The organism is Siminovitchia fortis (assembly GCF_007681465.1).
GTDB classification, from domain to species: domain Bacteria; phylum Bacillota; class Bacilli; order Bacillales; family Bacillaceae_C; genus Siminovitchia; species Siminovitchia fortis.
The window spans coordinates 114171-170321 of the sequence record NZ_VEKZ01000001.1 but is presented as its reverse complement, the minus strand read 5'-3'; the positions used below and the strand labels follow the sequence as shown (position 1 = coordinate 170321).

The window sequence follows — 56151 nt, the reverse complement described above, 5'->3', positions numbered from 1 at the left end:
GATCTGGCGATCACCTCTGATGTTATCGTCGGGTTTCCCGGTGAAACAGAAGTAGAATTCATGGAGACGTACAATTTTGTAAAAGAACATAAATTTTCAGAGCTGCACGTTTTCCCTTATTCCATGAGAACGGGGACACCGGCAGCCAGAATGAAGGACCAGATCGATGAAAGTGTGAAGAATGAGCGCGTTCACCGCTTAATCGCGCTTTCCGATCAATTGGCAAAAGAATATGCCTCAAGATTTGAGGACGAGGTTCTTGAAGTCATTCCGGAGGAGCCTTTCAAGGATGATCCTGACAGCGGCTTATATGAAGGGTACACGGACAACTATTTAAAAGTTGTGTTCCAAGCGGCCGAAGAAATGGTCGGCAAGCTCGTCAAAGTCAAAATAACAAAAGCGGGATACCCATATTGCGAAGGGCAATTTGTCCGTGTAATGGATGAAGATGCCCCGGCTTCTATGGTAGTATAAATGAAACTGCAGCGATGGCTGCAGTTTTTTCAACAATAAAAACCAGGAGAGGATATAAGATGATTCCAAATAATATGGCCCAGATGATAGATCATACTTTATTAAAACCTGAGGTAACAAAGGAACAGATCTTAGGTTTGTGTGAAGAAGCCAAAGAACATCAATTTGCCTCCGTTTGTGTCAATCCGGCTTGGATTGAAGATGCAGCAGCCTACTTGAAAGGAACGGATGTCAAAGTTTGTACGGTCATCGGATTTCCGCTGGGAGCCTCTACACCTGATGTAAAAGCATTTGAAACGAAAGACGCCATTGATAAGGGCGCGCAGGAAGTGGATATGGTGATCAATATCGGAGCATTGAAAAGCGGAGATCTGGCCCTTGTTGAAAACGATATCCGGGCTGTCACGGCTGCAGCGGAAGGGAAGGCGCTTGTCAAGGTGATCATTGAAACATGCCTATTATCTGATGAAGAGAAAAAGGTTGCCTGCAAAATTGCAAAGAAAGCCGGAGCCGATTTTGTTAAAACCTCGACGGGTTTTTCAAACGGGGGTGCAACAGAACGGGATGTGAAGCTCATGCGTGAAGCCGTCGGCAGCCAAATGGGAGTGAAGGCATCTGGAGGTGTCCGCTCACATGAGGACGCTGTAAAGATGATCAATGCTGGAGCAACCAGAATAGGGACAAGCTCTGGTCCAAAAATCGTCAATATGCAATGAATTGCCAAACGGAAAAATTGGGGCCGCGTTAATTGCCGGCCTCCATTTTCTTTAGTATACTATAAATGTAAACGCATTCATTCTTTTTAATAGAAGGGGGAGGCTTATGTATACATTTTTAGCAGGGATTGCCCTTTTAATACTAGGGTATTTTACCTATGGAAAATTTGTCGAAAAGGTTTTTGGTGTGAAAGAGGAACGGGCTACGCCTGCATATGTAAATGCTGATGGCGTGGACTATATTCCGATGAGCACCTCCAAGAACTCTTTGATTCAGCTTCTTAATATCGCCGGTACCGGTCCTGTTTTCGGTCCGATCATGGGGGCGCTTTACGGACCCGTGGCTTTTATCTGGATTGTAATCGGGGCCATTTTTGCCGGGGCTGTCCACGACTATCTGACCGGCATGATTTCCATCCGCAACCGCGGAGCTCATTTGCCTGAACTTGCCAGCAAGTTTTTAGGAAAAGTGATGAAGCATGTCGTCAATGCATTTGCGGTCTTGCTTCTTCTTTTGGTTGGTACTGTTTTTGTTTCAACACCCGCAAGCCTTCTACATGTTTTAATGAATGGGAAGGTTGCGCTCGGGATAATTATCGCCGCCGTTTTCTTTTACTATATTTTGGCTACATTGATGCCTATTGATAAAATTATCGGGCGTCTTTATCCTTATTTCGGGGCGCTGCTTTTAATCAGTGCAGTTGGAGTGGGAATAGGGCTTGTAGTAACAGGGGCACCAATCCCTGAGCTGTCTTTGCAAAATTTCCATCCTGATCATTTGCCGGTTTTCCCATTAATCTTTTTCACGATTACTTGCGGAGCGCTTTCCGGATTCCATGCAACACAAACATCGATCATTTCGCGTACGACACAGAAGGAAAAACAAGGCCGTAAAATTTTCTACGGTATGATGATTGCGGAAGCCATCATTGCAATGATCTGGGCCGCTGCAGGAATGAGCTTATTTGGCGGTTATGATGGGTTGAATGATGTATTGGCAGCCGGCGGTCCTGGTGCAGTTGTAAGTGAGGTTTCTGTTGCAATGCTCGGAGCGATTGGCGGTACGCTTGCCGTCCTCGGAGTTGTCGTTCTGCCGATTACCTCAGGGGACACAGCTTTCCGAAGTGCCCGCATGATCATTGCAGAATACTTTAATATTGCCCAGAAGAAATTCAGCAGCCGCTTGTGGATTGCTGTCCCGCTCTTTGCCATTTCGGTTGTGCTGACACAGATCGATTTTAACGTACTTTGGAGATATTTTAGCTGGGCAAACCAGTCGACTGCAGTTATTGCTTTGTTTGTAGGAGCGATGTATCTTTACGTGGCAAAGAAAAATTACTTTATTTCGCTCATTCCCGGGACATTTATGCTGATAATGGTCATCACATATATTTTAAATGCGCCAATCGGCTTTAATCTTCCAATGAATGTTTCTTGGATAGGTGGCTTTATCGGCTCTGCCATACTGGTGGCCCTCTTCTTTGCTGCAGCGAAGAAAAACCGTGCAAATAATCTTCCGCTTGAAGACGATATCTCTAATTGGAACAGGGTGGCGTAATGGGATGCTGCAGTCCGGAGTACCGCAAAGTGGTCAATGAAAAAGAAGAAAAGGTGAACGAAAAGGGGAGGGAGTCCCTTCCCCCTTATGTCAAGATTCTCAGTGTAGTCATAACTGCAGGCGCAGTTGCGATAGCTGTCATTTTATGATGTTATAAAAACTGTCTAGTAAAAATGCACGTGAATCGCCGCGTGCATTTTTGGGTATCAATTTTCAACGGTTTCATTGTTTCTTTTTATGAAGTTTCATAATGAATTGTCCAAACTGATTGGCAAATGGAAGCACAGCCGCTGAACAAATGATATTGAATATGACACTGGCATGGGCCAGCTGGGTTTCCGGATTTGAAGTCAGAGAGATGCTCCATTCGGCCAAATTAGATATGAACGGCAAAAAGGCCAGCACTCCGATAATATTCAGCCACAAATGTGCATAGGCAGTAAGCCGCGCTTCATTTCCCGCACCAATGCCCGCTAATAGTGCTGTGGAACAGGTGCCGATATTGGACCCCATCATAATCAGGATGCCGGTTTCCAGGCTGAAAACGCCTGATCCGATAAAACTCATGGCAATGCCTGTCACAACGGTACTCGACTGAATGACAGCCGTCAGTATAACACCAATCATAAAAGCGGAAAACATACTCCCTTCCATGTGGCCGATCAAACTATGTACATGGCCGATGCTTGTCAAGGGACTGGACAGCCAGCCGAAGCCGTTCATAGAGGCAAAAATAATGCCGATTCCCATAAAAATAAACCCGGTGCTTCTAATTTTGACGCTTCGAAAGAACAGGCAGAAAGTACCGGCTGATAAAAGCGGAATGATGACGACAGACAAATCAAAGGACAGAATTTCTAAAGTGACGGTAGTCCCGATATTTGTTCCAAGCACAATGCCGATCGTCTGGGGAAATGTCAAAATCCTGGCGGATACAAGACCGACGGCAATGACTGTCACGGCTGAACTGCTTTGAAGGATGACTGTCATGAAGATGCCGGCGATCATGCTTTTTAACGGTGTGCTGGTTGCATTCCGGAGCCAGCGTTCAAGTGCGCTTCCCGATAAATTGAAGAGCCCGATTCTCATCCAGGTCATGCCGAGCAAGAAGCAGCCGGCCAATAAAAAAAATAAAAAAATGTAGAGCATGTCCTCACCCCTATTGAATGATATGGGATCAAACCCACGGACATGCGAAAAAATCAAATACCATGCTCAATCCGTTGACCTGAAATAAGTGTTATAATATAATTGCTAAGTACATGGATTTTGTTCCATTGGCATGTGATCGCTACGTTCGGAGGGAGGGAAAGTTAGATGTCAAAAACAGTAGTTCGCAAAAATGAATCTCTTGAGGATGCTCTTCGCCGTTTTAAACGTACTGTTTCCAAAACAGGGACCCTACAAGAATTTAGAAAACGCGAGTTTTATGAAAAACCAAGCGTTAGGCGCAAGAAAAAATCTGAAGCCGCAAGAAAACGCAAATAATAAGAGGGTGGACCAATGAGTCTTCTTGATCGATTAAACGAAGATATGAAGCAGGCGATGAAAAGCAAAGAAAAAGAAAAGCTCTCTGTCATCCGCATGCTCAAGGCTTCATTGCAAAACGAAGCAATCAAGCAGGGCCATAAGCAATTATCAGAAGATGAAGAGTTGACAGTCCTTTCTCGCGAAGTGAAGCAGCGTAAAGATTCCCTCCACGAATTTGAAAAAGCTGGACGTGAAGATCTCGCCCAGAAAATTAGAGAAGAACTTGAATTTGTTAGTAACTATATGCCGGAACAGCTGTCCGAAGAAGAAGTGGAAGAGCTCGTTCGAAAAGCGATTGCTGATACAGGAGCTTCAACCAAGGCTGATATGGGCAAAGTGATGGGTGCCTTGATGCCTAAAGTAAAAGGAAAAGCGGACGGAGCACTCGTCAGCAGGCTTGTCCAACGGCATCTGTCATAAACAGGAATGAAAGCCGGAAAGCTTACGCTTTCCGGCTTTGCTGTTGGGGACCGGTGTTACATAATATCTCTTTCCCGAGGAACCGTCCTGTTTGGACGCCCGACACGGCGCTCGAGCATTTCTTGAAAATTTCAGGTATAATTGGAAGGAGAAACTTTGAAACTTTTTCCCTTGCAAATCGTAATGTAAATGACGGGTTTTTGAAGGGAGGGGATATTGTTGAAAAGGATTTTTGCTTCAGTTTTTCTCATTTTGGCGGGGCTCATATTAATTCTTCCCGTTCAGGCTGAAGGCAAGGAAAAGAATGTATACGTCATCCCGATCAAAGATGATGTCGAAAAAGGCCTTTATGCTTTTTTGGACAGGGCCATCAATACGGCAGAGAAAGAAAATGCGGACCTGATCGTTTTTGATATGAACACTCCGGGAGGCGCAGTGGATGCCGCCCGTGATATTGGAAACAGGATTGCCAATGCGGATGTGAAAACGGTCACATTCGTAAATTCATGGGCCATTTCGGCAGGTTCGTATATAGCCCTTCATACAGATAAAATCTATATGACGCCAAATGCTGTCATGGGCGCTGCCGCCGTCATCGACCAGCAAGGCAACACTGCCGGTGAAAAAGCTGAGAGCATGTGGCTTGCTGCAATGGAAGCCGCCGCGAAAAGGAGCAAGCGTGACCCCGAAATCGCCAAGGCGATGGCCAGCAAGAAAATTGATCTTCCTGATTTGAAAGAAAATGGGAAACTTTTGACACTTGAAGCCGACAAGGCGTTGAAGGTGGGCTATTCCGAGGGAACCGTCAACAATATGGATGAATTGCTCAAAGACCTGGGAATGGAGGATGCCAAGGTCCATACGATCAAGCCGGCTTTTGCCGAATCGCTTGCAAGGCTGATTACCAATCCTGTTGTTGTTCCGATTCTTTTGACAATTGCGAGCCTTGGGCTCGTACTTGAACTGTATACCCCTGGTTTCGGACTGCCGGGAGGAATGGGAATTTCCGCATTGCTGCTGTTCTTTTATGGGCACTATGTCGCAGGTTTTGCCGGATATGAATCCATTCTATTGTTTGTTGTCGGGCTCATACTAATTGCTGCGGAAGTTTTTGTTGCAGGTGGAATATTGGGAATCCTGGGAACAGCCGCGGTCATTGGCAGTATGCTGCTTGCGGGTGAAGACGTCATCCAAATGGGAATGTCCATTGTCACTGCCCTGGCACTAGCGTTCCTATTAATCATTATCATGTTAAAGGTGTTTGGTAAGAGAGTGAATATATTTAGGAAATTCATATTAACCGATTCGACGAATACAGAAAGCGGCTATGTCTCAAATGTAAACAGATTGGAATTAATCGGCCGCGAAGGAGTAACAGTCACACCGTTAAGGCCATCCGGAACGGTCAAGATTGACGATGAACGCCTTGATGTTGTTGCGGACGGCAGCTTTATCGAAAATAACACGAAAGTGAAAGTTGTGAAAGTCGAAGGATCACGAATAGTCGTTCGCCCTGTTTAATGAAAAAATTGAGGAGGAAACTGAATGCTTCCTGAAACGCTGTTTTTATTGGTTATAATCGTAATAGCGATTATTGTTTTATCTGTTTTATTCACCTTTGTTCCGATTGGCCTGTGGATTTCTGCCTTGGCCGCCGGTGTAAAGGTAGGTATTTTCACTTTGATTGGTATGAGGCTGAGAAGGGTTATTCCACGGCGTGTCGTTGAACCATTGATCAAAGCGCACAAAGCCGGGCTTCCGGTTGCGACAAACCAGCTTGAAAGCCATTATTTGGCGGGAGGTAACGTGGATCGTGTCGTGAATGCCCTGATTGCTGCTCAGCGGGCAAATATTGAATTGACATTTGAACGTGCCGCAGCCATCGACCTTGCCGGCCGTGATGTTCTCGAAGCGGTTCAGATGAGTGTTAACCCGAAGGTCATTGAAACGCCATTTATTGCAGGTGTGGCTATGGACGGAATTGAGGTTAAAGCAAAAGCAAGGATTACCGTACGTGCCAACATCGACAGGCTTGTTGGGGGAGCAGGGGAAGAAACTGTCATCGCCCGTGTCGGTGAAGGGGTTGTTTCCACAATCGGATCCAGTGACAACCATAAGAAAGTCCTTGAAAACCCTGATATGATTTCCCGCACAGTTTTGGCCAAGGGGCTGGATGCGGGGACTGCATTTGAAATTCTTTCAATCGACATCGCTGATGTGGATATCGGCAAAAACATTGGTGCCCAGCTGCAGACAGACCAGGCCGAAGCGGACAAGAAGATTGCCCAGGCGAAAGCCGAAGAAAGAAGGGCAATGGCTGTTGCCAGCGAACAGGAAATGAAGGCCCGCGTCGAAGAAATGAGAGCGAAAGTGGTAGAGGCGGAGGCGGAAGTACCGCTCGCCATGTCCGAAGCGCTCAAGTCTGGTAACCTTGGAGTCATGGATTATTTATCACTCCGCAACATTGATGCGGATACAGATATGCGCGATTCCATCGGAAGAATGACAAAGCCGAAGGATAATAATAAGCCGGAGTAAGTTTTGTGGCACAATGAAAGGGGGTAACTCCTTTGGAACAGTTTTTGCCGATTATAGTCATTGCTCTAATAAGTTTCTTTGTAAATAGGGCAAGTGAGCAAAAAAAGCGGGCTGCCAATCATGAAAAGCCCGGCAGTCCTCAAAACAGGCCGGCTCAGTCAAGAAAGCCTGAAAGGCCGGCCCCTCCTGCCAGCAAAAAGCCTGTCCAGGAAAAGCCGAAGCCTGTACTTGCGGAAAGGCCGCGCAGCTTAAAAGAGGCGGCAGAAATACTATTGTCTCAAATGCAGCCTCAGATTGAGGACAAGAAGACTGAGGCTGAAAACAAAGTGGAGGAACTCAAAAAAGAGGCGGCAGCTTATAAGGAAAGGGCCCGTGAGCTGCATACAAAAGCGGAAGCGGTCAAGGAAAAAAAAGAACAGCCGCATATCGAACCTTTTTTCCAACAGAATGATATTGTCAAAGGTATCATCATGTCGGAAGTTCTCGGGCCTCCAAGGGCCAAAAGAAGATACGGCCGGCATTAAAATAAAGTGATGAAACCCCCTTTCAACTCATACATATGAGATGAAAGGGGGTTCTTTTTCATGGCGAAAAAATGGACACACCGATTTCGCAAGTGGGCGACCGAAAAAATGGAGCTGCCGCCCGATGTAATGATGGACCTCCCCCGCGTAACAATCATCGGTCAACTGCACATATATATCGAGAACCATAAGGGGCTTCTTGCATTCTCCGATCAGGAGGTGCGGCTGCTTCTTAAGCAGGGCCAGCTGCTTATAAAAGGGAACTCTTTCGTAATCAAAACAATCCTTCCGGAAGAAATTTTGCTGGAAGGAAAAATAAGCGAAGTCTTGTATTTGAAAGAATAGGAGTGGCACAAATGAAGAACCGTTGGATCACATTTCTGTCAGGAAGGGTACTGGTTAGAGCAGATGGACAAGGATTGGAGCTCCTGCTGAACAAAATGACGAGGGACGGAATTGCCATATGGAAAGTGAAACGGTTTAAGTCGGGTGCCATGCTTTTTTATATCCCGCTTCGAGACATACATAAATTAAGAAAGGCCGCACGCCGTTTTGAATGCCGGATTTCCTTCGTACGCGGCGAAGGAGCCCCTTTTCTGTGGAAGAGATTGTTTAAAAACAGCGGGTTTTTAGTCGGGATGTTATCATTTATTATTATAATCACCGTTCTTTCCAACATCACTTGGGGGATTGAGATAAAAGGGGCAAACCCGGAAACGGAACATAAAATCAGGAAGGAACTGACAAAAATAGGAGTCCAGATCGGTACCTCCCACTTTTTGAATCAGGATCTGGAAAAGATCCAGCGTGAATTGACCGAACGGGTTGATAATATTACATGGATTGGTGTTGAGTTGAAAGGGACAACCTTCCACTTTCAAGTAGTGGAAAAAACGGAACCCAAAAAACAGGAAACCCGTTCACCATCGCATCTTGTTGCAACCAAAAAGGCGGTGATAGAAAAAATGTTTGTGGAAAAAGGAAAACCACTTGTTAAAGTAAATCAATTTGTTGAAAAGGGACAGATCCTTGTTTCTGGAACGATAGGCAATGATGAAGAAACAAAAACAATTCCTGCCCGTGGTGAAGTATGGGGTAAAACATGGTATCAAACACATGCGGAATTTCCGCTGCAGTCAACTTTTCAAGTTTTTAGCGGTGAGGAAAAAAGAACACATGCCTTAAAATTCGGTTCGTTTTCAGTGCCCGTATGGGGGTTCGGCAAGACAGGGTTCAAAAACTACGAGGTGGAAACCGAAGTTCATCCCGTCCGCTTTCTTGGATGGCAGCTGCCTTTAGCCTACGTTGAGAAAACGGCTAGAGCGACGGAGGAATATGAACGTTCACTTACAAAAAAAGAAGCCCGGGAGGCCGGAAGAGAACTGGCAAGAAGGGATCTGGCCAAAAATATTCCTGAAGACGCACGCATAGACGATGAGATTATTTTGCATGAAGAAGTGGAGAATGGTAAAGTTAAGCTGACAATCTATTTCCAAGTGATAGAAAATATAGCAAAAGAAAAACCGATCACTCAAGGAGATTAACAAATGGCAGATGAATTCATAACAAATCAAATACAACTGGACGGCGATGATGAAGCTCCTGTCTTATTTGGAAATGGCGACAGCAACTTAAAGATGCTTGAAGACGAATTTGGCGTTAAAATTGTGACCCGCGGGGAAACACTGAATGTCACGGGTCCTCCTGAAGCGGCCGCTCTAGCAGAGGAAACGATTAAACAGCTGCTCGCTGTCATAAGGAGCGGCATACGAATCGGGCTCAGGGATACCGCCTATGCGGCCCAGACGGCGAAACAGGGAAAAATAGAGTATTTCTCTGAGCTGTATGATGAGGAAATCACCCGCAATGCAAAAGGCAAAGCCATCCGGGTCAAAACGATTGGACAGCGCCATTATATAGAGGCTGTCCGGAAAAATGACCTGGTATTTGGCATTGGGCCCGCAGGTACCGGAAAAACATATCTTGCCGTCGTCATGGCTGTGGGGGCATTGAAAAGCGGCAAGATCAATAAGATCATATTGACCCGCCCGGCTGTTGAAGCCGGTGAAAGCCTTGGCTTTTTACCGGGTGATTTAAAAGAAAAAGTGGATCCTTACCTAAGGCCGCTTTATGATGCCCTCCATGATGTGTTGGGGGCTGAACATACCCAGAGGCTTATCGAAAGGGAAACAATCGAAATTGCACCCCTTGCCTATATGAGGGGGCGGACCCTTGATGATGCATTTGTCATTCTGGATGAAGCCCAAAATACTACCCACGCACAAATGAAAATGTTTTTAACAAGGCTTGGATTTGGATCCAAGATGGTCATAACCGGAGATTCAACCCAAGTGGACCTTCCGCCCGGTGTTAAATCCGGCCTTGCTACGGCCGAAGTCATCCTGCAGGGAGTAAAGGGCATTGCCTTTATTCACTTTGAAGAGGGTGACGTAGTCCGCCATCCTCTTGTAGGAAGGGTCATCAAAGCATATGCACAAAATGAAACAACCCCCGGGCGTTAAGTTCGGGGATTCTTTTATTTGAAGTATAATTAGGTAGTGCCTTTACTCTCCGAAACTGCTATATTTGACATAGGAATGCTTTTTTTTTTAAAAGGCGGTGGAGGGGAATTGATGTATTTTCAAAAATATATAAGGAATATACGGAAGATTCTTAGTTATAAGCTGTTTACGGGTCTTGTCTTTTCAGTGCTGGGCCTTTTATTATTTGCGATCCTTTACACGAACGTCAAGCCCGAAACCTATGACATGGAACTTTTTTCCGTCGCTGATAAAACGATCCGCTCCCCGAAAACGATCGAAGATGAAGAAAAGACCGCGGAAGAACGGAATAAAGCCGCGGAAGAAGTCGAAAATGTGTATGTACATAAAAAAGAGGTGGCCCAAAACAGGGTGCTTCTGCTTACGTCCATTTTTGATTTTGTAAATGAAGTGAATCAGGAGGAGTCGGCCAAAAAGAAAGAGGCGGAAGAAAGTAAAGCGGAAAAAGAGGGCTCCCAGCCGGCATCTTCCAAACTCGCATTGTTAAAATCGAAGCTCACGGCCGATGTAACCGAGGATGTGACTGAAACGATTTCAGATCAGACTCTTTTACAGCTGCTGGAGGCTGATCCATCTGAATTGGAAAAAGCAAGGAACATCCTGGTCAGCAATGTGGAAACGATCATGAATGGGAAAATCCGCGAGGATCAAGTGAACAATGTCAGTTCAGACCTTATCGGCAGAATCAAGTCAGCCGGCTTGGAAAAGAATGTGGAAAATGCCTCAATTGAACTTGGAAAATATGCCATAATCGCAAACGAAGTCTATGATCCGAAGCTTACTGAAGAAAGAAAGCAGCAAGCGATGAATGAAGTGGAACCTGTTAAAATATTACAGGGACAGATAGTCGTTCAGGAAGGCCATCTCATTGACAGAGATATTTACCGGCAGCTTGACACGCTTGGGCTTTTGAAAAGCAAGCCGACAATCAAGCCGTTTATTGGACTTGCCATCTTTGTGCTGCTCTTAATCGGTGCTTTATATATCCCTTTTACGAAACTGAATGAGCCTGAAGAAAAGAAGCAGAGCTATTTGCTGCTTTTGGGAATTGTCTTTGTAGGAGCTATTGTTCTGATGAAGATTATCAGCCTGATGGAGGGGCTTGAACAGTATGACATCGCCTATCTGTTTCCCGCTGCGATGGCTCCTATGCTGATCAGGGTCATGATCAATGAGCGCTTTGCCCTGCTCATGGCCATTATTTTGGCTGCATGCGGAAGCATCGTTTTCCATGACGGCATTTCGGGAACAATAGATGTTGAAATTGCGTTATACATTTTATTCAGCGGCCTTGCAGGAATCATGTTCCTGTCGGATAAAAGCGAACGCTTTAATTTGTTGCGTGCCGGCCTCCTCGTTGCCTTGGTCAATGTGCTGCTTATTTTCTTTCTGCAGTTTATCGGAAGCGGCCAGATCACCAATATGGAGTATTTATATTTTATTATTAATGGTGTGGTTTCCGGCATATTGTCCGCAGTTTTGACCATGGGGATTCTGCCTTTCCTTGAAGCCGGATTCGGTATATTATCAACAATGAGGCTGATTGAGTTGTCCAATCCGAATCACCCATTGTTAAAGAGGATTCTAATTGAGGCTCCAGGCACTTACCATCATAGCGTAATGGTGGCCAATTTAGCTGAGTCGGCATGCGAAGCCATCGGTGCCAACGGCCTGCTGGCGAGAGTTGCGGCCTATTACCATGATCTCGGAAAGACAAAAAGACCGCATTTTTTTATAGAGAATCAGATGAACATGGAAAACCCGCATGATAAGCTGCAGCCTGCAACAAGCAAAGATATCATTATTGCGCATGTTACGGACGGTGCCGCGGAATTGAAGAAGCATAAAATGCCGAAGGAAATCGTAGATGTTGCAAAACAGCATCATGGAACCACGCTGCTGAAGTTCTTTTATTACAAAGCAGCGGAAATATCGGATGATGTGGAAGAGTCGGATTACAGGTACCCCGGCCCGAAACCGCAATCAAAAGAAGCAGCCGTCATCAGTCTGGCGGACTGCGTGGAGGCAGCGGTTCGTTCCTTGAACGAGCCAACACCCGAAGCAATCAAGTCGCTTGTCGACTCCATTGTCCAAGACCGGCTTTTGGATGGCCAATTGAATGAATGCGATATTACAATCAAACAATTGGAGACCATTAAATCAACATTTTGCGAAACGTTGAGCGGTATTTTTCACTCAAGGATTGAATATCCGGGAAATAAGGAGCAGAAGGTGATGTGAAGATGAATCTGGAAATTGACTTCATTGATGAAACAGATAGTGTGACAGAAGAACAATTAAGGTTATTGGAAGAGCTGTTAAAACTTGCGGCAGAAATGGAAAATGTCGAAGGGGGAAGTGAGCTTTCCGTCACCTTCGTTACCAATGAATCCATAAAGGAACTCAACATGGCGTACAGGGGGAAGGATTCCCCGACGGATGTCATTTCTTTTGCAATGGAAGAAATGGGAGAAGGGGAAACGGAAATAGCCGGTGTTGAAAATCTTCCCAGGATGTTGGGAGACATTGTTATTTCGATTGAAATGGCGGAAAAACAGGCGGAAGAATACGGCCATTCTTATTTGCGGGAGCTCGGATTTTTAACGGTGCATGGTTTTCTTCATCTTCTTGGGTATGATCATATGAATGATGAAGATGAAAAACGCATGTTCAAAAAACAAGAGGATATTTTGAAGAGTTATGGCTTGGAAAGATAAAAATCCATTCTCCTTTGGGCGGCTTGTCGATTCTTTCACCTATGCCATTCAGGGATTGTGGCACGCCGTTAAAACGGAAAAAAATTTTCAAATCCATTTAACCGCAGCCCTGATTGTCAGTATATGCGGTTTTGCTTTCCGATTGAGCAAAGTGGAATGGCTTTTTATACTCATCTGTATTTTTGGGATGTTCTCCCTTGAACTCTTAAATTCAGCGATTGAAAAAACTATTGATCTCGTTACAGAGGAAATAAGGCCCTTGGCCAAGCAGGCAAAGGATATGGCGGCAGGGGCCGTCCTGATTTATGCCGTCATGACAGTGGTGATCGGGCTTATCATTTTCATACCGAAAATTGTGGAGCTGTTCCGGTGATGCTGATTCATTGGGCAGTTTTTGTTTTTATTTGAAACCCGATCCCCATTCGGATAAAATAATCATACATTCTAAGAATGGGATGGACTTGTGGCAATTATCCAAAAATTTATTTAAAAAAAGATAACTTTTTTTATGAAAATGTAGTAAAATTAGAAGTAAGACATGAGGAGAATCATGACATGAAGGAACAATTGATAAAAGAAGCAATAAGCGCCAAGGAGAAAGCGTATGTTCCATACTCGAAATTTCCGGTTGGAGCTGCACTGTTAACGAAGGGCGGAACGATTTATCACGGATGCAATATTGAGAATGCTTCCTACGGGCTGACAAATTGTGCTGAGAGAACTGTTATATTTAAAGCGCTTTCAGAAGGTGAAAATGCTTTTGACATGCTTGCCGTTACAGCTGATTCCGAACGCCCGGTGCCTCCGTGCGGAGCATGCAGACAGGTTATTGCAGAGCATTGTCCAAAAGACATGAAAGTCATCTTGACCAACAGCAAAGGGGATGTGCAGGAGTTTACAGTGGGGGATCTGCTTCCGTTTGCTTTTATGGCGGGTGATATGCATGAATGAAATGGCCGGAGGCGAAAGGGAATTCAAATCGGGTTTCATCTCCATCATCGGAAGGCCGAATGTAGGAAAATCAACCTTTTTAAACAGGGTGATCGGCCAAAAGATAGCGATCATGAGCGATAAACCGCAAACGACCAGAAACAAGGTTCAGGGTGTTTTGACAACTGATGATGCGCAGATGGTCTTCATAGACACCCCGGGTATCCATAAACCGAAACATAAGCTTGGAGATTTTATGATCAAGCTTGCAATCAATACATTCAGGGAAGTCGATCTCATACTGTTCATGATCAATGCTGAAGAAGGGTATGGACGCGGCGATGAATTCATCATCGAGCAATTGAAAAATGTAAAAACTCCGGTATTTCTAGTCATCAATAAAATCGATCAGATACATCCTGATCAGTTGATTGTCTTAATTGAGCAATATAAGGATATGTACCCGTTCAAGGAAATCATTCCGATTTCAGCGTTGGAAGGGAATAATGTCGAGCGGCTTATTCAGCAGATCCAAGAATGTTTGCCTGAAGGTCCCCAATATTACCCTTCCGATCAGGTGACCGACCATCCGGAAAGGTTCATTGTATCCGAATTGATCCGTGAAAAGGCACTCCATCTTACACGGGAAGAAGTGCCGCATTCAATCGCTGTTGTCATCGATCAGATGAAGCAGGAAGAGAATAAGGATCTTATCCATGTCATGGCGACGATCGTTGTAGAACGTGATTCACAGAAAGGGATTGTGATTGGAAAACAAGGGAAAATGCTGAAGGAAATCGGGCAGCGCGCCCGGCGGGATATCGAGAACCTTCTTGGGTCCAAGGTTTTCCTCGAACTATGGGTCAAGGTCCAAAAGGACTGGAGGAACAAGTCTACCTACTTAAGGGATTTTGGTTTTAGAGACGACGAATATTAATTGGCTGGTTTAGCAAATTTTACGCAGAATCTTTCTGGGGCTTATAGACAAACATATTCATACAACCATCATAAAGAAAGGCGGGTTTCAAATGTATGAGTTTACTTGGAAAGTTTTTAAGAAGACGGGGAACATTGATATTTACCTGCTTCTCAAGGAACTGGAGAAAGAAGAACACATGATGAATACTCTGCCGATTGCCGACAAGCCCAATGTGATCGATTATCCCGTTTCCTGACCGATTCATTTGCTTTTTTTTGAACACCCGATGCAGTATGATACTGTAAAAGGGGTAAGCGATATGTTGGAAAAATTTGAAGGCATTGTAATCAGAACAACGGATTATGGTGAATCACATAAAATAACAGCCATATACAGCAGGGAAGCGGGAAAGATTTCCGCGATGGCAAGAGGAGCCAAAAAAACGAACAGCCGTCTTGCCGCGGTTTCCCAGCTGTTTACATACGGTTATTTTTTAATTCAGACTGGACGCGGCCTTGGCACCATGCAGCAGGGAGAGATCATTTCGCCTTTAAGGGGCTTGAAAGAGGATATTTTTAAGACCGCCTATGCTTCCTATGTAGTTGAGATGGTTGACAGAAGCACCCAGGATAACGAACCAAACCCATATTTATTTGAATTGCTGCATCAATCGCTGAATTATATAAGCGAGGATTATGATCCGGGTATCATCACCCATATTTTTGAAATGAAAATGCTTCAGGTTCTTGGGCTCTATCCGGAAATGAAGAAATGCTCAATATGCGGTGCGACTGAAGGCAGCTTTGGCTTTTCCATCAAAGAAAACGGACTTATTTGCCACCGCTGCCTCGAAAGGGATCCGCATTATTTGCCTATGAGCCAAAATGCGATTAAACTTCTCCGTTTATTTTATTATTTTGACTTGAATCGTCTTGGCACCATTTCAGTCAAGCCGGAGACGAAAAAAGAGCTGAAAAGAGCGATTGATATGTATTACGATGAGTATTCCGGGCTCCATATCAAATCCAAGCGTTTTTTGGATCAGATGGATTCATTGAAGGACAAGCTGTGAGGCAGAGGTTGACAACCGGCTTCGTTTCGATTATTTTTATTCATAGTACTATAATATATCCTGCTAAGACGGAAAGTAGTAGCTGTATCATTCCATTTCAGCGAACCCGGGAAGGTGCAAGCCGGGCATGGTAACTGCAGTGAAGGCAGTCCCGAGCGGGAAACTTAAAGTGGCCGTTTTTACGGCAAATAGGGTGGAACCGCGGGTTAACTCTCGTCCCTATGCTGATATGAGCATAGGGACGGGAGTTTTTTATTTTACTGAGTAAGAAAGTATAAGATGTTTTAGCTTTAAAATTTTGAACAAAGATTTTTGTTGTCTAGCTCCAGCGCCTATCGACTAGCAGACTTCGCACCTCCTCCTACGATAAGTCAACATCGGCTCGTTCCTCGCCGTGTTTCCTTTATCTCGTCGGAGGCACTCCAGTCTGTACGTCGATGGGCAAGGCGCTTGCGCTTTTCTTATACGAAAGGATGAATGATATGAATATACAGGAAATGATTTTGACTTTGCAAAAGCATTGGTCTGATTACGGCTGTATTTTAATGCAGGCGTATGACGTGGAAAAAGGAGCAGGTACGATGAGCCCCTATACATTTTTGAGGGCAATCGGTCCCGAGCCGTGGAATGTGGCTTATGTAGAACCGTCCAGACGGCCGGCAGACGGGCGGTACGGAGAAAATCCGAACAGGCTATACCAGCATCATCAATTTCAGGTGATTATGAAGCCTTCGCCGGAAAATATTCAGGAAATGTATTTGGATTCTTTAAGAAAGCTTGGGATTGAGCCGCTTGAGCATGATATCCGCTTTGTAGAAGATAACTGGGAGAACCCGTCTTTGGGATGCGCCGGCCTTGGTTGGGAAGTATGGCTGGATGGAATGGAAATCACCCAGTTTACGTATTTCCAGCAGGTGGGCGGTTTGGAGTGCAAACCGGTTTCGGTTGAATTGACATATGGCATTGAACGTCTTGCCTCTTATATTCAGGAAAAAGACAATGTCTTTGATTTGGAATGGACGGATGGATTTACGATCAGGGATATTTTTTATCAGCCTGAATATGAACATTCGAAATATGCTTTTGAAACTTCTGACCAGGACTTGCTTTTCACTTTGTTCAGCAAGTATGAAAAAGAAGCAAAAAGGCAGATGGATCTTGGACTTGTACACCCGGCTTATGACTATATTTTGAAATGCTCCCATGTCTTTAATCTTTTGGATGCAAAAGGAGCGATTTCAGTAACGGAAAGGACAGCCTATATTTCCAGGATGAGAAATATGGCCCGTCATGTGGCAAAGACTTTTTATGATGAAAGGGAAAAATTAGGTTTTCCGATTTTACAGCACGAGAAGGAGGAATGCAGCCATGAATAAACGTGATTTATTGCTTGAAATCGGTTTGGAAGAAATGCCGGCGAGGTTTATACACGGTTCCATTCAGCAGCTGGAAGAAAAGATCCGAAACTGGCTGGATGAAAATGGAATTGAGCACGGCCGCCTGTATCCTTTTTCCACGCCAAGGAGATTGGCTGTGCTTGTAAAAGATGTGGCGGAAGCACAGCAGGATACGGAAGAGGAAGCAAAGGGGCCGGCGAAGAAAATTGCACAGGATGAAAACGGCAACTGGTCAAAAGCGGCCTTGGGCTTCAGCCGCTCGCAGGGAATGTCTCCGGATGACATTTATTTCAAGGAGATTAAAGGAGTTGAATACGCCCATATTAAACGATTTATAAAAGGGGAAAAGACAATTGACCTGCTTGCGCAGCTCCAAAAACTGGTGGAGGGCATGCATTTTCCAAACAGCATGAAATGGGGAAGCCATCAGCTCCGTTACATCCGTCCGATCAGGTGGCTTGTTGCTTTATTTGGCAATGAAGTGATCCCGTTCACTGTTGCCGGAGTTTCTGCCGGAACGATGACAAAGGGACACCGCTTTTTGGGAAAAGATATTTCGATCAATCATCCTGAAGATTACGAAAAGGCCCTTAAATCCCAATTTGTCATTGTGAATGAAGAGACCAGAAAGCAGAAAATAGCAGCGCAGATAGCGGATTTGGAAAAAGAAAACGGGTGGGTTGTTCCTGCCGAGAATGATTTGCTCGAGGAAGTCACAAATCTTGTGGAATATCCAGCTGCTTTTTATGGGAAATTTGATGAGAAATTTCTGGCTCTTCCGGAAGAAGTGCTTATTACTTCAATGAAAACCCATCAACGCTATTTTCCTGTGAAGGACTCAAAAGGGAATCTGCTTCCATATTTTGTTTCAGTCAGAAATGGCGACAAAAGCCATATTGATACTGTGGCAAAAGGGAATGAGAAGGTATTGCGCGCAAGATTGGCTGACGCGGAATTCTTTTTTGAAGAGGATCAAAAGCTTGAAATCCAAGATGCTTTGAAAAAACTTGAATCCATTATTTATCATGAGAAAATCGGTACATTGGCCCAAAAAGTCAATAGAGTTCAAAAAATCACCCAACAATTAAGCAGCCTTCTGGGGTTGTCAGAAGATGAAAAACAATTGGCTGACAGGGCTGCCGAAATCTGTAAATTCGACCTTGTTACAAACATGGTGGATGAATTTCCGGAGCTGCAGGGCGTGATGGGTGAAAAATATGCCCTTCAGAAAGGAGAAAATGAAGAAGTCGCCAAAGCTGTCAACGAACATTATAAACCGCGCCATGCCCAGGATGGCATTCCTGAGTCCCTTACCGGAGCAATTGTCGGAGTAGCCGATAAAATGGATACAATTGTAACGGCTTTTGCTGTTGGCCTGATCCCGACAGGTTCACATGATCCATATGCTTTACGCCGAAATGCAACTGGTGTTGTCAACATATTGAAAGGGATGAATTGGAATATCTCCCTGGAAGAACTTCTCCACTGTGTCATTGAAATTACCAAAGAGGATGTAAACATAGAAACAGCAGAATTGACGGAAAGTCTCATTCAGTTTTTTAAACTGCGGATCAAGCATCTTCTTCAGGAAGAAAACATCCGTTATGACATAATTGAGGCGGTAATGGGCGGAGAACTGAATGGCATCCCTGACATCATTGGCCGGGCCGGCACCCTGGACGAACATAAAGATGAAGGAGATTTTAAAGAAACGATTGAATCATTGGCCCGTGTAATGAACATTGCCCGGAAAGCGGAAGATGATTGCGAAGTGAATGCGGCTTTACTTGAAAATAAGGAGGAAAAACAGCTTTATCAGGAATATCAAAAAGTGCTCAATATATTTAAATCTGAAAATAACCCTGAAGGCCGTTTTACAGCACTTAAAAACCTGTCACCGGTGATTTCTGCCTATTTTGATCATACAATGGTCATGGCGGAAGACGGCAAAATTAGAAAAAATCGGCTTGCGCAAATGAAAAAGCTCTCTGATTTGATTGGAAGCTTTGCCATGATGAATGAAATTCAGGTGAAATAAGCTATGTACCTTTTATGGATGAGATTCTCTTTAGCGGTTAAATAGTATATACTAATTCTAATAAGTATGTCTCATTTCATGTCCATAGGTGGTGAGCACGATCGAACTCAGCAAAAGACAGGATAGAATATTGGAAATCGTCAAGGAAAACGGCCCGATCACGGGTGAGCACATCGCAGAAAAACTGAACCTGACACGGGCTACTTTGCGTCCGGATCTGGCCATTTTGACAATGGCCGGGTATTTGGATGCAAGACCAAGAGTGGGATACTTTTATACAGGGAAAACCGGAACACAGCTGTTGGCCGAAAGCATGAAGAAGCTGACAGTCAAAGATTTTCAGTCAATCCCTGTAGTCGTCAATGAAAATGTTTCTGTTTATGATGCCATTGTCACTATTTTCCTGGAAGACGTCGGAACCGTATTTGTAACAGATGACAAGCATCATCTGGCGGGGGTATTATCCAGGAAAGACTTGTTAAGGGCAAGCCTTGGCAAGCAGGAGTTATCAACATTGCCGGTTAACATTATCATGACAAGGATGCCCAATATTACGATGTGTGAGAAGGATGATTTGTTGATTGACGTTGCCAAAAAGTTGATCGATACACAGATTGATGCAGTTCCCGTGGTAAAAAAGACGGATTCTGGTTATGAAGTAATAGGCAGGCTTACGAAAACGAATATAACAAAAGCGTTTGTGGCGCTTGCAGAGCAAGAAGGTTAGTTGACATGACGGGAGATGATAATCATGACGGAACCGATGATATATGTAGTGTCAGACTCCGTGGGCGAGACTGCCGAACTTGTTACAAAAGCGGCATTAAGCCAATTTTCCGGGCCGAATGCCGCGATTAAACGCATTCCTTATGTTGAGGAGCCGGAAAATATCGATGAAGTCATTTCATTGGCAAAGATGAACAACGGAATCATTATCTTTACATTGGTCAAACCGGAAATAAGAGATTATTTGGTTGATAGAGCGCGGGAATCCAACGTTCATGCCATCGATGTTCTGGGGCCGTTAATGAGAACATTTGAGGAAACGTTTGATAAGAAACCGCTGAACGAGCCGGGTCTCGTACGCAAGCTTGATGCGGACTATTTCAAAAGAGTGGAAGCAATTGAATTTGCTGTTAAATACGATGACGGGCGGGACCCAAGGGGGCTGCTCAGGGCGGATATAATATTGGTCGGGGTCTCCAGGACATCCAAAACACCGCTGTCGCAATACCTCGCCCATAAGAGATATAAAGTGGCAAACGTTCCTGTCGTACCTGAGGTGGACCCGCCGGAGGAATTATTCAAAATAGATCCGGATAAATGCATAGGCTTAAAAATCAGTGCGGAAAAGCTCTATGAAATCCGCCGGGAAAGATTGCTGACATTGGGGCTTGATGATAATGCCATTTATGCGAATATTGAAAGGATCCGCCGTGAAATTGAGTATTTTGACAGGATTGCCGAGAAAATCGGATGCCGCATTATTGATGTAACAAATAAAGCGGTTGAAGAAACGGCCAATATCATTATCAACTTTAAATTAAATAGCCATTGAGCGCTTACGCAGCGCTCTTTTTCGTGACAAATTTTTTCAATCCCTTTCACTGGGCAAATTCGGCAAAATACGCTATAATAAAAATTTGCGTTTATGGAAATTAAAAGGGTTAGAGTTGCGGGTAAAGGAATACAATATTTATTGTGATTATATTTAACCCTGTCACCCAATTTTAAAAAAGGGATTAAAAATAAGAAGGAATCTGCGGAGGGATGCAGAATAAATAATTATGCCCATAAAAAAAGGGTGATATTTGTCGACGCGGATGCCTGTCCTGTAAAAGAAGAAATTTCTCAAATCGCGAAAGACCTGAAGCTGGAAGTGTTTTTTATTGCTTCATATTATCATAAGCCTTCCACTGTCAAAGAAGGTGACAATTGGACTTTTGTCGATCCGGACAGGGAAGCCTGCGACCTTTATATCCTGAACCATGCTAAAAGGGGAGATATCCTGGTTACACAAGATATAGGGCTCGCAAGCCTCGCGCTTCAAAAAGGTGTTTATGTCTTTTCACCCAGGGGAACGGAATACAAGGAAGAAACAATAGATACGGCGCTTGATTTTCGGTATTTAGCTGCAAAAGACAGGGAACGGGGGAAATTTTGGAAAGGGCCTAAGCCGTTTAAAGATGAAGACCGTCATCGATTTCTTGCAGTTTTCGATAATTTTTGTCGAAAAATGTTAATTAGTGAATAAAAAGTTATAGATGGGGATGTTTACAAGTGGCTGCAAGGATCCCAGAGGAAAAGATAAGCGAACTCAGGCAGTCTGTGGACATTGTCGATATTATCAATGAATATGTCCAGTTGAAAAAACAGGGAAGAAATTATTTTGGATTATGCCCTTTTCACAGCGAAAATACTCCTTCATTTTCCGTGGCACCTGAAAAGCAGATATATCATTGTTTTGGCTGCGGGGCCGGCGGAAATGTATTTAATTTTCTAATGGATGCCGAAGGCATCACTTTCCAGGAAGCAGCCGCCATTGTAGCCGATAAAGGGGGCATCCCCCTTCAGATCCAGAACACGGATAAAAGGCAAGATGACGGCTATCCTTCAGAGCACCAAAGAATGATTGACGCCCATGAGCTGTTGGGTAAACTATATCATCATTTATTGCTGAATACAAAAGAAGGAGCAGGTGCGCTTCAGTATCTTCTATCGCGCGGGTTTTCAACCGAGGGTATTAGAAAGTTCAAAATTGGCTATTCTTTGCCTGAATGGGATTTGGCCGTGAAATATTTAACCAAACGCGGTTTCGCGGAAGAAGAGCTGGAAAAGGCAGGACTGATTGTAAAAAAAGAAAATGGCGACGGCTTTTTCGATCGGTTTCGCAACAGGGTCATGTTTCCCTTGCTTGATGCAAAAGGCAGGACCATCGCTTTTTCGGCACGAGCTGTGGAAAATGATGATTCACCTAAATATTTAAATACCCCGGAAACAGCCATTTTTAATAAAAGCTCGCTTCTATACAATTACAATGGAGCACGCAGTGAAATCAGGAGACAGGGATATGCGGTCTTGTTTGAAGGATTCGCCGATGTCATATCCGCTGATCAGGCCAATGTGAAAAATGGCGTCGCAGTCATGGGGACATCCTTGACGAATGAACATATTCGTCTGCTGCGAAGGCTGACAGACACAATCATCCTATGTTTTGATTCGGACCAGGCGGGGATTGAGGCCTCTAACCGTGCCGGCTCATTGCTTGTTGAACAAGGAATGGAAGTAAAAGCGGCTATGCTCCCAAAGGGAACGGATCCCGATGACTATATCCGAAAATACGGGGCTGAAAAATTCCGGGCGGATGTAATAGGGAATGCACTGGCATGGACAGCTTTTAAACTTCATTATTACAGATTCGGAAAAAACCTGCAAAATGAAGGAGAAAAGCTGAAGTATATAGAAGAAGTCATGAATGAATTGAGCAAGCTGGGCAATCCCATTGAAAGGGAGCTGTATACCCGGCAGCTGGCTGAGGAATTCTCACTTTCACTGGAAGTGCTTGAGGACCAGCAAAAGAAGCTTGTTCAGGCGGAAGGGAAAAAGCAGCAGAAGCAAACCGGCGGGTTTGCCCAAGTCCCGAAAAAGAGACAAAGTGTGCTGCCGGCCCATTTGACAGCGGAAAGGATGCTGCTGGCCAGGATGCTTCGGGACGAGGAAGCTGCCTATCGAATTATGGAAATGCTTGGAAATCAGCCGTTTTACTATGATGAACACCAGGCAATTATCACTTATTTATTAAGTTATTACGCTGCAGGGAACGATCCGGATCCATTGCTTTTTCTGGATCATCTTCCTGATAAAAAGCTGCGGGCCGTTGTCACCGAAATCGAAATGATGGCGGTGGACAGCGAAGACAGTGAGCAGGAATTAAAAGATTGCGTCAATTATGTGTTGAATCATGCAAAGTTGTTAATGATAAAAGAAAAACAATCGGAACAAAGAGAGGCGGAGCGAAGCAATAATGTCCAGCGGGCATTGGAAATTGCTCAGGAAATCATTTCTCTCCGTAATTCATTAAGTATTTAACCGGGTGCGCAAATGTTTGGAAGGAGGGGGACGTATGGCTGAAAAAGCACGTTCCAACGTATCAGAAAATGAACTAACCCTCGAGCAGGCAAAAGAGTCGTTGCTTGAACAAGGAAAGAAGCGGGGGACTTTGACATATGAACGCATTGCAAGCAATCTTGCCCATTTCGATCTGGATTCCGATCAAATGGATGAGTTTTACGAAATGCTGAGCCATCACGGGGTTGAGGTGCTCGAGGAAGACAGTGGTGAGGATGAAGATCCGGATGTGGATGAAATTGAAAAAGAAGACGAAGAAGAATTTGATTTAAATGATTTAAGCGTTCCTCCCGGAGTTAAAATAAACGACCCTGTCCGCATGTATCTAAAAGAGATCGGCAGGGTGGATCTTTTATCTGCCGAAGAGGAAGTGGAGCTGGCCGAGCGGATCGAACAAGGGGACGAAGAAGCGAAGAAAAGGCTGGCGGAAGCCAACTTGCGGCTTGTAGTCAGTATTGCCAAGAGGTATGTGGGACGCGGGATGCTGTTTCTAGATTTAATACAGGAAGGCAACATGGGATTGATTAAAGCGGTAGAGAAATTTGACCATAGGAAAGGTTTCAAATTCAGTACGTATGCTACATGGTGGATAAGGCAGGCCATAACACGCGCCATAGCAGACCAGGCAAGGACAATACGGATCCCTGTCCATATGGTTGAAACCATCAATAAATTGATCAGGGTTCAGCGTCAGCTGCTCCAGGATCTCGGCCGCGAACCTACACCGGAAGAAATTGCGGAAGAAATGGATCTGACGCCTGATAAAGTCAGGGAGATCTTAAAAATTGCCCAGGAACCCGTTTCCCTTGAAACGCCGATCGGCGAAGAAGATGACTCTCATCTTGGGGACTTCATCGAAGACCAGGAAGCCACTTCTCCATCCGATCATGCGGCTTACGAATTGCTAAAAGAACAGCTCGAAGATGTTCTTGACACATTGACCGACAGAGAGGAAAATGTACTCCGCCTCCGTTTTGGTCTTGATGACGGACGCACCCGGACATTGGAAGAAGTCGGCAAAGTCTTCGGTGTGACACGCGAGCGTATTAGACAAATCGAAGCAAAAGCACTAAGAAAGCTGAGACATCCAAGCAGAAGCAAACGTTTGAAAGATTTTCTCGAATAAATTAAGATACAATGCGCCTCCCGCAAATCCCGGGGGCTTTTTTTATTTAAATTTGAGACTTATTTTACTGAATCCATTTTGCTTTTGCAAACCGGGATTTTGGCTCCTTTTGTCGATAGATTTAAAAGAACTAAATATTATTATTTAAAAATAATATTTAGTTCTCTATATATACTGATGGTATGCCATAAAAGATATATTGAAATAGAAAAATTTATTTTTAAATAATATATGCTTGAGAAGGAAAAGAAAAACAGGATATAATGAAAGCGGATACAAAAGGCAGGAGGTGGGTAAAATGAATTTTGACTTAACTTCTGAACAAAGTATGATCAGACGGACAATCAGGGAATTTGCCCGTGAAGAAGTTGCCCCTGGAGCAGTAGAACGGGACAGGAACAGCGAATTTCCGAAGGAAGTATTTAAAAAGCTTGCCGATTTGGGGATGATGGGGCTGCCGTTTCCGGAGGAATACGGGGGTGCGGGAGCGGATACCGTAAGTTTTGCGATTGTAACAGAGGAATTAAGCCGGGTGTGCGCTTCGACCGGCATCACCTATTCTGCCCATATATCGCTTGGAGGTGCTCCTCTTTATATGTTTGGGACAGAGGAGCAGAAGAAAAAATATTTAGTCCCCATTTGCAGGGGTGATTCTTTGGGGGCATTCGGATTGACAGAACCGAATGCCGGCTCCGATGCGGGAGGGACTCAGACAACAGCGGTCCTGGAAGGTGATCACTATATTATTAACGGGAACAAATGCTTCATTACGAATGCTTCGTACGCCAGGCACGTGGCGCTGACGGCCATTACAGGAAGAAGGAATGGAGAAAAGCAAATAAGTGCAATAATTGTTCCCACCGGTGCGGAAGGGTTCACTATTATCAATCAATATGAGAAGATGGGATTGCATGCATCGGACACGACTGAGCTTGTTCTGGAAAATGTGAAAGTCGGCAAAGACCATTTGCTGGGAAAAGAAGGGGAAGGCTTTAAACAGTTTCTTAAAACGCTTGACGGCGGAAGAATCGGAATTGGGGCCATGGCTGTCGGAATAGCCCAGGGGGCCTACGATAAGGCCTTGCAGTATGTAAAAGAACGCAAGCAGTTTGGAAGGACCCTGTCCCAGTTTCAGGCCACACAATTCAAAATAGCCGATATGGCAATGAAAATTGAAGCGGCACGGAATATGGTATACAAAGCAGCGTGGCTGAAGGATCAAGGCAGGCCGTTTGCCAAAGAAGCATCCATGTGCAAGTTATTTGCTTCGGAAGTATGCATGGAGATCACAGATGAAGCAGTCCAGCTTCACGGCGGGTATGGCTATATGCGCGAATACGAAGTGGAGCGGATGATGAGGGATGCAAAATTATTGGAAATCGGAGAAGGCACGTCTGAAGTGCAGCGCATGGTTATTGCCAGGGAAGTAGGGTGTTATTAATGAAAAGCGCCATTTATATGTCCAAATATCGAAAAAAGTAAAAACTCGGCTGAAAGACTTTCCCTTCCGCTCATTTTCGAGTAGAATGTAGATGTTTGCATAATTTATATTTATCAACTGTTTATTACATAAGGAGGGTAAGTCATGAAACGCAATCCGCTTGTTCCGTATTATTTAATTATGGTTATAGGCCTTGTACTCGTTTTTTTCCTTGGAATTAAAGGAATTGGAGATGCTAAAGAAATCGCAAAAGAAAAAGAAGGCGGCGGCCAAGAGCAAGCCGAAGAATTCGATCCGGAGCAATACGCCCAAGGAACATGTATTTCATGTCACGGGGAAAATTTGGAGGGATCAGGTTCCATTCCAAGCCTTCATGGTACAGGACTATCCAAGGATGAAATAGCTGACATTCTTGCCAACGGTAAAGGCAACATGCCTGCCGGCCTGGTGCCTGCTGACAATATAGATCAGATGGCGGAATGGATAGCAAACCTGAAATAACTTATTATAAAGTTCTTTGCTAAAAGGCAAAGAACTTTTTTTATAAAGAGGGTGCAGTATCAGATGAACGAGAACCAATTGTCAAAACGGCTTCATTGTGTTGCCTCCTATATAAAAAAAGGGATGAAAATAGCGGATATCGGCTCAGACCATGCCTATTTACCATGCTACTCCGTTAAACAAGGCGCAGCTTCTTTCGCGGTGGCGGGGGAAATTGCGGAAGGCCCATTTCAATCGGCCAAAGAGCAGGTTGAAAAAGTCCGCCTGGGCCATCTGATTGATGTAAGGAAAGGCGACGGTTTGGAAGTGGTGCAGCCGGGAGAAGTGGACTGCATCGTCATAGCAGGCATGGGAGGTCCGTTGATAACCCAGATCTTGGATAAAGGCAAAGAAAAGCTGGCTGGCGTTTCAAGGCTTATTCTGCAGCCAAACATTGGAGCCGAACATATCAGGCGCTGGTTATTGCAAAATGAATGGGAACTGATAGACGAACAAATTTTGGAGGAAGACGGAAAAATTTATGAAGTGCTTGCTGCCGAGCGGGGAACTCCATACAAACCGTATAATGAGAGTGAATTGCTTCTGGGGCCTTTTTTGCTTAAAAAGAAGAATGCGGTCTTCGTCAAAAAATGGTCGTCCGAGCTTAAGGGGTGGCAGAACATATTAAACAGCATGGATAAAGCAAAGGATCGGCCGGAGACGGAGGAGAAGAAGCGTGAGTTGTTGAAAAAAATTGCAATTGTTGAGGAGGCATTGAGTTGAAATGAAAAAAGTGAACGGCTTTCAAGTCATTGAAATGTTGGAACAGTTAGCCCCCAAAAAGTTTGCAATGGAAGGGGATCCGATCGGTTTGTTGGTCGGCACATTAAACAAAAAAGTTTCCACGGTGATGACGGCCCTTGACGTATTGGAAAATGTTGTGGACGAAGCGATTGAAAAGAATGCGGAGCTGATCATTGCCCATCACCCTGTCATTTTCCGCCCATTAAAAAGAATCGGACTAGACGAACCGGGGGGGAAATTGATTGAAAAGCTGATCAAGCATGATATTGCCGTCTATGCAGCACACACTAACCTGGACGTTGCCAAAGGCGGGGTAAATGATATGCTTGCAGAGGCCCTGCAATTGAAAGACACCTCTGTGCTCGTGCCTACATATGAAGAAAAAATGAAAAAGCTTGCCGTCTTTGTCCCGGTAGAGCAGGCAGATCAAGTTTTGGAGGCGCTTGGAGAAGCCGGAGCTGGATTCATCGGGGAATACAGCCACTGTTCCTTTTCAACAATGGGTACGGGCAGATTTTTACCGGGAAGCGAAGCGAACCCTTTTATCGGTGAAAAAGGCAAAATGGAGGAAGTTTCGGAGATTAAGATCGAAACGATTTATCCGGAGTCCATAGAGAGAAAAGTTGTCTCGGCAATGATAAAGGCCCATCCTTACGAGGAGCCGGCATATGATCTTTACCCGCTTAGCCTCAAGGGAGAAGAGCTTGGACTTGGACGAATCGGCGAGCTTGCCGAAGAAATGACGCTCCGGGAGTTTGCCGTCCATGTGAAGGAAGCGCTTGATGTTCACGGCGTCCGGGTGATAGGCGACTTTAAGGCCAAGGTGAAAAAAGTCGCTGTGCTCGGAGGGGACGGCAACAAGTATTATCAGCATGCCAAGAGGAAAGGCGCAGATGTTTATGTGACGGGTGACTTTTATTATCATACCGGGCATGATGCGATGAATATCGGTTTAAATATCGTGGACCCGGGACATCATGTGGAAAAGGTGATGAAAAAAGGGCTTGCCAATTTGCTTGGACAACGGGCAAAGGAACTGGGGTATGATGTCACTTTCATTCCTTCCGAACCGGATACTGATCCGTTCAAGTTTATTTAAAAAAGCCAGGACACCTATCCGGTGTTTCCTGGCTTTTTGATTTTAGTTTATATTCAGTTTCGGTTTTCTTACCTTCGGCAAGATCTTCGTTAACGGTACTTTATTTTCACGGGTCCAAGTCTCAGGATCAAGCGGGTTGAACTGCTCGAGGAAGGCGGTGACTTCCTTGACAATCGGCGTTGGTGTGGATGCTCCGGCTGTTACTGCCACTGTTTCTGCACCTTTCAGCCATTCAATATCTATTTCTGAAACGTCTCCCACTCTATATGCCTTTGTGCCCGCAATCTCCTCTGAGACCTGGGCAAGCCGGTTGGAATTGTTGCTCATCGGGTCTCCAACAACTATCAATACATCTGCTTCACCTGCCTGTTCTGCCACAGCTTCCTGGCGGACCTGCGTAGCGAGACAGATTTCTTTATGTTTTTCGGCATGCGGGTATTTTTCCCGGACCTTTTCCATAAGTTGTGCCACATCCCACTGGCTCATGGTTGTCTGGTTCGTCACAATAATTTTATCATTGTTGATATCGAGTTTTTCGACATCCTCCAATGATTCCACAAGATGCACGATATGAGGAGCGACCCCCACAGCTCCTTCCGGCTCAGGGTGCCCTTTTTTCCCGATGTAAATGATGTCATATCCCTCACGCTCTTTTTCCCTGATCAAGTCGTGAGTTTTGGTGACATCCGGACAGGTTGCATCTATAGTGGTCAATCCTTTTTTCTTTGCCAGTTCCCGTACTTCCGGGGAAACGCCGTGAGCAGTGAAAATGACAGTTCCTTTATCCACTTTCTCCAGTATCGACTTTCTGTCCGGGCCGTCAAGTGTAATGATTCCGTCCTCGGCAAATGCGTCCGTCACATGTTTGTTGTGAACAATCATGCCCAAAATATAGATTGGACGCGGCAGAGTCTTGTCCAAAGCGGCATTACGTGCTATGACCATTGCATCAACTACGCCGTAGCAATATCCACGGGGTGAGATTTTAATAATTTGCATGTATATCCTCCTGACTATTGCCAGGCAAAAGCCTGAAACATTATGCCTCTAACACTATTATATAGAACTACTGGCGAAAAAGCCAACAGCCGTTCCAAGCTTGAACGGCTGATCAACACTATATATACAGCTTTGGCACTGATTCTCCTTTTTGGGCTGTGCTCATTTCATTCGAAGATTCCTGTTCGTGTTCCCCCGATTCGATCAAGGGCCTGCTTGAGCTTTCTAATTCTTTCTCCTCTTTTTCATTATCATCGGGACTGTCTTTAAAGCCTTTATACAGTTTCCACATCGCGGGAAGGTTACGGATTAGAGGGCCATATTGCTGAACCATCGGCCCGATTTGCTGGGCAGTCCTTAACACTTGCTGAGTGTTGTTTAAGAATGATTGGATGCCTCCGGGGTTGGTCAGTCCCTGTAAAAAAGAACCTCCGCCTGCTTGGGGAGCCCTTGCAAACATTCCTGCTGCAGATCTTCCCGCCTGTGCAGGAACTTGGCGTTGAAACAAACGGGATAACAAGCCGCCCCGGTCCATGCCTTGAGCAGGCGGCATTCCTGGCGGACCGAATAACCCCCCACCTCCTTGAGGGCCGGGAGGCCTGAACAACCCCGCGCCCCCCTGCGGGCCGCGTGGCCCGAACAATCCCATGGGCGGTCTGCCGAAATTACTTGGCTGCACGATAATACCTCCTTTCTTTTTCATCTATTCTGACAGGGTATGCACAAGACCAAATTATGTCCTGTTAGGCAAAATATCCGAAACCGTCGCCATTGTTGTAGTTGGTGTATGAATCAATTATAATAAAAGCTTAGCAGGGGATAGCCCTTATGAGCCTTGCGCCAATCGATGGCACAAGCCTGCAAGGCGCTTGCGCTTTTCTAAAAAAGGAGTGAGCCAATGGCTGTTTACAGTTTTGAAGAATACCGATTCAAGCCATATATTCATAAGGCATTAGGCCAGCTGGGTTTCCGGGAACCTACAATGATTCAAAGAAAAATGATCCCGCTTATTTTAAAAGGGCAGAGCGCCATCGGACAATCACAGACCGGATCAGGGAAAACACATGCGTATCTGCTGCCCATTATTCAAAGGATTGATCCCGCACGACGCCAAGTTCAAGCAGTGATTTTTGCTCCTACAAGGGAGTTGGCAAGCCAGATTTATCAGGAGGCTTTAAAAATCACTGAAGCCAATGAAGGCGAAGAGATTTCCGTGCGAAAATTTACAGGCGGAACGGACAAACAGCGTACGATCGAAAAGTTGAAACAGCAGCCGCATATCGTGATCGGCACCCCCGGCCGGATCCACGACCTTGTAAGGGAGCAGGCTTTATTTGTCCATAATGCTTCTGTTCTCGTTATTGATGAAGCTGATCTATTGTTTGATATGGGCTTTATTCATGACGTGGACCAAATTGCAGGCAGAATGCCGGAAGACCTTGAAATGTATGTCTTCTCTGCTACAATACCGGAGAAGCTGAAACCTTTTTTGAAAAAATATATGGAGAATCCAATATTTGAGCATGCAACACCAAACCGGCTGGCAGCCGAGCAGATTGAACACGTACTCGTTCCTTTGGGGAGCAGGAATAAAATCGGCCTTCTAGGTCAAATGCTTCGATCCATCAATCCCTACCTGGCCATCGTTTTTGTAAATACGAAGCAGATGGCTGACCAGGCAGCCGATCAATTAGCCGGGCAAGGGTTGAAAATCGGAAGAATCCATGGAGGTTTGACTCCGCGTGAACGGAAGCGAATGATGAAACAAATCCGTGACCTGGAATATCAATACATCATTGCGACTGATCTGGCTGCAAGAGGTATTGACATCCCGGGGGTAAGCCACATTATCAACTATGAGCTTCCGAAAGATTTGGATTTTTATATTCACCGTGCCGGCCGGACTGCGAGAGCTGGCAATCAAGGTGTTTCATATACAATATATGAGCCGTCTGATGAAGATGCGATTGTTCGGCTTGAGAAAATGGGAATTCAATTTGGCCATCAGGATGTGCGTGATGAAGAGTGGGTTGATCTTTCTGACCGAAACCGGCGAAAAAACAGGATGCAGCTGAAAGAAAAAGAAAGCGGCACTTCCAAAATTCATGTACGGAAGCCGAAAAAGGTGAAACCGGGATACAAAAAGAAAATGGCCGCCGAAATTGAAAAATTAAAAAGAAGAGAACGCCGTCTTCAAAGAAATAAAAAGAAATAATGGCCGATCAATGGAGAGGATGAGGAAGGTTGTTAAAAATAGGATCTCATGTATCGATGAACGGAAAGAAAATGCTTCTTGGATCAAGTGAGGAGGCAGTCTCATATGGTGCCAATGCCATGATGATTTATACAGGGGCACCTCAAAATACGAGAAGGAAGAAGATTGAGGAGCTGAACATCGATGCCGGTACACTGCATATGAAGGAAAACGGCATCGATGATCTGATTGTGCATGCTCCCTATATCATAAATATTGGCAATACGGTCAATCCCGCTACTTTCGAACTTGGGGTCAATTTCCTTCGGTCGGAAATCGAAAGGACGGCCGCGTTAGGTGCCAAACAAATTGTCCTTCACCCCGGTGCCCACGTAGGTGAAGGAGCCGACAAAGGAATTAACAAAATCATTGAAGGGCTTAATGAAGTATTGACAACAGACCAGGATGTGCAAATAGCCCTTGAAACAATGGCCGGCAAAGGCTCGGAGTGCGGCCGTTCGTTTGAAGAGCTGGCACAGATTATTGGCGGTGTGACACATAACGAAAAGCTGTCAGTATGCTTTGATACATGTCACACCCATGATGCAGGCTATGATATTGTGAATGACTTTGATGGTGTTTTGGAAGAGTTTGACCGCTTGATAGGCATTGACAGAATCAAGGTCGTTCACGTAAATGACAGCAAGAATGAGCGCGGTGCCCGGAAAGACCGTCACGAAAATATCGGATTTGGGCATATCGGTTTTGATGCCCTGGACTATATTATCCATCACCCGCAGCTTTTGGAAGTACCAAAAATATTGGAAACTCCTTATGTAGGAGCAGATAAGAAAAATAAAAAGGCACCTTATAAACATGAAATCGACATGATCAAAGGCCGGAAATTTGATGGAGATCTACTGGATAAAATTACCGGAGAATTGACTGTAAAGTAATGGACAAGCCTGCAAAAGCGGGCTTTTTTCCCTTTCCTGGAGACTATTTGGTGAATTGGATAAATAAATGATTGATTTCCTTGGCTGTTTTCGGTCCTGTAATTTTTGCGATTTCCCGGATAATCTTTGACCGCACATTATCATCAAACAAATCGAAATTTTTTCCACGCAAATAAGCTGCAATTTTTTCAGCCTGGCGCGCTGTCAGTTGAATGTTAAATTCACCGGCATATTTCAGCAAATCCTTCCCTGTAATCATATTCATCTTATAATTCACCATATTTTTGATCATTTTCACTTTAAAAACCTCCTTTACCAATACTTATGTGGGATGTCTGTCTGCTGTGCCTTGAAAAAAGGTTTCAGCCATTTACAAAAATGAAAAGTTCCTGTATACTTTTTATTTGTAAATAGGAATGATTCCTATTGGAAAAGGAATGGATAATCAATGATTAGTGAAAAAGTCATAGAAATAAAAAACATCAGTTTTCAGTACGATCGGGAAATTGTGCTGAATCAAATACATTTAACTGTCCCAAAAGGGTCCTTTTTGGGCATAGTTGGCCCGAATGGCTCCGGAAAATCAACACTTCTGAAGCTCATACTCGGCTTATTGCGCCCTGACGAGGGAGAGATTTTATTATTCGGTGAAAAGCAATCGAAATTCAGGCAATGGGAACGCATAGGCTTTGTTTCCCAAAAAGCGAATTCCTTCAATACCGGCTTTCCGGCAACTGTGTTTGAAGTTGTAGCCAGCGGATTGACAGGCAAAATCGGCTTGTTCCGTTTCCTTCGTCCCAAACACAAAAGGGAAATTATTCAGGCAATCGAACAGGTCGGAATGAAAGAATTTATGTATAGGAAAATTGGCGAACTTTCCGGGGGGCAGCAGCAGCGTGTTTTTATCGCCAGGGCAATCGTTTCCCGCCCTGAAATTCTTATTCTTGATGAACCGACTGTAGGCGTGGATGCAAAGAATGTCCAATCTTTTTACAAAATCCTTAAATCTTTGAAGGAACAACGTGGAATCACCCTACTGATGGTTTCCCATGATATCGATGCATTGTTAAGCGAGGCCGACCATGTCGTCTACTTAAACAAGCGGGTACAGTTTTACGGAGATACAGACGAATATAAAAGTATAAGAGGCGAAAGGTTTCCCTTGGTTGACCAGCACGGTTCTTAGATTAATAAAGGTGGATGTTGATTTTGATTGCAGCGATATATGAATATGAATTTTTGCAAAATACTTTTATTACCGGGCTTTTGATCGGATTGATTGCACCATTGCTCGGGACATTTTTGGTCGTGCGAAGGCTTTCCCTTATCGCCGATGCCTTGAGCCATGTCACGCTGTCCGGAATTGCAGCAAGCCTTTATCTCAGTAAAACGACTGCTTTGTTCGCAGGATTCAATCCGCTTTTTTTCGGCATGGGATTTTCCGTAATCGGCTCGATATTGATTGAACGTCTCCGGACTGTCTATTCGCATTACCAGGAGCTGGCCATTCCGATCATCCTGTCGGGCGGTATTGGGGTCGGAGTCATTTTTATTTCCCTTGCTGATGGATTTAACACGGAATTGCTGAACTATTTATTCGGGAGCGTCAGCGCGGTGTCCAGGACGGATTTATGGGTCATTGCCGCTATAAGCATTTTTGTAATTGGCATTGTGATTTTTCTTTACAAGGAATTATTTTTGCTGTCTTTCGATGAAGAACATGCCAAGGCTTCCGGCATTCCATCCAAAGTGATCCATTTTATTTTTATTATCATGATTGCACTTGTCATTGCCGCTTCCATGCGCATTGTCGGGGTATTGCTTGTTTCGGCATTGATGACTTTGCCGGTTGCTGCCGGTATGAGGGTCGCAGGAGGTTTTAAAAAGACCATCTTTATTTCGATCCTGTTTGGTGAAACGGCCGTAATCGGGGGACTGGTCAGCGCCTATTACCTTGACCTTGCGCCCGGAGGAACGATTGTTGTCATTTCTATCGCCATATTGCTTGCAGCTATTCTTTATAAGCGCATCTATCATAAAGTACAGCTGAAATTTCATTGAGGTGATATCATGCATATTGCTGAAGCCATCCAAATGGTAAAAGACAGCGGGTATAAATTGACGGATAAACGGGAGCAGATGCTTGGCATATTTGCCGGCAATAATAAATATTTGACTGCAAAAGAAATTTTGGAATTGATGCAGGGGATTTATCCGAGGGTAAGTTTTGATACCATTTACCGTAATTTGTCCCTGTTTTTGGAACTCGGCATCCTTGAAGCAACAGAGCTTGCAGGAGAGAAGCACTTCCGCTATACGTGCGGGAAAGGCGAGGGGCATCACCATCATTTCATTTGTTTGAAATGCGGGCGCTCCAAAACGATTGATGCGTGCCCGATGTCCTATGTAACAGAAGATCTACAGGGGTATGATATAGCGGATCATAAATTTGAAATATACGGCAAATGTCCAAAATGCAAAAAAGAAGCCGCAAGTTAGGCTTCTTTTCTGATTTTGTTTCCAAACACATTCTCAACCCATTTCTCAGCTTCGTGCCAATTGTGGACCCTGATGACATCTTTAGGGGCGGGTTTCCGGTTATATGGGGTATCGAATAAAATGACGGGAATACTGAGCTCTTCTGAAATAGCGACGGCATTATCATGCTTATCCTCAAAAAATAGTTCAACGCCATGCTTCTTTGCAGTGGAGACCTTATCATGTGTTCCAATCAATTCTATATGGTCGAATTTTAGTTCATGCTGCCGGAACCAGGATTCAGTAACATCATACAGTGCATTTCCTCTTGCGCTGATAAAATACAGCTCGTGCTCGTTACTCCATTTTTGAAGAACCCGCCTTGCACCGGCTGCAATCGGAGATTCCGCATATATTTTAGGTTCAGTACTCATAAACCATTGATATAATGCCTCTTCAGGAATATCCAGGCATTTATTGAGTTCGTATTCTGTCAGGTCATCCAATGTAATGTTCAGGTTAAATGATTCATTTATGAATGGTACTAGCGACGTAGGGCATGTTACTGTCCCGTCAATATCAATGCCGAACCTTCTATGCATACAAAATGACTCCTTTACTGTTTTGTAAAAAAAACTGTTACAATATATTGTAACATACATTCCTCATTCTATAAGAGCATGCAAAAAGCACGGTCTTTTTGACCGCGCTTTTCTTTCGTTTAAGGAATTGTAAATCGCTTGGGTTGTGAATAACTTACTTACATATTGTGCATTGTCCAGCTCCAGCGCCTATCGACTAGCATACTTCACGCTTCTTCCTACGATAAGTCAACATCGGCTCCTTCGTCGCCGTGTTTCCTTTATCTCGTCAGAAGCGCTCCAGTCTGTACGTCGATTAACAGGCGCTTGCGCTTTTCTTTTAAACTTTTTGCTTCTCGGCTTCTTTTCTTTCTTCCTCTTGCTTTTTAAAGTATTCTTCAGCCATTATATCGATTTCTTTTTTGAGTTCTTCAACCATTGTTTCTTCAGGAACTTTGCGGACAGTTTTCCCTTTTTTGAAGAGGAGCCCTTCACCGCGTGCTCCCGCAATTCCGATATCGGCTTCGCGCGCTTCCCCGGGTCCGTTAACGGCACAGCCAAGGACTGATATTTTCAGCGGCGCTTTGATTTTTTGGATATATTCTTCCACTTCGTTCGCGATGCTGATCAAGTCAATTTCAATCCGTCCGCATGTCGGGCAGGAGACGAGTGTTGCAGCATTGGAAATGAGGCCGAAATCCTTCAGCAGTTCCCTTGCCACTTTGACTTCTTCAACAGGGTCGGCACTTAATGAGATTCTCATCGTATTGCCAATGCCTCTGCTTAGAATGGCACCAAGGCCGGCAGCGCTTTTTACTGTTCCTGCAAATAATGTTCCGCTTTCCGTAATTCCCAGATGGAGCGGATAGTCGAAAGCCATGGCTGCTTTTTCATATGCTTCGATAGCCAAGTTCACATCGGAAGCCTTTAACGAAACGATGATATCGTGAAAATCGAGGTCTTCAAGAATTTTAATATGATGCAGTGCACTTTCCACCATGCCGTCGGCTGTAGGGTAGCCGTATTTATTTAAAATATGCCTTTCCAAGCTTCCGGCATTGACGCCAATCCGGATTGGTATCCCTTTTTCTTTTGCCGCTTTTACAACAGCTTCAACTTTTTCCCTTTTTCCGATGTTGCCAGGATTGATCCGGATTTTATCAGCACCGCCTTCGATCGCTTTTAATGCAAGGCGGTAATCGAAATGAATATCGACAACCAATGGAATATTGATTCTTTTCTTGATTTCAGAAATAGCATTTGCCGCTCTTTCGTCAGGGCAGGCCACCCGTACGATTTGGCATCCTGCTTCTTCAAGGCGCGCAATTTCTTTTACTGTCGCGTCCACATCATGTGTTTTTGATGTTGTCATGCTTTGGATGATGACTTCATTGCTGCCGCCAATCGTCAAGTTTCCCACTTTTACGGGGCGTGTTTTGGAACGATGTATGATTGTACCCAAAGGTCATTCTCTCCTTTATAAAATATAGAGGCACCTGCCTCTATTTTTAAATCAATACAGGTATCTCACCCTGTTTATTGTATCAATCTTTGCTTAGTATTGACAATAGATTGGCTGTATTTTAGCCATCCTGCCGGCTATAGACAGGAAATTTATATTTCTTATTGGTTTGTATTTCATCAGGCTTCACGCCATTATTCAATTCCTTAAAGTCTTTAATCAGCTGATCGATCGGGACAGGAAGGGGGCCATCATGAATTGATTCCGCTATCGAAATGATTGTATCGCCGGACTCCGCCTTTTTTTCTTTGTAGGGCATTGTATTGATCTGTTCCGGTCCGGTGGAACTGTTCATTTCAGATGCTGCAGTGGCAGCTTGGTCAATTGGCAATGTCCCAATTTTTAAATCGTAATAAATGCTGTACATAAAAACGGCGACTGTAATAATTGCTGCGACTTTTTTCAAAATAGATCCCGCCTCTTTATTAAGATGTCCCATATATATGAGACCGAGACGGGCTTTATTCATTGGTCGGTTCTTTTTTTGGGCTTTGGAATAGCTTGAATGGCGGCCAATATAATTCCAGCAACAATTACCAGAGCCAACAGGAAGAAATAAGTCTCCTCAAAATTAAAGAGATGAAGCAAGCTAAAGATGACTATCGGAAGCGTGGCGCTGCATGCTGTCAGTCTCCAGCTCTGCCTATAGGGAAGCTTTCTTCCCAGCCGCTTTGCAATCGGCTCGCCAATACCGGCCAAAATGGTGATGGCCAAAAAAAGAAGGCCGGCATTGAAAATATATGTGGTAATGATAATAACGATGGTCACCAGGCCTTTTGATCCGGCATCTGAAACAGTTTCTCCATAGTCACTCATTAAATCCTGTCGGAAGATCATATTGTAGAAACCGCCCAGAGATAAGAAGAGTGCTAGAATAAATACATGCTGGATTGACTTGCCGATTGTCAAAAACCTGTATTTAGCAATTTCTTTTGGTGAATACAAGCTTTTGAAAAAAATAGACATGAGTGAAACTTTTCTCAAAACTTTCACGTCCTTCATTGCGTATACTATTTATTTTCGTTCTTCCATTGAATGGATTCAAGCTTTTGAGGAAAGTTTGACAAAAAAGTCGAAAATAGGTTTATATAACACCTTCTTAGCGTATAAAACATTATGTACACGAAAAAAGGGGATACGGATATATGGATATACTTTATTGGTCGATTATTTCTATCGCGATCGTTTTGGCTTTTGTTGGACTTGTCTACCCGGTTATTCCCAGCGTTCTCCTGTTATTGGGCGCATTTCTTTTGTACGGGGTCTTTTATTCTTTCTCGCCGCTAAACTTTCTTTTCTGGACTGTTCAAATTTTGCTTGTAGCCCTGATTTTCATTGCGGATTATCTGGCAAATCTCCTCGGAGTAAAAAAGTTTGGCGGTTCAAAGGCAGGGGTATGGGGAAGTACTATCGGCCTTCTCTTGGGACCGTTTGTTATTCCGGTTGCCGGCATTTTGATTGGCCCATTCATCGGGGCAGTGGCAGGGGAAATATTGGTTAACCGCACGAAATTCCGGCCCGCAGTCAACATTGGCGTAGGGTCTGTACTTGGGTTCATCGGAAGTGTCATAACGAAAGCGGTCATTCAGCTTTTTATGGTTGGATATTTCCTTTTCCTGGTGTTAAAATAGGCAAGCATAAAATTTGAATGCGATATCAATATTTGATAATCTAATGGTGGAATACGATTGAATCGTTCAATGATTCAAAAAAATTACATAGGAGGAGATTTAATCATGGCATACGAATTACCACAGTTACCATACGCTTACGATGCGTTGGAGCCACACATCGATAAGGAAACGATGAATATTCACCACACAAAGCACCACAACACATACGTTACAAACCTGAATAAAGCTGTAGAAGGCAGCGAATTGGCCAATAAGCCTGTTGAAGAATTGATTGCTGACCTTGATTCTGTTCCAGAGTCAATCAGAACAGCGGTACGCAACAATGGAGGCGGCCACGCGAACCACTCTTTATTCTGGAAACTGCTTTCCCCGCAAGGCGGAGGGGAGCCAAGCGGAGACTTGAAAGATGCCATTGAAAGCAAATTCGGCAGCTTCGAAAAATTCAAAGAAGAATTTGAAGCAGCAGGTGCAGGCCGTTTCGGTTCTGGATGGGCTTGGCTGATCGTCAATAACGGCGAATTGGAAATCACAAGCACACCTAACCAGGACAGCCCGATCATGGAAGGCAAAAAGCCTATTTTGGGCCTTGATGTTTGGGAGCATGCTTACTATCTTAAATATCAAAACCGCCGTCCTGATTACATGAAAGCATTCTGGAATGTAGTCAACTGGAACGAAGTGCAAAAGCTTTATAACGAAGCTAAATAATTGGTGCGATGATGAAAACGAATCGCCTGCATATGCGGGTGATTCGTTTTTTTATTCAACAAAATTCGGGGAGCGAGCCTTCTCTAGCGATTTTCTTGTGCTTGTCGCCTAAAGCTGCGAGCCTTTCGCTTTTCCTATTGTCCAGCTCCAGGCGCCATCGGCTCGAGGCCACAAGCCAATCGCTGCTGAAGGCAAACTACGCCTTCTTCAGCGATTGGCTTGTGCTTGTCGCCGATAAGCAGGCGCCTTCCGCTTTTCCTATTGTCTAGCTCCATCGCCTATCGACTAGCAGACTTCGGACCTAAATGTGCTCCAAGGCAAAGCCTATTCGGGATGTTATGTTACCTTGTCGCAAAGCTGCAAGATGTATATTCAAGGAAGACTCACATGATGCGAGAGAAATCAGCCGCTTTCCTACGATAAGTCAACATCGCTTCACTTCGTTACGCGTGTTGTCCGGCTGCGAGTGCCATCGGCTCGAGGTCATAAGCCAATCGCTGCTGAAGGCAAACTACGCCTTCTACAGCGCTCGTCTTATGCTTGTCGCCGATAAGCAGGCACTCTCCGCACTTCCTTATCCTTTATCTCGTCAAAGGTACTCCAGTCTGTACGTCGATGAACAGGCGATTCCGCTTTTCCTAGTATAAAACATTTCCTTTCACAAAAAATAGTTTGTGTAAAGGAGTTCTGTCATGGTAAAAAAATTATTGGGAAAAGTGGAAGTGGAAAAGGACCTGGCACTGCTCCTCCTTATTGGCGGTCTTTATTCGCTGAGCATTGCCTTGTCCAACACGTTTGTAAATATTTATTTATGGAAACAGTCGGGGAAATTTATGGATTTGGCCCTTTACAACTTAGCGATTGTTTTTTTTCAGCCATTAACATTCATATTGGCAGGCAGATGGGCGAAAAAAATTGACAGAGTGATTGTGCTGCGGATCGGCGTTGCATTTTTGGCGCTCTTTTTTTTGGTTGTATTATTTTTGGGAGAAAAAGCGCAGGCGCATTTAATTATTTTGGGGAGTCTGCTCGGAATAGGCTATGGTTTTTATTGGCTTGCATTCAATGTGCTCACATTCGAAATTACAGAACCGGAAACGCGTGATTTTTTCAATGGCTTTCTTGGAACGCTCACATCAGCCGGAGGGGTGATCGGCCCCATTTCAGCCGGCTTCCTGATTACCAGGTTCGCCTCCAACATTGGCTACACCATCATCTTCGCCATCTCCCTGATATTGTTTGCCATGGCGGTCATCATCAGTTTCTTCATTAAAAGAAGACCGGCAAACGGGGTTTACTGTTTCGGAAGAGTTGTAAAAGAAAGGAAAAACAATCAAAACTGGAAATATATTACGAATGCACATTTTTTACAGGGATTCAGGGATGGGACGTTCATTTTCATCATATCTGTATTTGTTTTTATTTCCACAGGAAGTGAGCTTGCGCTGGGTACGTTTGGTTTGATCAACTCAGGGATTTCGTTTATCGCCTATTGGCTTGCTGGACGTTTGATAAAAAATGACAGAAGAAAAAAAGCCATGCTTTTGGGGGGGCTCCTTCTGTATTTGTCTCTTTTCCTGATCGTTTTTGAAATGACCTATCCGCGTTTGCTTATCTATGCGGGTGCCATAGCGATCGCTTATCCGATTATGCTCGTTCCATACTTTTCCATGACGTATGATGTCATTGGTAAAAGCTGGAAAGCGGCTGAAATGAGGATTGAGTATATCGTAGTGAAAGAATTATTCTTAAATTCGGGCCGGGTCGTTTCAATATTGTCTTTCATTGCGGCCATCCTGTTTTTCGATGAACAAAAAAGCATTCCCATACTATTGCTGATCATTGGTACCGGACACGGATTGGCGGCTTTGCTGCTTCAAAAAGTGAAAGTCACCCTTTCTCCATAAAATACACCATCTTTTTTCCAAACATTGTAGAAAATAAAAGTTTTTTCTTTTACAATATAAGATACGGATAAGGGAGAAAGGGCTGGAGAAATTGAATAACAATAAGGAAAAGAAGAAGAAAAACCATGTTCCCTTCAGAATGAACATGCTGTTTTTTATTGTCTTTTTGTTATTTTCGCTGTTGATTCTCCGTCTCGGAGTAATTCAGATTGTATACGGTGAAGATGCGAAACGGGAAGTTGAGAGGACGGAGGACATTACCGTCAACAAATCAGTGCCAAGGGGTAAAATTTATGACCGGAAACACAGGCTTGTAGTGGATAACGAGCCGAAAAAGGCAATAACATATACCGTTCCGAATCAATTTGACCAAAAGGAAACACTGAAAACAGCCAAGGAATTGGCCAAGCTGATTCATAAAGATACAGACAAAATCACGGAAAGGGACAAGATCGACTACTGGCTTATGACCCACCCGGACGAAGCTGCCAAAAAGGTCAGCAAGGCTGAACTTGAGAAATACAAAGATAAAAATGATGAATTATATAAGCTTCAACGGGATCGGGTGACAAAAGAAGAAATTGCCAGCCTCACAAAAGAAGACCTTGAAGTACTGGCAATATATCGAGAGTTTACAGGTGGATATGCCCTTACCCAGCAAATTGTTAAAAATGAAGATGTTTCAACAGAGGAATACGCCCAGGTAAGTGAAAGGCTTGCAGAACTTCCGGGTGTTGACACAACGACTGACTGGGAACGGAAATATACCTATGACGATACATTGAGATCGATCTTAGGCAATGTAAGCAACGGCCTGCCGAGTGAAAAAATGGATTATTACATGTCACGGGGCTACAGCAGGAATGACAGGGTAGGAAAAAGTTATATCGAACTTCAATATGAGGATGTACTTCGCGGCCAAAAAGAAAAAGTCAAAAACATTACCCGTTCGGGCTCTGTCATTGAATCAAAAGTCCTCCATGAAGGGCAGCGCGGGAAAGATCTCGTTTTGACTGTTGATATGGAGCTTCAGCGCGAAGTAGACAAAATTATTGAGGAAGAACTGCGCAAAACGAAAATGCGGGGAGGGACGGGCCTCCTTGACCGGGCCTTTGTCACATTGATGGACCCGTATACGGGCGAAATACTCGCGATGTCCGGAAAGCAATATGCTTATGATGAAGAAGAGGGAAGGTACAAGTTCAGCGATTTCGCTTCTGGGAACTTTACCACGTCATACGTAGTGGGATCGTCAGTCAAGGGGGCAACAGTTCTCACAGGGTATATGACTGGAGTAAACACCCCTGGAAAAACTATATTGGATGAACCCATTATCATTAAAGGGTCAAAACCTAAAAGTTCCCATTTTAATCGAGGTGGATATATTTATCTCAATGATCATACTGCTTTAGTCCGTTCTTCAAACGTGTATATGTATAAGACGGCTATTGCCATTGGTGACGGCCAGTACAGAAGAGGGCAATCACTGATCATCGATAAAGAAAAAGCATTTCGGGAAATGCGGGAACATTTCAGCCAGTTTGGCCTTGGAATCCGTACCGGATTAGATCTGCCTGGAGAACAGATTGGCTTTCGGGGTTCTGTCGAAGAGGCCCATGGAGGTAACGTCCTCGACTTTGCCATCGGCCAGTATGATTCCTATACACCGCTTCAACTGGCCCAATATGTATCGACTATCGCCAACGGCGGGTATCGGATGCAGCCGCATATCGTGAAGGAAATCAGGGAACCTTCGGACGGAAAAGAAGAGTTGGGACCGCTCGCCCAGGAAGTGCAGCCGAAAGTATTGAATCGGATTAACGCACAGGATTCCTGGATTCAAAGAGTGCAGGGTGCGTTCTGGGGTGTTTTCCATGAAGCGAACGGGACAGGACGGGCCTTTGCAAGCGAACCGTATCGCCCGGCCGGAAAAACGGGAACGGCAGAAACCGTGGACAGAGGAACCGGCGTCTGGAACCTTTCACTTATAGCTTTTGCTCCATATGAAAACCCCGAGGTGGCAATGTCCATCGTTGTACCTTCTGCTTACGTAAAAGGCGGTTCTCCGAACAATATCAATACTGATATCGGAAAACGGGTGTTAAAAGCCTATTTTGACTTAAAAAATAAAAAAGATGGCGCAGCTTCAGAAGAAACAAATGAAGATGCAGAAGAATAAAGATAAAGCAGGCTCTTTGGAGCCTGCTTTACTCTTTCTCAGGAAGATTTCCTGTGATTGTTTCGGCAATTTCCTGCAGCCCCATTTCGCTTGTAAGCTCATAATCGCCGATTTGAATGGATTGCTGCCATTTCTTTTTGGCCAGATAATCATTGAATTCATTCGCATCTTCAATGATTTCGGCCTTTTCCATCTGCCTGCCCACTTCTTTTGAAGTCATGCCATCGTTAATATTTAAATGCATGACTTTTACAACAGAATTGTCCGGCTTTGCCGCTTTTTCCTTTTTCAGGTCTTCATATTTTTGTTTCCATTCCTTGGCATCCTGCTCAAGGCGACTGTAATCTTCCTGTTTTACCTCGACATAGCCTTCCTTAGGAGGAGCTGCCGCTTCACTCTTCGGGTCAAGGCTTTTGATTCCGAAAAGAATAACTGCAATCACAAGCAATACGGAAGCCACCTGTCTTGTAACACGCCTGTCCATCATATCGTCCTCCCGGAGGCAGACCTGCTGGAATCGATGATTTTTCGGACAGTTTCCGGGGGAAGGGAAGACTGCTTGGAGATCCGCTGCAAATCAATCCCCTGCTGATGCAATGCCAGCACCTGGTTTTTTAAGACTTCGTGGACAACCGGGCTGTCCTTTTCCAATTGGTTATGTGATGGGTGGACGATATGCTTTTCGAGAAGCAGCTCCTCCTCAAGCAGCCCGACCCTTTTTTTCAGATTATGGGAGTCCTGTAAAAGGGTCATGGATAATTCTTCAAGCTCCGCCTCCAGCTCGCTTGTCTTATCTTTCTGAAAAAAGGAAATGATGAAAAGCAGCAAAGATGATGATAATAAAATGATAATGGCTATATTCATAGTTCACCTCGGAAAAAGTTTACATTTCCTTTATAACACAAAGGGGATATTTCAGCCATGCCCGGGGATTCGTTTTCGTGTATTTACTGTTACAAATTTCAAGTTTGCCAATACATTTTTGGCAAATACAGACTGGCATTTCATTTAAAATAATGATATTATATAAAAGTCCTAAGAATAGTGAGAATGCCATGAAGTTTGGAGGGATAGACATGCGTGTAAATATTACATTGGCTTGCACTGAGTGCAATGATCGCAATTATATTTCAACAAAAAACAAACGTAATAATGCTGACCGCCTTGAGCTTAAAAAATACTGCCCAAGAGAAAAAAGGGTTACACTGCATCGTGAAACAAAATAATGACAAAAAGAGCCAGGACACTGAACAAACGGTGGAACTGGCTTTTTTATATAAAAATTTCCGAGGTGCAATGAAGTGGATAAACAATCGTTCAGGAAGAATATGAGCAGCCAGCTGCAGGCAATGGACCGGATGACATATGAACAGTTCTCTTTTATGATAGGTACTTCATTTATCGAAACAGATGTGTGGAAAAACAGCCGGACGATCGGTTTAACAGTTTCGCGTTTTCCGGAAGTTGATACGTGGCAGCTGATCCGCAAAGGCTGGGAACAGGGGAAAAGGATTGTAGTCCCAAAGTGCATACCGGCTACGAAAGGAATGTCCTTCCGGAAAATATCCGCATTTACACAATTGGAAAATTCGTTTTTCGGCTTGTTTGAGCCAATTGAGTCCCAGACGGAAGAAGTTCCAAAAAGTGAGATTGACTTATTGGTCGTACCAGGACTTGTTTACAGCAGGAACGGCTATCGCATCGGCTTTGGCGGCGGATATTACGACCGTTTCCTGGAAGGCTTCCGGGGGAGGACTGTTTCACTTGCTTTTTGCAGACAATTGAACGGAAATATCCCAGTTGAAGAACACGACATTCCAGTAGATAAAATCGTCACTGAAAAAGGCCTGATTGACTGCAAAAGTAACTAAGCGGAATGCATAAAGCCTCCTCACTTTCGAACAATAAGGGAAGGAGGAGTTGCGAAATGAAAAAATTCATCTCAACCGTTATACTGCCGCTTGCTGCGATGACCATGCTTTACAAGTGGAGGTATAAACTTTTAAACATGATTCTTGGTAACGATACGATCAGGAGGATGAGCGTCAGGGCTGCCATGGGTATCCCGGGTGTGCGCTTCCGCCTGATCAGCAGGGCGTTCAGGAGCTGAAAAGACCTCAGGTGAGGTCTTTTTTCTTTACCTTCTACTGATTCCTTTACATTTCCTTTTGCGTTTCGCTATAGTAGAATCACAGCAATATAGCGATATGTGCGAGAAAAGCAGGGAAGGGGAAAAATTTTGACGGAACGTGAGCGGTATTTATTCTGGAAGCTGGTCAATTATTTTATAATAGATCTCGATTACAGGCTTGTTCACATTGATAGAGAGGAAAATGAAATCTGGCTGGAGACCGTCCGCCATAAAAAAGTCGATGTTGTCAGGATTTTGGCGGAGGACACTGACTGGGCCAACTGGTTGAAACGGGATATAATTCAAACGGGCCTGAAGGCGGAAGGGATCCGGAAACAACTGATGAAAAGGGATTTCAATGTACTGAATATTTATGTGTCAGGGCATGCACCGGTTGACGATTATGAATTTGTCATTCAGCAACCCCATGACGTCGAAAACGGCAAAACACATATCCGGACTTTGTTGATGGCAGAAGAGACATTGGATGAATCGCTTGTCCAAATCAACGAAACCTTTGACAGTCCTTTTCAAATCCAGGCAAGTGAATTTTATGATCTATCTCTTACAGATGAATTAAGGCAATCGGCCATTCAAAAAGCTAAAAACCGGGAACGGGAGGAAAGGGAGCTTTTTGAGCATGGGAAACCTTTTTTCACCTATTTGTTCATAGCAGTGCAAGTTTTGATGTTTCTTATTGTGGAAATCAATGGAGGCAGCACAAATGTAGAAACCCTTATTCAATATGGTGCGAAATTTAATCCGCTCATATTGGCGGGTGAGTGGTGGAGATTTTTTACACCGATCTTTTTACATATCGGATTATTGCACCTGCTGATGAATACACTGGCATTGTATTATTTGGGAACAGCCGTTGAAAGGATTTTTGGGCGCTTCCGCTTTTTATGGATATACTTATTCTCCGGTTTTGCAGGTTCGGTTGCGAGCTTCGTATTCACGAGTAACCTGTCCGCCGGGGCAAGCGGGGCCATTTTCGGTTGTTTTGGAGCTCTCCTATATATGGGTGTGATCAATACAAAGCTTTTCTTCAGGACAATCGGCATGAATGTCATCGTTGTGATTATCATCAACCTGATCTTCGGCTTCACCGTTCCCGGCATTGACAATGCCGGCCACATCGGCGGGCTGATCGGGGGCTTTCTTGCTACCGGCATTGTCCATTTCCCCGGGAAAAGAAAATGGGGCCTGCAATCCATCTTCCTGCTTGCTGCTGCGGCTGCAGTTTATTTCATGTTACATTTGGGTTATCACAATGACCGTCCTGATGCTGTAAATGCCAGGGCCCAGGATCAAATTGAAAGCGGTGAGTATGAAGCGGCGTATGATACACTTTCAAAGTTTATATCCGAAGGCAAAGGGGATGCCGTCAGTTATTTTCAACTGGCCTATGCCGAAATCCAACTTCAAAAATATGACGATGCCAGAAAGCATTTGGAAAAAGCGGTTGAATTGGAGCCCGGCTTTCATGAAGCGCATTTCAATTTGGCATTGATTTATTTTGAACAAGGGGATACGAAAAAAGCAAAAGAGCATGCTTCAAAGGCAGAAAAAATATCAGATCAGGAAAAATACCGGGATTTTTTAAAGAAGATAGAATAATTGTATAAAGGTGATGAAATGGACTCGGTCTACGATGTACAGCAATTGTTAAAAAAGTTCGGCACTTATGTTTATATCGGGGACAGGCTGGCTGATCTGGAGATGATGGAAGCGGAAATCAGGGAATTATTCGCTGAACACTTGATTTCGCAGGAAGACTTCCAACAGTCCGTTCTGCTGCTTAGAAAGGAAAAGAACCAAATACACAGAAGACCGGAAGAATGAATGGGCAACTTTTTACTAAAATGTCACCTCAATCGGAAAAATGAACGAAGCTTTTTTGAGGTTTATTACGTCTAAAGTAAGGGTATAGTGCATACGCTGACTCTATGTATGGATGCTCTGTCCGAACGGCAGCAAGTTGATTTTTTACAAGAAACATATTATGATATTTCTTAGCGCTATCATGGTATTTCAATAAATTGGTAAATTAAGCACCATATAGCAAGCGGGAGGTAGGGCATTGAAGAGATTCAAGATTGAAAAAATTTCTCTACCGGTTTTAGCGGCTGTCATGCTTTGGATCAAGACATACGTCGTTTATAAAACAAGCTTCAACATTAAAATCGAAAATGTCATGCAGGAACTCATTCTGTTCATTAATCCTTTGAGCTTTTTGCTGTTCGCGTTCGGGATCGCGCTCTTCTTTAATTCGGAGAAAAATAGAAATCGCTATGTGATCATCACGAGCTTCATAATGGGGTTCATCCTTTATGCAAATGTGGTGTTTTACCGTTTCTTTACCGACTTTATTACATTGCCGGTACTATTCCAGACAAGCAACTTTGCCGACCTCGGAGACAGTGCATTAACGGAAATACATTGGTACGATATCGTTTATTTCATAGATATCATCCTATTGTTTTTGTTTATCAAATATAAACGGAAATACAAGGAATTTGTACCTGTAAAGAAAGTGAAACGCCGTGCGTATTTCCTTGTTGCAGCAGCTTTGCTTTTTCTGAATATCGGACTGGCAGAAACGGAACGTCCCCAGCTTCTGACAAGGACATTTGACAGGGAAATGCTTGTGAAAAACCTCGGCACATATAATTATCATTTATATGATATTTTTCTCCAGTCTAAATCGTCCGCACAGCGGGCAATGGCTGACGGCAGTGAACTGGTCGACATTGATAACTATGTAAGGGCCAACTATGTAAAGCCTGATAAAGATATGTTCGGGATTGCGGAAGACAGGAACTTAATCGTTGTCACGCTTGAGTCGCTGCAAAATTTTGTCATTAATAACGACGTGTACGGTGAGGAAATAACTCCGTTTTTGAATGATTTTATCAACGACAGTTATTACTTCGATCAATTCTATCATCAGACCGGGCAAGGAAAAACCTCGGATTCGGAGTTTCTGATTGAAAACTCCTTATATCCGCTAAGCCGCGGGGCAGTTTTCTTTACACACTCGGGAAACGAGATGGATTCCCTCGCAAAGAACTTGGGAGATAGAGGGTACTTTACGTCTGCCATGCATGCCAATAATAAAAGTTTCTGGAACCGGGATATCATGTACAAAGCCATCGGATACGATCATTTTTATTCCGCGTCGGACTACAATATCACCCCTGACATTTCGGTTGGATGGGGAATGAAAGATATACCATTCTTTGAACAGTCAGTGGACCTGATGAAAGAAATGCCGGAACCTTTTTACACGAAAATGATCACATTGACAAATCATCATCCATTCAGATTGGATGATGAAGACAAGTTCATTGATGAATATGACTCAAAAAGCGGCACCCTGAATCGATACTTCCAGACTGTCAGATATATGGATGAAGCGGTCAAACAGTTCATCCAAAAGCTGAAAGACGAAGGATTGTACGACAATTCCATTATCGTCATGTATGGCGATCATTACGGAATCTCGGAAAATCATAATGAAGCGATGGCGCAGTATTTGGGCAAAGAGGTGACTCCTTTCGTCAGTGCCCAGCTCCAGCAGGTGCCGTTGATCATCCATATTCCGGGCGTGACCGATCAGGGGAAAGGGAAAGTGATATCAAAGGTAGGCGGCCAAATTGACCTTAAGCCGACGATATTACACTTGCTTGGAATGGATACGAAAAAATCCATCCAATTCGGTGAAGACCTGTTCTCTGATGATCACCGGGATTTTGCAGTTTTCCGTGATGGACGTTTTGTTACAAAAGATTATGTATACGCCGATAATACGTGCTATTCAAAAGAGACAGAAGAGCCAACAGAAGCCACTTTCTGTGAACAGTATAAAGAAAAGGCAAGATTGGAGCTCGGATATTCGGATAAAATCATATACGGCGATTTGCTGAGATTTTATGAGTCATCCGATTACAGAAGCGACAATATGGATTAAGGAAAAGCTCCCGGATGGGAGCTTTGTTATATATAGATAGAAAAAAGCAGAAACCGCATGGTCTCTGCTTTTTTGGGCAAGTTATTCCGGAAAACCTGATTTGATGAAAGTCATGACTGAGAAGAAGCCAAACACTGCCACAGTACCGAATGAAAAAATCAATCCCAATACGTTTCTGTTTTTTAATGCGCCGATTAAAGCGAAAATGCCAAGAATGGCAACTAAGCCAAATATGATTGCTGTTCCCATTTATAAAATCTCCCTTCCGATATATTAAGGAATAAAAAGACTATGTATGAAAATATACGGCTCCTCCATATTTTATAGTTTTTTTGCCTGTTTGTCGAGTTTCAAAAGTGACACTTCTTTGACTTATAATATAGCTTACCCCTATTTGACTCTTTTACCCATTTTCCATAGCTCACTTCCATATTTTAATGGTAAACTTAATTAGAAATGAAGTGAAAGGAGCATGCAAATGAAGTGGAAACAAATACCCCTCGGACCGCTGCAGACAAATTGCTACCTGCTTTTTGACGAAGAAAAACAGTGTATCGTCATTGACCCAGGTGCCAATGGCGAAGGTTTGATCGAATACATTGAACAGGAAGGACTCAAACCGTTGGCGATATGTCTCACTCATGCGCATTTTGACCATATTGGGGCAGTGGAAGATGTACGGAATCATTGGAATATTCCCGTATACATACATGAAAATGAAAAAGAGTGGCTGCTGGATCCTTCTCTGAACGGCTCCGCTCGTCACCCGATGCAGCCGATCGCAGGAAAGCCTGCAGATCACTTTATTCAGGAGGAAGGCACTTTATCTATCGGGCCGTTTACAATGCAAATACTGGAAACCCCCGGGCATTCACCGGGAAGCGTTTCTTACTATTTAAAAGATATAGAAACTGTATTTTCAGGGGATGCCCTTTTTAACGGCGGCATCGGAAGAACAGATTTGCTTGGCGGTGACCACGCCACGCTGATCGACAGCATCCATAGTAAACTGCTGACATTGCCGGATCACACAATCGTCCTTCCGGGGCACGGGCTCTCAACTACTATTGAGGACGAGAGAACAAGCAATCCTTATCTGTAAAAACAAAGAAAGCTTCCGGACTTTTACGGAAGCTTTCTTTGTTCTTACGACAGTCCGCCGCCAGGCGGCATGAGGAACAGGGTATAGTATGTAAAACCAGCAAAGAATACAGTGAGGTATGCACCAAACACATACATATACATACGTTCTGTCAGGTTCAAGTAGCCAAGCAAAACAAAGAATCCTGTTTGGCCAAGAAAGAGTAAAGCGGTTTTATCCATTCCACCAAGGTAAAACATAACAGTAAAAATTCCAGTCCAAAAACCTAGTACTCTGTACATGCGATCCATAAAGAATCCCTCCTTTGCAGCATGTATTCCATCAAGTTCTTATTATAATGGAAAAGCAGCAAAAATGTAAATATATTCGCGGTCCCGATTGTGTCCAATGCGTGATAAAAAGAAAGGGTCATTTCATATATTACCCCATTTTCCTTCGTTTAAAAAATTTTTTATTTTTTAGCAGGAAAATGACTGACTGTGTCGAATACATCATATAAGAATTTAAAAGGTGGTGTTACATGATACATGACAATTGAAAGGACAGCCGATTTGCTGATTTCAGAGGCAGTACGGCTAAACGCTTCCGATATCCACATCATTCCGCGCCGTCAGGATTACCTCGTTAAGCTCCGTGTCCACGGGCAGCTGGGCCACTATGGAACCCTTCCGCCAATCGCAGGAGAAAGACTTATATCACATTTGAAATTCATGGCCTCGATGGATATTGGAGAAAGAAGAAAGCCTCAGAGCGGGTCCTGGCAAACACATACCCGCAATACTTTCGTGGCGCTTCGAATCTCCACACTGCCATCCACACTCTCCAAAGAAAGCCTGGTTATTAGAATCTTCCCGCAAAATCACTCTTTTTTCCTTGAAAAAATGTCCCTATTTCCCAAAAGCATGCTGCGGCTTATTTCAATGATGTCCCATTCACACGGGATGCTCATTTTCACAGGCCCGACAGGATCCGGAAAAACCTCGACCATCTATTCACTCGCGGAGTATTGTGCATCCGAGTTGAACCGCAATATTATTACATTGGAGGATCCGGTAGAAAGGCAGAGCGACCAGTTTTTGCAGATGCAGGTCAATGAAAAAGCCGGCATCACGTATCAAGCAGGATTAAAGGCAGTACTGCGCCATGATCCTGACATGATTTTTGTTGGAGAGATAAGGGATGCCGAAACGGCTGAGATCGCTGTGCGGGCAGCGATGACCGGACACCTCGTCCTGACAAGCATGCATACACGAAACGCTGAGGGCGCCGTGTACCGGCTTCTGGAATTCGGAATAAAGCCATTGGAAATTGAACAAACCTTGATAGGGGTCACAGCCCAGCGGCTCGTCTCTTTGCTATGCCCTTTTTGCGGAGACAAATGTTCGAAATATTGTGCCGGGGCCCATAAGATTAAACGGGCAGCTGTTTTTGAGATATTGGAAGGGGAGCGGCTGGAAAGGATTATTCGAATGACTTGGGGATCCACAGGCCCAAAAGACGCCGACTATGTCTACTCATTAAAAAGATTAATCAGAAAGGGGATTGCGCTTGGATATATCTCTCATGAAGAATATCGCCGGTGGATTTTTCAGGAAAGAGAAGAAGCTGAACCTGAAAGATCAAGGTTTTTTTCTGACGAAAATCAGTGAAATGCTTGGTAAGGGTTTCACATTGGGAGAATCTCTTGATTTCCTGGGGCGCACGAATGAAGGGCGTATGGTGATGTTTCAGTCCATGACATACGCCTTACAGTCGGGCCAGCCGATTTACGAAGTATTTTATAAGGAAGGTTTTGACCATCAGACATGCACACAGCTTTATTTCGCCGAAAGGCACGGTTTTCTGGTCACTGCATTGAAAGAATCAGGAGAGTATCTCCTGCGCAAAGATGAGCAGCGCAGAAAACTGATCCGTCTATTGCAATATCCCATCATACTCGCAGCCGTTTTAATCATCGTTAGTATTCTTCTGCAAACTCTTCTTTTACCGCGATTTCAAATGTTCTATGACTCCGTGGGATACAAGCCGAACATCATCCTTCAATTATTTCTTCATATGATGCAGACTCTGCCTCTTTATGCCTTGTCCGTGATTTGTGCAGCCCTTCTCGGGAGCGCTCTTTTTTTCAGGTTGCTGTATAAAAGATCCGCTTTGGAAAGAGCCGTGTTCTTTTCCGGACTTCCGGGCGTCCGAACCTACTACAGGCTTTATCAAACAACCTTTCTGGCAAGGGAATGGAGCTTCTTATTAAAAAGCGGGTTTTCCATCAACGAGATTATCCAAATCATGCTAAAGCAGGATTTCCATCCGTTATTAAAAGAGTCCGCAGTTGAAATAAGAGAGATGCTTACTTTCGGATATTCATTCTCGGAGGCTGTTTCACACCTCGGATTTGTGGAAGAGGAGCTGATGGTCATTGTTGCCCATGGAGAGAAAAATGGGAAGCTTGATGCTGAACTGATGTTTTACAGCCAATTTTGTCTGCAAAGGCTTGAAGAAAAAATCATGAAAGCGTTTTTGGTCATCCAGCCTATTGTTTTCGCTTTGATCGGCTTGGTTGTCATTGCCATTTACCTTTCGATTTTTCTTCCGATGTTTGAAGTCATTGATTCTATATGAAAAAGGAGAGTGTTTTTTGGATGAAAAATTTAATATGGAAAAACGAAAAAGGTTTTACTCTTATAGAAATGATGGTCGTCCTCCTTGTCATTACGGTATTGCTTCTGATCGCCCTGCCGAACATTACGAAACATAGCTCCAATATCAATAAAAAAGGCTGCGACGGACTTAAACAGATGGTGCAGGGACAGGTGGAGGCTTATCGGATGGACAACAAAGAAATTCCCACTGTGCAGCAATTAAAAACAGAGGGATATTTAAAAAATGAAGATTTGAAATGCCCGAACGGCAAATCCCTTTCAATTGATACCACTACCGGAGAGGTAAAAGAGGTGTCGAATTAGAATGGCACTGGGCATCCTGCGTTCAAACAGGGGTTTCACATTATTGGAATCTTTAATTGTCCTGACTGTTGTCTCAGCCGTCCTTCTCTTCGGGATCATCACTGTGAATCCTGCAATGGAATGGATGCAAAAAAGGATGTTCGTTTCCCAGCTGAAGGCAGATCTCTACCATGCCCATTCCCATGCTATCAATAGGAAGGAAAGGGTATCCGTCAGTTTTTCAAAGGGGGACAACCGATATTCTGCCACAGGTGAGTCCAGCGGGGTACTTTTCATAAGGGACGTTCCGCACCCTGTCAAAATTACAGGGGGCTCGTTGAGCCAGCTTCGGTTTCACATCACCCCTGACGGAACGATCAATCATTTCGGCGTCGTGAACTTCGTTCTGGACGATCATCCGATTGATCTCACTTTTCATATCGGAAGGGGGAGGTTTGTTGTTAAGGAATGAGGATGGCTTCACCTTTTTGGAGGGTATTGTTGCGCTTGGCCTTCTATTGCTTGTCACTTCCTCCTTTTTTCCGCTCATGTCGAACATGCTCGGCCATTTAAAGGAGGGGAAAAAAGAGATGACGGCCTACAGACTGATGTACGAACATGCCGAAAGGCACGCGGCCGACGGTACAATGGGGAGTGCCCGTATTATTTTGCATGATACCGTATTCGACCTGAACATAGAAGAGAACGAAAAAGGAGATTGGAAAGTGTGTGTCGGCTATGAGGAAAAAACTCACTGTGTTGACTGAGCAATCGGGATTTACTCTTTTGGAAGCCATTTTTTCGATATTCATCATCACTGTGATTATGTCACTTTTACCACTCATGTACCATTGGTTTTCGGCAATTGACCGTTCATTGTCCCCGGAGGAAGATTTTGAATGGAATATCTTCCTCATTCAGCTAAGGGATGAGCTTCGCACAGCCGACAGCTTTAGAAGTGGTTCAAAAGAAAGAATCTACCTTTTGAAGAACAGGGTTTCCATCAAATATGAGCGGCACAGCTGGAATATCAGGAGACAGGTGGAGGATAAGGGGCATGAGGTTGTTCTGCAAAATGTGAGAAAGTTCGAAGTGAAGGAAGAAGCACCCATGCTTGCCATCCATGTTGAATTTTTAAACGGAACAAAAGAAGAAGCAAGATTTCTGATGCCGCCAAGAGAGGAGGGGTCAACATTTTCAGTGAACGCGGTTCCGTACTACCCATCACATTGATCATCATTCTGGTGGCGGTATTCGCTGTCGGCCGTGCAGCAGAGTCCTACGTATCGCAATATAGTTACGTAAATGAGATACGGGAGTTTTATAAAAAGGAGATCCGGCAGCAGCTCGTCACGGGAAAACAGGCAGCAATCGAAAATCGCATGCTTAAGGAGAATTCGGAGCCCCCGGCGGAGGAAGGGATGAAAGATCAGGCAGACCGGCAGGATGGGGAGAATACGCTTTTCGGGAAGGAAGAAACAGGGAGTGATCTGGCAGAGGAAGGGCTTGTGCCCGGATCTCAAATAGAGCCGTAAGGGTTCAATTTAATCTGTTTTGGACATACTTCACTTAATGAAGGGATGTGTGAAGATGTCAACGGATGATTATGTGAAATATATGGCCAAGACACTGATCCAGCGTTTGGAAACACCGAAATCCGAAAGAAGGAAGCAGAGGTATGAACGCAAACAGATGAAAGCACCATTCCTGTTTAATTGGTTTGGAATGGTGCCCTTTTCACTGTTGATATCGTTTAAAAAAAGCAGACGGATGATTCGGGGAAAATTAAGCCGGCAATGAATTTAAGTAGAAGATCCCTCCGTTTAATATATCCACATGAACGGAAGGGCTATACTGTTCTTTCAATGCTTTTTTCTCTATAAAATAAGTTTCCGGCTTTTCTTCCACGCCTTCATAGAAATGATCCAGCAGCCGTGAATCTTCCTCCCATCTTTTCATGGCGGCATCTGCCCAAGGGTGATCCTTGCTTTGCACTTCGCTTGTCAAATACGACTCAATTCTTTTCAGGCCGCTGACAGGCATGATGATCGGGGAAATAGTAAAACAATAGTCCGGTATTTTGGGCGAAAGTACAATACTGTTCATTTTTTCGTCAAACGATTCAATCAGATTTCCATTGATTAAATTGAGGCCGAAAGATCTGAAAACATCTTTCTTTCTGTCGGAGCAGTATGATATTTTCATATTTACATTAAGCCATGGATGGAGCGCAACGTTTTGTCCTGTCTGCATCACGGGCCTTTCGTAAAGGCGGATATACGCCGCCAATTTTCTTGCGGTTTCAAAGAGCTGATGAAGCCGCGGCGCGCCGAAATGGACGAATTCCCCTTTCACATCCGGCGGTGCTTTTTC

67 protein-coding genes (2 of these 67 running past the window's edge) are annotated in these 56151 nt (G+C 44.1%); 54 read left to right on the top strand and 13 right to left on the bottom strand.

The window, feature by feature from the left end:
• From mtaB to FS666_RS19615, 4 genes are all read left to right on the top strand, one after another.
• Positions 1-474, top strand: partial view of a tRNA (N(6)-L-threonylcarbamoyladenosine(37)-C(2))-methylthiotransferase MtaB gene (gene mtaB, locus FS666_RS00940; RefSeq protein WP_144462867.1) — the 3' portion only. The gene continues 876 nt to the left of window position 1, outside the view; only the last 474 of its 1350 coding nucleotides appear in the window; the start codon falls outside the window, past its left edge; the stop codon is at positions 472-474.
• A 59-nt stretch (positions 475-533) separates the two neighbouring features.
• Positions 534-1190 (top strand): deoxyribose-phosphate aldolase, encoded by a 657-nt coding sequence (deoC, locus tag FS666_RS00935; RefSeq protein ID WP_390614513.1) that lies wholly within the window; start codon positions 534-536, stop codon positions 1188-1190.
• 106 nt (positions 1191-1296) lie between these two features.
• Positions 1297-2748: a carbon starvation CstA family protein gene (locus tag FS666_RS00930; RefSeq protein ID WP_144462869.1), complete on the top strand. Its 1452-nt coding sequence runs from the start codon at positions 1297-1299 to the stop codon at positions 2746-2748.
• On the top strand, positions 2748-2897 hold the full coding sequence (locus FS666_RS19615; RefSeq protein WP_164876247.1) for a hypothetical protein: 150 nt from the start codon (positions 2748-2750) through the stop codon (positions 2895-2897). Before FS666_RS00930 ends, FS666_RS19615 begins: the two co-directional genes overlap by 1 nt.
• Before the next feature lie 73 nt (positions 2898-2970).
• Here FS666_RS19615 and FS666_RS00925 read toward each other — a convergent pair whose 3' ends face one another.
• Positions 2971-3897 (bottom strand): Na/Pi symporter, encoded by a 927-nt coding sequence (locus tag FS666_RS00925; protein ID WP_144462871.1) that lies wholly within the window; start codon positions 3895-3897, stop codon positions 2971-2973.
• Positions 3898-4065: 168 nt separating this feature from the next.
• Here FS666_RS00925 and rpsU point away from each other — a divergent pair, with 168 nt between their 5' ends.
• The 26 genes from rpsU to FS666_RS00795 all read left to right on the top strand — a co-directional run bounded on the left by rpsU (position 4066) and on the right by FS666_RS00795 (position 28472).
• Positions 4066-4236: a 30S ribosomal protein S21 gene (rpsU, locus tag FS666_RS00920; RefSeq protein ID WP_120068597.1), complete on the top strand. Its 171-nt coding sequence runs from the start codon at positions 4066-4068 to the stop codon at positions 4234-4236.
• Between the two features lie 15 nt (positions 4237-4251).
• Entirely contained in the window at positions 4252-4698 is a 447-nt protein-coding gene (locus tag FS666_RS00915) for a GatB/YqeY domain-containing protein (RefSeq protein ID WP_120068594.1), read from the top strand.
• A gap of 219 nt (positions 4699-4917) precedes the next feature.
• Complete coding sequence (locus FS666_RS00910) at positions 4918-6219, top strand: NfeD family protein (protein WP_144462873.1); 1302 nt, start codon at positions 4918-4920, stop codon at positions 6217-6219.
• A 24-nt stretch (positions 6220-6243) separates the two neighbouring features.
• On the top strand, positions 6244-7236 hold the full coding sequence (floA, locus tag FS666_RS00905; RefSeq protein ID WP_144462875.1) for a flotillin-like protein FloA: 993 nt from the start codon (positions 6244-6246) through the stop codon (positions 7234-7236).
• A 32-nt stretch (positions 7237-7268) separates the two neighbouring features.
• Complete coding sequence (locus FS666_RS00900) at positions 7269-7760, top strand: YqfB family membrane protein (RefSeq protein WP_144462877.1); 492 nt, start codon at positions 7269-7271, stop codon at positions 7758-7760.
• 60 nt (positions 7761-7820) lie between these two features.
• Positions 7821-8105 carry a sporulation protein YqfC gene (gene yqfC, locus FS666_RS00895; RefSeq protein WP_144462879.1) on the top strand — a complete coding sequence of 95 codons (285 nt, stop codon included), beginning with the start codon at positions 7821-7823 and terminating at the stop codon, positions 8103-8105.
• An 11-nt stretch (positions 8106-8116) separates the two neighbouring features.
• Entirely contained in the window at positions 8117-9304 is a 1188-nt protein-coding gene (gene yqfD, locus FS666_RS00890; RefSeq protein WP_144462881.1) for a sporulation protein YqfD, read from the top strand.
• A 3-nt stretch (positions 9305-9307) separates the two neighbouring features.
• Complete coding sequence (locus FS666_RS00885) at positions 9308-10282, top strand: PhoH family protein (RefSeq protein WP_120068576.1); 975 nt, start codon at positions 9308-9310, stop codon at positions 10280-10282.
• 111 nt (positions 10283-10393) lie between these two features.
• Positions 10394-12562, top strand: a complete 2169-nt coding sequence (locus FS666_RS00880; protein WP_144462883.1) for an HD family phosphohydrolase — start codon at positions 10394-10396, stop codon at positions 12560-12562.
• Between the two features lie 2 nt (positions 12563-12564).
• A complete protein-coding gene (gene ybeY, locus FS666_RS00875) occupies positions 12565-13038 on the top strand; it encodes an rRNA maturation RNase YbeY (RefSeq protein WP_144462885.1) in 474 nt (157 codons plus the stop codon).
• Entirely contained in the window at positions 13022-13411 is a 390-nt protein-coding gene (locus FS666_RS00870; protein WP_144462887.1) for a diacylglycerol kinase family protein, read from the top strand. Before ybeY ends, FS666_RS00870 begins: the two co-directional genes overlap by 17 nt.
• Positions 13412-13518: 107 nt before the next feature.
• Entirely contained in the window at positions 13519-13989 is a 471-nt protein-coding gene (locus tag FS666_RS00865; protein ID WP_390614535.1) for a cytidine deaminase, read from the top strand.
• A 1-nt stretch (position 13990) separates the two neighbouring features.
• The gene (gene era / locus FS666_RS00860) at positions 13991-14905 is read left to right on the top strand and encodes a GTPase Era (RefSeq protein ID WP_120068986.1); all 915 of its coding nucleotides are present in this window, start codon (positions 13991-13993) and stop codon (positions 14903-14905) included.
• 91 nt (positions 14906-14996) lie between these two features.
• Positions 14997-15143 (top strand): YqzL family protein, encoded by a 147-nt coding sequence (locus FS666_RS00855; RefSeq protein WP_120068560.1) that lies wholly within the window; start codon positions 14997-14999, stop codon positions 15141-15143.
• A 63-nt stretch (positions 15144-15206) separates the two neighbouring features.
• A complete protein-coding gene (gene recO / locus FS666_RS00850) occupies positions 15207-15959 on the top strand; it encodes a DNA repair protein RecO (RefSeq protein ID WP_120068558.1) in 753 nt (250 codons plus the stop codon).
• A gap of 482 nt (positions 15960-16441) precedes the next feature.
• Complete coding sequence (gene glyQ / locus FS666_RS00845) at positions 16442-17335, top strand: glycine--tRNA ligase subunit alpha (RefSeq protein WP_120068984.1); 894 nt, start codon at positions 16442-16444, stop codon at positions 17333-17335.
• Entirely contained in the window at positions 17328-19394 is a 2067-nt protein-coding gene (glyS, locus tag FS666_RS00840) for a glycine--tRNA ligase subunit beta (protein WP_144460182.1), read from the top strand. The genes glyQ and glyS overlap by 8 nt, the downstream gene beginning before the upstream one ends.
• 88 nt (positions 19395-19482) lie before the next feature.
• Positions 19483-20121: a transcriptional regulator CcpN gene (gene ccpN, locus FS666_RS00835; protein WP_120068552.1), complete on the top strand. Its 639-nt coding sequence runs from the start codon at positions 19483-19485 to the stop codon at positions 20119-20121.
• Between the two features lie 24 nt (positions 20122-20145).
• Positions 20146-20952 (top strand): pyruvate, water dikinase regulatory protein, encoded by an 807-nt coding sequence (locus FS666_RS00830; protein ID WP_186306425.1) that lies wholly within the window; start codon positions 20146-20148, stop codon positions 20950-20952.
• A 246-nt stretch (positions 20953-21198) separates the two neighbouring features.
• Positions 21199-21648: a YaiI/YqxD family protein gene (locus tag FS666_RS00825; protein ID WP_235870247.1), complete on the top strand. Its 450-nt coding sequence runs from the start codon at positions 21199-21201 to the stop codon at positions 21646-21648.
• A 26-nt stretch (positions 21649-21674) separates the two neighbouring features.
• Positions 21675-23483 carry a DNA primase gene (gene dnaG, locus FS666_RS00820; protein ID WP_120068547.1) on the top strand — a complete coding sequence of 603 codons (1809 nt, stop codon included), beginning with the start codon at positions 21675-21677 and terminating at the stop codon, positions 23481-23483.
• 34 nt (positions 23484-23517) lie between these two features.
• On the top strand, positions 23518-24648 hold the full coding sequence (gene rpoD / locus FS666_RS00815; RefSeq protein ID WP_120068544.1) for an RNA polymerase sigma factor RpoD: 1131 nt from the start codon (positions 23518-23520) through the stop codon (positions 24646-24648).
• A 298-nt stretch (positions 24649-24946) separates the two neighbouring features.
• Positions 24947-26089 (top strand): acyl-CoA dehydrogenase, encoded by a 1143-nt coding sequence (locus tag FS666_RS00810; RefSeq protein ID WP_144460184.1) that lies wholly within the window; start codon positions 24947-24949, stop codon positions 26087-26089.
• Between the two features lie 144 nt (positions 26090-26233).
• Entirely contained in the window at positions 26234-26590 is a 357-nt protein-coding gene (gene cccA, locus FS666_RS00805) for a cytochrome c550 (protein WP_144460186.1), read from the top strand.
• A 63-nt stretch (positions 26591-26653) separates the two neighbouring features.
• Complete coding sequence (locus FS666_RS00800; RefSeq protein WP_144460188.1) at positions 26654-27352, top strand: tRNA (adenine(22)-N(1))-methyltransferase; 699 nt, start codon at positions 26654-26656, stop codon at positions 27350-27352.
• Position 27353: 1 nt separating this feature from the next.
• Positions 27354-28472 carry a Nif3-like dinuclear metal center hexameric protein gene (locus FS666_RS00795; protein ID WP_144460190.1) on the top strand — a complete coding sequence of 373 codons (1119 nt, stop codon included), beginning with the start codon at positions 27354-27356 and terminating at the stop codon, positions 28470-28472.
• A gap of 42 nt (positions 28473-28514) precedes the next feature.
• Here FS666_RS00795 and FS666_RS00790 read toward each other — a convergent pair whose 3' ends face one another.
• Both FS666_RS00790 and vrrA read right to left on the bottom strand, forming a co-directional pair.
• A complete protein-coding gene (locus tag FS666_RS00790) occupies positions 28515-29471 on the bottom strand; it encodes a 4-hydroxy-3-methylbut-2-enyl diphosphate reductase (protein WP_144460192.1) in 957 nt (318 codons plus the stop codon).
• Between the two features lie 118 nt (positions 29472-29589).
• Positions 29590-30150 (bottom strand): VrrA/YqfQ family protein, encoded by a 561-nt coding sequence (gene vrrA / locus FS666_RS00785; RefSeq protein ID WP_390614502.1) that lies wholly within the window; start codon positions 30148-30150, stop codon positions 29590-29592.
• A 219-nt stretch (positions 30151-30369) separates the two neighbouring features.
• On the opposite strand from vrrA, the gene FS666_RS00780 reads away from it, so the two are divergent.
• Both FS666_RS00780 and FS666_RS00775 read left to right on the top strand, forming a co-directional pair.
• The gene (locus FS666_RS00780) at positions 30370-31686 is read left to right on the top strand and encodes a DEAD/DEAH box helicase (protein WP_144460194.1); all 1317 of its coding nucleotides are present in this window, start codon (positions 30370-30372) and stop codon (positions 31684-31686) included.
• Positions 31687-31715: 29 nt separating this feature from the next.
• Positions 31716-32621, top strand: coding sequence for a deoxyribonuclease IV (locus FS666_RS00775; protein ID WP_144460196.1), 906 nt, complete (start codon positions 31716-31718; stop codon positions 32619-32621).
• 43 nt (positions 32622-32664) lie between these two features.
• On the opposite strand, the gene FS666_RS00770 is transcribed toward FS666_RS00775, so the two are convergent.
• Positions 32665-32913, bottom strand: coding sequence for a DUF2624 domain-containing protein (locus FS666_RS00770; protein ID WP_390614532.1), 249 nt, complete (start codon positions 32911-32913; stop codon positions 32665-32667).
• A gap of 156 nt (positions 32914-33069) precedes the next feature.
• Here FS666_RS00770 and FS666_RS00765 point away from each other — a divergent pair, with 156 nt between their 5' ends.
• The 3 genes from FS666_RS00765 to FS666_RS00755 are packed head-to-tail and all read left to right on the top strand — an operon-like array spanning position 33070 to position 35120.
• The gene (locus tag FS666_RS00765) at positions 33070-33807 is read left to right on the top strand and encodes a metal ABC transporter ATP-binding protein (RefSeq protein ID WP_144460200.1); all 738 of its coding nucleotides are present in this window, start codon (positions 33070-33072) and stop codon (positions 33805-33807) included.
• A gap of 23 nt (positions 33808-33830) precedes the next feature.
• Positions 33831-34682 carry a metal ABC transporter permease gene (locus FS666_RS00760; protein ID WP_144460202.1) on the top strand — a complete coding sequence of 284 codons (852 nt, stop codon included), beginning with the start codon at positions 33831-33833 and terminating at the stop codon, positions 34680-34682.
• Between the two features lie 9 nt (positions 34683-34691).
• Positions 34692-35120: a Fur family transcriptional regulator gene (locus FS666_RS00755; protein ID WP_144460204.1), complete on the top strand. Its 429-nt coding sequence runs from the start codon at positions 34692-34694 to the stop codon at positions 35118-35120.
• Here FS666_RS00755 and FS666_RS00750 read toward each other — a convergent pair.
• From FS666_RS00750 to FS666_RS00735, 4 genes are all read right to left on the bottom strand, one after another.
• Complete coding sequence (locus FS666_RS00750) at positions 35117-35701, bottom strand: 5' nucleotidase, NT5C type (RefSeq protein ID WP_120068514.1); 585 nt, start codon at positions 35699-35701, stop codon at positions 35117-35119. The two genes, FS666_RS00755 and FS666_RS00750, sit on opposite strands and share 4 nt — an antisense overlap.
• A gap of 319 nt (positions 35702-36020) precedes the next feature.
• Positions 36021-37133: a flavodoxin-dependent (E)-4-hydroxy-3-methylbut-2-enyl-diphosphate synthase gene (gene ispG / locus FS666_RS00745; RefSeq protein WP_186306430.1), complete on the bottom strand. Its 1113-nt coding sequence runs from the start codon at positions 37131-37133 to the stop codon at positions 36021-36023.
• A gap of 130 nt (positions 37134-37263) precedes the next feature.
• Positions 37264-37608 (bottom strand): protein YqfZ, encoded by a 345-nt coding sequence (locus FS666_RS00740; RefSeq protein WP_144460208.1) that lies wholly within the window; start codon positions 37606-37608, stop codon positions 37264-37266.
• Positions 37609-37667: 59 nt separating this feature from the next.
• Positions 37668-38186: a DUF1189 family protein gene (locus FS666_RS00735; protein WP_186306426.1), complete on the bottom strand. Its 519-nt coding sequence runs from the start codon at positions 38184-38186 to the stop codon at positions 37668-37670.
• A gap of 161 nt (positions 38187-38347) precedes the next feature.
• Here FS666_RS00735 and FS666_RS00730 point away from each other — a divergent pair, with 161 nt between their 5' ends.
• From FS666_RS00730 to FS666_RS00715, 4 genes are all read left to right on the top strand, one after another.
• Positions 38348-38833: a DUF456 domain-containing protein gene (locus FS666_RS00730; protein ID WP_120068503.1), complete on the top strand. Its 486-nt coding sequence runs from the start codon at positions 38348-38350 to the stop codon at positions 38831-38833.
• A 105-nt stretch (positions 38834-38938) separates the two neighbouring features.
• Positions 38939-39544 carry a superoxide dismutase SodA gene (sodA, locus tag FS666_RS00725; protein WP_144460211.1) on the top strand — a complete coding sequence of 202 codons (606 nt, stop codon included), beginning with the start codon at positions 38939-38941 and terminating at the stop codon, positions 39542-39544.
• A 692-nt stretch (positions 39545-40236) separates the two neighbouring features.
• A complete protein-coding gene (locus tag FS666_RS00720) occupies positions 40237-41451 on the top strand; it encodes an MFS transporter (RefSeq protein WP_144460212.1) in 1215 nt (404 codons plus the stop codon).
• A 139-nt stretch (positions 41452-41590) separates the two neighbouring features.
• Entirely contained in the window at positions 41591-43630 is a 2040-nt protein-coding gene (locus tag FS666_RS00715; protein ID WP_235870253.1) for a peptidoglycan D,D-transpeptidase FtsI family protein, read from the top strand.
• Positions 43631-43658: 28 nt separating this feature from the next.
• Here FS666_RS00715 and FS666_RS00710 read toward each other — a convergent pair whose 3' ends face one another.
• Together FS666_RS00710 and FS666_RS00705 are read right to left on the bottom strand one after the other, a co-directional pair.
• The gene (locus FS666_RS00710; RefSeq protein WP_186310919.1) at positions 43659-44114 is read right to left on the bottom strand and encodes an endolytic transglycosylase MltG; all 456 of its coding nucleotides are present in this window, start codon (positions 44112-44114) and stop codon (positions 43659-43661) included.
• Positions 44114-44494: a hypothetical protein gene (locus FS666_RS00705; RefSeq protein ID WP_120068490.1), complete on the bottom strand. Its 381-nt coding sequence runs from the start codon at positions 44492-44494 to the stop codon at positions 44114-44116. Before FS666_RS00705 ends, FS666_RS00710 begins: the two co-directional genes overlap by 1 nt.
• 212 nt (positions 44495-44706) lie before the next feature.
• Here FS666_RS00705 and rpmG point away from each other — a divergent pair, with 212 nt between their 5' ends.
• The 6 genes from rpmG to FS666_RS00675 all read left to right on the top strand — a co-directional run bounded on the left by rpmG (position 44707) and on the right by FS666_RS00675 (position 49734).
• Entirely contained in the window at positions 44707-44856 is a 150-nt protein-coding gene (gene rpmG, locus FS666_RS00700; RefSeq protein ID WP_018705928.1) for a 50S ribosomal protein L33, read from the top strand.
• Positions 44857-44931: 75 nt separating this feature from the next.
• Positions 44932-45501, top strand: a complete 570-nt coding sequence (locus FS666_RS00695; protein ID WP_186306427.1) for a 5-formyltetrahydrofolate cyclo-ligase — start codon at positions 44932-44934, stop codon at positions 45499-45501.
• 56 nt (positions 45502-45557) lie between these two features.
• Complete coding sequence (locus FS666_RS00690) at positions 45558-45740, top strand: protein YqgO (RefSeq protein WP_120068484.1); 183 nt, start codon at positions 45558-45560, stop codon at positions 45738-45740.
• Between the two features lie 129 nt (positions 45741-45869).
• Positions 45870-47381 (top strand): rhomboid family protein, encoded by a 1512-nt coding sequence (locus FS666_RS00685; protein ID WP_120068482.1) that lies wholly within the window; start codon positions 45870-45872, stop codon positions 47379-47381.
• 18 nt (positions 47382-47399) lie between these two features.
• Positions 47400-47606 (top strand): YqgQ family protein, encoded by a 207-nt coding sequence (locus FS666_RS00680; protein ID WP_120068971.1) that lies wholly within the window; start codon positions 47400-47402, stop codon positions 47604-47606.
• A 238-nt stretch (positions 47607-47844) separates the two neighbouring features.
• Complete coding sequence (locus FS666_RS00675; protein WP_144599864.1) at positions 47845-49734, top strand: LTA synthase family protein; 1890 nt, start codon at positions 47845-47847, stop codon at positions 49732-49734.
• Between the two features lie 81 nt (positions 49735-49815).
• Here FS666_RS00675 and FS666_RS00670 read toward each other — a convergent pair whose 3' ends face one another.
• Positions 49816-49983 carry a DUF2759 domain-containing protein gene (locus tag FS666_RS00670; RefSeq protein ID WP_120068479.1) on the bottom strand — a complete coding sequence of 56 codons (168 nt, stop codon included), beginning with the start codon at positions 49981-49983 and terminating at the stop codon, positions 49816-49818.
• A gap of 229 nt (positions 49984-50212) precedes the next feature.
• On the opposite strand from FS666_RS00670, the gene FS666_RS00665 reads away from it, so the two are divergent.
• Positions 50213-50836 carry an MBL fold metallo-hydrolase gene (locus FS666_RS00665; RefSeq protein WP_120068475.1) on the top strand — a complete coding sequence of 208 codons (624 nt, stop codon included), beginning with the start codon at positions 50213-50215 and terminating at the stop codon, positions 50834-50836.
• A 44-nt stretch (positions 50837-50880) separates the two neighbouring features.
• Here the strand turns inward: FS666_RS00665 and FS666_RS00660 are convergent, their stop codons facing one another.
• On the bottom strand, positions 50881-51126 hold the full coding sequence (locus tag FS666_RS00660) for a DUF2626 domain-containing protein (protein WP_120068472.1): 246 nt from the start codon (positions 51124-51126) through the stop codon (positions 50881-50883).
• Positions 51127-51363: 237 nt separating this feature from the next.
• On the opposite strand from FS666_RS00660, the gene comGA reads away from it, so the two are divergent.
• The 8 genes from comGA to FS666_RS00620 are packed head-to-tail and all read left to right on the top strand — an operon-like array spanning position 51364 to position 55578.
• Positions 51364-52485 (top strand): competence type IV pilus ATPase ComGA, encoded by a 1122-nt coding sequence (comGA, locus tag FS666_RS00655; protein WP_120068469.1) that lies wholly within the window; start codon positions 51364-51366, stop codon positions 52483-52485.
• Positions 52400-53455, top strand: coding sequence for a competence type IV pilus assembly protein ComGB (comGB, locus tag FS666_RS00650; RefSeq protein ID WP_120068466.1), 1056 nt, complete (start codon positions 52400-52402; stop codon positions 53453-53455). The genes comGA and comGB overlap by 86 nt, the downstream gene beginning before the upstream one ends.
• Positions 53456-53475: 20 nt before the next feature.
• A complete protein-coding gene (gene comGC / locus FS666_RS00645; protein ID WP_120068464.1) occupies positions 53476-53799 on the top strand; it encodes a competence type IV pilus major pilin ComGC in 324 nt (107 codons plus the stop codon).
• Position 53800: 1 nt separating this feature from the next.
• The gene (gene comGD, locus FS666_RS00640) at positions 53801-54250 is read left to right on the top strand and encodes a competence type IV pilus minor pilin ComGD (protein ID WP_120068461.1); all 450 of its coding nucleotides are present in this window, start codon (positions 53801-53803) and stop codon (positions 54248-54250) included.
• Positions 54237-54545, top strand: coding sequence for a type II secretion system protein (locus FS666_RS00635; RefSeq protein ID WP_144460214.1), 309 nt, complete (start codon positions 54237-54239; stop codon positions 54543-54545). Before comGD ends, FS666_RS00635 begins: the two co-directional genes overlap by 14 nt.
• Positions 54517-55011: a competence type IV pilus minor pilin ComGF gene (gene comGF / locus FS666_RS00630; protein ID WP_144460216.1), complete on the top strand. Its 495-nt coding sequence runs from the start codon at positions 54517-54519 to the stop codon at positions 55009-55011. Before FS666_RS00635 ends, comGF begins: the two co-directional genes overlap by 29 nt.
• An 11-nt stretch (positions 55012-55022) precedes the next feature.
• Entirely contained in the window at positions 55023-55313 is a 291-nt protein-coding gene (locus FS666_RS00625) for a hypothetical protein (RefSeq protein ID WP_144460218.1), read from the top strand.
• Between the two features lie 55 nt (positions 55314-55368).
• Complete coding sequence (locus tag FS666_RS00620) at positions 55369-55578, top strand: YqzE family protein (RefSeq protein ID WP_120068449.1); 210 nt, start codon at positions 55369-55371, stop codon at positions 55576-55578.
• Here FS666_RS00620 and FS666_RS00615 read toward each other — a convergent pair.
• A protein-coding gene (locus tag FS666_RS00615) for a YqhG family protein (RefSeq protein WP_120068446.1) crosses the window boundary here: on the bottom strand, positions 55564-56151 show its 3' portion. The gene runs 207 nt beyond the window's last position; the window shows 588 of its 795 coding nt (coding positions 208-795); the start codon falls outside the window, past its right edge — the gene reads right to left on this strand; its stop codon occupies positions 55564-55566. The two genes, FS666_RS00620 and FS666_RS00615, sit on opposite strands and share 15 nt — an antisense overlap.

Excerpts from the sequence above, each read along its gene's own strand:
- FS666_RS00915 (WP_120068594.1), top strand. The coding sequence starts at position 4,252 with ATGAGTCTTCTTGATCGATTAAACGAAGATATGAAGCAGGCGATGAAA.
- rpsU (WP_120068597.1), top strand. The coding sequence starts at position 4,066 with ATGTCAAAAACAGTAGTTCGCAAAAATGAATCTCTTGAGGATGCTCTT.
- deoC (WP_390614513.1), top strand. The coding sequence starts at position 534 with ATGATTCCAAATAATATGGCCCAGATGATAGATCATACTTTATTAAAA.
- FS666_RS00750 (WP_120068514.1), bottom strand. The coding sequence starts at position 35,701 with ATGCATAGAAGGTTCGGCATTGATATTGACGGGACAGTAACATGCCCT.
- rpoD (WP_120068544.1), top strand. The coding sequence starts at position 23,518 with ATGGCTGAAAAAGCACGTTCCAACGTATCAGAAAATGAACTAACCCTC.
- rpmG (WP_018705928.1), top strand. The coding sequence starts at position 44,707 with ATGCGTGTAAATATTACATTGGCTTGCACTGAGTGCAATGATCGCAAT.
- FS666_RS00755 (WP_144460204.1), top strand. The coding sequence starts at position 34,692 with ATGCATATTGCTGAAGCCATCCAAATGGTAAAAGACAGCGGGTATAAA.
- recO (WP_120068558.1), top strand. The coding sequence starts at position 15,207 with ATGTTGGAAAAATTTGAAGGCATTGTAATCAGAACAACGGATTATGGT.
- FS666_RS00720 (WP_144460212.1), top strand. The coding sequence starts at position 40,237 with ATGGTAAAAAAATTATTGGGAAAAGTGGAAGTGGAAAAGGACCTGGCA.
- FS666_RS00830 (WP_186306425.1), top strand. The coding sequence starts at position 20,146 with ATGACGGAACCGATGATATATGTAGTGTCAGACTCCGTGGGCGAGACT.
- comGC (WP_120068464.1), top strand. The coding sequence starts at position 53,476 with ATGAAAAATTTAATATGGAAAAACGAAAAAGGTTTTACTCTTATAGAA.
- cccA (WP_144460186.1), top strand. The coding sequence starts at position 26,234 with ATGAAACGCAATCCGCTTGTTCCGTATTATTTAATTATGGTTATAGGC.
- floA (WP_144462875.1), top strand. The coding sequence starts at position 6,244 with ATGCTTCCTGAAACGCTGTTTTTATTGGTTATAATCGTAATAGCGATT.
- FS666_RS00855 (WP_120068560.1), top strand. The coding sequence starts at position 14,997 with ATGTATGAGTTTACTTGGAAAGTTTTTAAGAAGACGGGGAACATTGAT.
- glyS (WP_144460182.1), top strand. The coding sequence starts at position 17,328 with ATGAATAAACGTGATTTATTGCTTGAAATCGGTTTGGAAGAAATGCCG.
- yqfD (WP_144462881.1), top strand. The coding sequence starts at position 8,117 with ATGAAGAACCGTTGGATCACATTTCTGTCAGGAAGGGTACTGGTTAGA.
- FS666_RS00780 (WP_144460194.1), top strand. The coding sequence starts at position 30,370 with ATGGCTGTTTACAGTTTTGAAGAATACCGATTCAAGCCATATATTCAT.
- comGB (WP_120068466.1), top strand. The coding sequence starts at position 52,400 with ATGAAGAATATCGCCGGTGGATTTTTCAGGAAAGAGAAGAAGCTGAAC.
- FS666_RS00790 (WP_144460192.1), bottom strand. The coding sequence starts at position 29,471 with ATGCAAATTATTAAAATCTCACCCCGTGGATATTGCTACGGCGTAGTT.
- comGF (WP_144460216.1), top strand. The coding sequence starts at position 54,517 with ATGAGGAAAAAACTCACTGTGTTGACTGAGCAATCGGGATTTACTCTT.
- FS666_RS00870 (WP_144462887.1), top strand. The coding sequence starts at position 13,022 with ATGGCTTGGAAAGATAAAAATCCATTCTCCTTTGGGCGGCTTGTCGAT.
- comGA (WP_120068469.1), top strand. The coding sequence starts at position 51,364 with ATGACAATTGAAAGGACAGCCGATTTGCTGATTTCAGAGGCAGTACGG.
- FS666_RS00660 (WP_120068472.1), bottom strand. The coding sequence starts at position 51,126 with ATGGATCGCATGTACAGAGTACTAGGTTTTTGGACTGGAATTTTTACT.
- sodA (WP_144460211.1), top strand. The coding sequence starts at position 38,939 with ATGGCATACGAATTACCACAGTTACCATACGCTTACGATGCGTTGGAG.
- ybeY (WP_144462885.1), top strand. The coding sequence starts at position 12,565 with ATGAATCTGGAAATTGACTTCATTGATGAAACAGATAGTGTGACAGAA.
- FS666_RS19615 (WP_164876247.1), top strand. The coding sequence starts at position 2,748 with ATGGGATGCTGCAGTCCGGAGTACCGCAAAGTGGTCAATGAAAAAGAA.
- FS666_RS00665 (WP_120068475.1), top strand. The coding sequence starts at position 50,213 with ATGAAGTGGAAACAAATACCCCTCGGACCGCTGCAGACAAATTGCTAC.
- yqfC (WP_144462879.1), top strand. The coding sequence starts at position 7,821 with ATGGCGAAAAAATGGACACACCGATTTCGCAAGTGGGCGACCGAAAAA.
- FS666_RS00670 (WP_120068479.1), bottom strand. The coding sequence starts at position 49,983 with ATGGGAACAGCAATCATATTTGGCTTAGTTGCCATTCTTGGCATTTTC.
- FS666_RS00705 (WP_120068490.1), bottom strand. The coding sequence starts at position 44,494 with ATGAATATAGCCATTATCATTTTATTATCATCATCTTTGCTGCTTTTC.
- FS666_RS00885 (WP_120068576.1), top strand. The coding sequence starts at position 9,308 with ATGGCAGATGAATTCATAACAAATCAAATACAACTGGACGGCGATGAT.
- FS666_RS00795 (WP_144460190.1), top strand. The coding sequence starts at position 27,354 with ATGAAAAAAGTGAACGGCTTTCAAGTCATTGAAATGTTGGAACAGTTA.
- FS666_RS00765 (WP_144460200.1), top strand. The coding sequence starts at position 33,070 with ATGATTAGTGAAAAAGTCATAGAAATAAAAAACATCAGTTTTCAGTAC.
- glyQ (WP_120068984.1), top strand. The coding sequence starts at position 16,442 with ATGAATATACAGGAAATGATTTTGACTTTGCAAAAGCATTGGTCTGAT.
- FS666_RS00930 (WP_144462869.1), top strand. The coding sequence starts at position 1,297 with ATGTATACATTTTTAGCAGGGATTGCCCTTTTAATACTAGGGTATTTT.
- FS666_RS00710 (WP_186310919.1), bottom strand. The coding sequence starts at position 44,114 with ATGGACAGGCGTGTTACAAGACAGGTGGCTTCCGTATTGCTTGTGATT.
- FS666_RS00680 (WP_120068971.1), top strand. The coding sequence starts at position 47,400 with ATGGACTCGGTCTACGATGTACAGCAATTGTTAAAAAAGTTCGGCACT.
- FS666_RS00810 (WP_144460184.1), top strand. The coding sequence starts at position 24,947 with ATGAATTTTGACTTAACTTCTGAACAAAGTATGATCAGACGGACAATC.
- FS666_RS00925 (WP_144462871.1), bottom strand. The coding sequence starts at position 3,897 with ATGCTCTACATTTTTTTATTTTTTTTATTGGCCGGCTGCTTCTTGCTC.
- comGD (WP_120068461.1), top strand. The coding sequence starts at position 53,801 with ATGGCACTGGGCATCCTGCGTTCAAACAGGGGTTTCACATTATTGGAA.
- FS666_RS00690 (WP_120068484.1), top strand. The coding sequence starts at position 45,558 with ATGAAAAAATTCATCTCAACCGTTATACTGCCGCTTGCTGCGATGACC.
- FS666_RS00770 (WP_390614532.1), bottom strand. The coding sequence starts at position 32,913 with ATGATCAAAAATATGGTGAATTATAAGATGAATATGATTACAGGGAAG.
- FS666_RS00800 (WP_144460188.1), top strand. The coding sequence starts at position 26,654 with ATGAACGAGAACCAATTGTCAAAACGGCTTCATTGTGTTGCCTCCTAT.
- era (WP_120068986.1), top strand. The coding sequence starts at position 13,991 with ATGGCCGGAGGCGAAAGGGAATTCAAATCGGGTTTCATCTCCATCATC.
- FS666_RS00730 (WP_120068503.1), top strand. The coding sequence starts at position 38,348 with ATGGATATACTTTATTGGTCGATTATTTCTATCGCGATCGTTTTGGCT.
- FS666_RS00620 (WP_120068449.1), top strand. The coding sequence starts at position 55,369 with ATGTCAACGGATGATTATGTGAAATATATGGCCAAGACACTGATCCAG.
- FS666_RS00880 (WP_144462883.1), top strand. The coding sequence starts at position 10,394 with ATGTATTTTCAAAAATATATAAGGAATATACGGAAGATTCTTAGTTAT.
- FS666_RS00715 (WP_235870253.1), top strand. The coding sequence starts at position 41,591 with ATGAACATGCTGTTTTTTATTGTCTTTTTGTTATTTTCGCTGTTGATT.